Origin of the sequence: Terribacillus sp. FSL K6-0262 (assembly GCF_037977385.1) — a bacterium.
In the GTDB taxonomy this organism is placed as follows: domain Bacteria; phylum Bacillota; class Bacilli; order Bacillales; family Amphibacillaceae; genus Terribacillus.
Window position 1 is genome coordinate 2189909 of record NZ_CP150277.1, and the last position, 57671, is coordinate 2247579.

Genomic DNA, 57671 nt, shown 5'->3' on the forward strand with positions numbered 1-57671 from the left:
ATTGTACAAGGTGCAGCGGGGAGCGGCAAAACATCGGCGGCGCTGCAGCGGGTGGCATACTTGCTGTATCACTATCGCGATCGCATCTCGGCTGAGAATATCGTGCTGCTGTCCCCGAACCCGCTGTTCAACAGCTATGTATCCAATGTCTTGCCGGAGCTTGGGGAAGATAATATGAAGCAGGCTACTTTCTATGCCCATATGGATGCCCAGCTGGAGGGCAGGGAGACGATCGAGACGCCATTTGAACAAATGGAATATATGCTGCTTGCTTCCGGGGAGGAAAAGGAGCGGAGGCTTGCTGGTATCCAGTATAAAGCAAGCTTGGATTTCAAGCATTACATCGATGACAAGCTGGACGAATTCAAGCGTGCCGGCCTCATTTTCAAGGATGTCAGCTTCCGTAAGCAGCGCATCGTGAGCAAGCAGGAAATCCAGTCTTATTTTTACAGCCTGTCCAATACTTTGCCGATTTCCAACCGGGCCGAGCTGACTGCGGCTTGGATCGTCGAAAAACTCCAGCTGTGGGGTGAATGGGAAACACGGAAGGATTGGGTTCGGGAAGAAGTCGAGCTGATGGAAAAAGAGGACTATGTCGAAGCATTTGCCGAGCTCCAGAAGAAAGAACGCTCAGAAACGGACGATTTTGAGGAGAACAAACAGGAAGAAGAAATTCTCCGGAAATGGGTTGTCGAACGGAAGCTTCGTCCCTTGATCAAGAAAGTCCGTAAGCATGCCTTCATCAATGTCAAAAAGTCATACTTGCGTATGCTGGCAGCCGAAAGACGGCCGGAAATGCCAGCTTCGTGGCCAGAGCTATATGAAACGACGAAGCAGAATCTCATGCGGAAATATATGAGCTGGGAAGATGTGACGCCATTCGTATATTTCCGTGATAAGGTGCTGGGGGATCGCTCGGATAAGTCCATCCGTTATGTGCTCATCGATGAAGCGCAGGATTATTCGGCGTTCCAGTTCGCCTATTTGCAGCAGGCTTTCCCGAATGCGAGGATGACATTGCTTGGTGATATCAATCAGGCGATTCAGGCGCATGCTTTGACAGGGGAGAATGTGCTCTCTGGCAATACAGCCGACAGTCATCGAATCGAGCTGTGGCGCAGCTATCGTTCGACAAGGCAGATAGTCGACTTCACGAAGGAGCTCTTGGATAACGCCAAGGATATACAGCCTTTCAACCGCGATGGTGATTTGCCGACAGTGATAAAAGCAGCTGACGAGCAGGAAAGGCGCCGGCTGATTCTGGAGAAGATCCGATCTTTGCAGGAAGCTGGTTACGAAACGATTGCAGTGATTGGCAAGACCAGCAAGGAGAGCAAAGAAGCGCATGATTGGATCAAGGAAGAAATGGAAGCAGATCTGATTACCGAAACGACTTCCCAATACAAAAAAGGTTTATCGGTGATCCCGGCATATCTGGCCAAGGGTATCGAATTCGATGCTGTCCTATTGTATGATGTCTCGGATGAGTCGTACGGCCATGAATCGGAGCGTACCTTGCTTTACACAGCATGTACAAGAGCGATGCATGAATTGCATATGTATACTGTCAGGAACTTGAGTCCATTTATCAAAGCGGCAGCTGCCGAAACGTATGCAGTCAAATAAAAAACAGGAATCCGTGAAGGATTCCTGTTTTTTTTACCATAGACCGATCAGTTTCCACCACAGTCCGCCAATTCCGATCCAGACGATAAGGTGGATGATGGAGATGAGGAAACCAAGCCCCCACCATTTTTGCTGGGAAACGAAGCCTGCGCCGAAGAATACCGGGGCAGGGCCGCTGCCATAGTGTGTCAGACAGCCGAACAAGTTGCTGAAGAAAGCCAGCAATAACGCTGATAATAATGGCGGCGCGCCAGCTGCCACAACGACGGAAAGGAAGGCGGCATACATCGCGCTGACGTGGGCTGTGTTACTCGCAAAGAAGTAATGGGAGTAGAAATACACGACAGCCAAAATCAGCAATGCAACCGGCCAGGATAGTGTGCTTACGACATCACTCATGATATCGCTGAACCAAGGTACAAGACCAAGTTCATTCAGGTAATTCGCCATCATGACAAGCACGGCGAACCAAACGAGTGTATCCCATGCACCTTGTTCCTGCTTGATATCGGACCAAGTCAATACTTCCGTAAGCAATAGCACGACAAGACCGATGAAAGCGGCAGTCGTAGAACCGATACCGAAGTTTTCGCCGAAAATCCATAATACAAGCAGCAATAGGAAAACAGCGATCATATACCATTCGGAACGCTTCAGCTTGCCCATGCTCTGCAGTTTCACGGTTGCCATTTCAGTCGCCTTCGGTGTCTCCTTGATTTCAGGAGGATACAGCTTGAAGATGACGAATGGAATGACGATCAAACTGATGATACCAGGGACGATGGAAGCAAGGATCCAGCTTCCCCATGAGATCGATTGACCAGTGACGCTTTCCGCAGCGCTGGCTGCCAATGGGTTTGCTGCCATTGCTGTCAGGAACATGGCGGAAGTGATGCCGTTTCCTTGATAGGACGTGAAAGTCAGGAAGGAACCGATTTTCCGCTCCGTGCCATCTCCGCTCCTGGATCCATAGGAATTGGACAATGACTGGATGATCGGGAAGATGATACCGCCGGCACGTGCTGTATTGGACGGCATAGCCGGTGACAGGATCAAATCACTTCCGATCAAGGAATAAGACAAGCCCAATGTCTTTTTACCAAACAGGCGGACGAATAAATAAGCAATCCTTGATCCGAGTCCTGTTTTGATAAAGCCTCTGGAAATGAAGAAGGCAATGACGATGAGCCAGATCGTGCTGTTCTGGAATCCGCTCAGTGCTTCCTCCAGACCAAGTGTTTTTGTCAGCACAATCGCTGTCAAAGATAGGATGGCGACGCTTCCCATCGGCATTGGTTTAATGATCAAACCGATGATCGTCGCGACGAAGATGGCGAACAGATGCCATGCTTCGGCTTTTACACCATCTGGTGAAGGGATGAACCAAAGGATTACGCCGATCAATATGGTGATCAGAAGTGGAATCCATTTGACTTCCCGTTTTGATTTGCTTGATGAATCAGCCATGATGAAGACCCCTTTAGAAAGTTATTAAATTAAGAAAACAATAATTATATTAGCACAAAAATATTGATATGAAAGTATTCAGTATAAGCAAAATTACATTTTATCTGATTTAAAAAATTTAATAAATCATTCAGATTAAAATGATTATAATGTAATGGAAATAAGCGAAAAAATGGTTCACACAGATTAAGTAACCTCCCGCTTCGTATCCTGCACCTTGTTAATATGCCAATGTTAATTAAAAAAAATAAATGAGAATAAAAAAAGAATCCGAAAAAATTCGGATTCCGTGTCATTTTTGGGTCAATCCCTTGCCAAAAGTGCATAAACGGCGGCGACATCTTGCTTGCCATAGCCGTTCTTTTTCGCCAATGCGTACAGTTCCTTGACGCTGTTGGTCATCGGGAGGGGAGCACCTGCTTCATAGGCTGTTTCTGAAATCTGCTGTAAGTCCTTGTATGCATGTTCCAAAGGGAATTGGGGGTCGAAATCTTGATTGAGAATCGTATCCCGCTTACCGGCTTGGATATCACTCGTCACTGGCAAGGCAAGCAGGACATCCATCAAATGCTCCCGATCCAGACCGACTGCTTCACCGAAGCTGACAGCTTCAGATAAACCGGTCAAGGATTGGACGAGCAGCATATTGACTGCCAATTTGGTAGCTGAACCATTGCCATTTCCACCCATGTATTGGATGCTTTGTCCCATTTTCTCAAGCAGTGGGGTGATTTCTTTTACATCCTTTTCATCACCGCCGACAAGGAAGTGCAGCTTTCCTTGCTGAGCCGGTGCCTTGGATCCGGAAACGGGTGCATCGACAAAGCGGATATCATGAGCTCGAGCTGCTTTTGCCATCTCCTTCGTGAAAGCGGGCTTGACAGTGCTCGCATCGACCCATAAGCCATTCTTTTTCATGCCGCTGAAAAGTCCGTCTTCACCAAAGATGACAGCTTGGACTGCTCCTGGATCTGTCAGCATCGTAAATACGATATCAGCTTGCTCCCCGACTTCACGAGGCGAGTCAGCCCAGACAGCACCTTTGTCCATCAACGCGTGTGCTTTCTCTTTTGTACGGTTGAAAACGACTAATCGCTCTCCCTTTTCCAGCAGATTGGCAGCCATGTTTTCTCCCATTATTCCTAGTCCGATAAATCCGATCATATAAGCACCATCCTTTATATTGGAGTCTTTTCTAGCATACAGAAAAACGGATTGTTTTTAAAAGTCTTTCGCACAGGATATGATACAAAGAAGGAGTGAAGAAAATGAAGCTTAGTATATTGGATCAATCCCGGATCAAAGAAGATGGCAGTGCGGCAGAAGCACTGGAGGAAACGGTGCGGCTGGCTGAGCTGGCGGATCAGCTTGGCTATACACGATTCTGGGTTTCCGAGCATCACAGCGGCAGCCTGGCGCATAGCAGTCCAGAGCTTATGATGGGTCATCTGGCTGCACGGACGAGCCGCATCCGTATCGGTTCAGGCGGTGTCATGCTGCCTCATTATAGTGCGTATAAAGTGGCAGAAAATGCAAGATTGCTTGAAGCGCTCCATCCAGGAAGAATCGATCTTGGCATCGGAAGGGCGCCTGGTGGTATGCCGGCTGCGAAAAGAGCATTGCAGGAGCATAAATCTGTGCCGGAGGATTGGTATGATCAGCAGATACGGGACCTGCTTCATTACCTGGATATAAGAAAAGAAGACAAGCATCGGTTCGGCGACTTGCGGGCGATGCCTGAAATCGGCACCGCCCCATCTGTATGGCTGCTCGGCGGCAGTGCCGGAAGTGCAGGGCTTGCTGCGTATCATGGAATCGGATTCGCCTATGCGCAATTCATCCGTGGGGAAAAGGATGCAGCGGTGCTGGATGTATATCGAAAATCCTTCCGGAAGAATGAACAGGAGCCGCAAATGATGGTCAGTCTCTTCCTTTTCTGTGCAGAAACGACGGAAGCTGCAGAAGCCTTGGCCAAAAGTCATGAGGTTGCCTCGCTTTTGCAGGAGCAGGGAAGACCAGTGAAAGGGATGCTCCGCCCGGATACAGCGTCAGCCTATAAGCTGTCTCCTTATGAAAAGGAGCGCCTGGAAGACAACCGCCCGACCATGGTGATCGGGACACCTGATGAAGTACTTCAGCAATTGGATGAGCTGGAGAACTATTACGGAGCGGAGGTCGAGTTCATGCTGACCAGCCCCGTTTATGAAGAGAAAGCAAGACAAAATGGGTTCCGCCTGTTGATGGAGGCCCATCGGCGCCGCAGTTATTCTGTTTGAATCGGACACCGCTATTCTGGTATAGTAAGAGTGATAATTCATAAGAAGTCTTATAACGAGTGGCGGAGGGAAAGGCCCGATGAAGCCCGGCAACCCACTGCAGGAGGGCAGTCCTGCAGGAAGGTGCTACGACCTGCAGCAAAAGCTGCGTGATAAGATGACGACGGCTGCAAACAATGGCTTCTTCTCATCGAAGAAGCTTTTTTAGTAGATTTGATGTGTCGTTCGGTAGGATTTCCTATGTGCAAAAGGAGTAATAACAATGAAATATGCATACTGGCAGCCAGTTTCAAACAGCTGGCTGCGTCATGTGGAGGATGGGGGGCCGCTGCGTTTGACGTGTGTCCAAGAAATAGCGCATATGGCGGAAACCTTGGGGTTCGATGCCGTATTCCTTCCAGATACTTACCTATACCAAGGGAAAAATGCCGATCAGAAGCTGGACTTTTGGGAAACGGCTGGAGCGATAGCAGAAGCAACCGATAAATTGCATATCATGGCAGCGGTCCGGCCCAGTATCGATCAGCCGGCAGAAGCTGCCAAGCAGGCGGTGAAGATCGACGGAATCAGCAATAGCCGCTTTTCCCTGGCAGTCGTTTCATTTCTGCGTGAAGAGGAAAGAAAGCGTCAAGCTGGCGATATAGAAGGAACGGAGGAATTCTATCTCCAGACAGAAGAATTCTTCGAAGTACTGCGGGGAGTCTGGACTGCCGGCAGCTACACATACGATGGGCTGTACTATCAAGTGGAGCATGTCGATCATTTGCCTGCCGGAAAGAAAAAAGAGATTTCCCCTTTATATGCAGGCGGGGAAAGCGACTACTTACGACAGACAATTGCCGAGACATGTGATGCGTATGTCATGAAGGGCGGCACAGTGCAGGAAGTGGCCAGTATGATTGCCGATATGCAGATTCGCCGGGAAGCATCTGGCAAGTCCGCGTTCACGGAGTTTGGCATGACAGCTTATGTCATATGCCGTGACTCAGAGGAAGAAGCCATCCAGGAATGGGAAAGGATTACCAGTTCCGACTATGAAGCATATGTAACGGAGGAGGAGCTGGCGCAGAAAAGCAGGATAAGTGACGATGCTGTTTCTGCCAGAGGACTGCGGCCAAACTTTGTCGGGACACCGATGCAGATTGCACAGCGGATACTGGCTTATGAGCACGCAGGTGTCAGCCTATTGCTGCTTCAGTTTTCCCCGCAAAAACGAGAGATGGAGCGTTTCGCCAAAGAAGTCATCCCATTGGTGGAGGAAATGCGGGAAGATTCCATTTAATTGGGAATGAGCGGTGGACAATCTTATTTTTATCGCGTACATTAGAAAAAAAGAGTGAGTATGGGGGAAACTATGGAGCTATTGACGATTTTCGATGGGCAGCACCGGGAAATAGGAGTGAAAGAAAGACAGGCAGTCCATCGCGATGGGGACTGGCATGAGACTTTCCACTGCTGGTTCGTGGAGCATGATGGTACAGAACCATACATTTATCTACAGCAGCGTTCTGCTAATAAAAGCGAATTTCCCGGGAAATACGACATTACTGCAGCTGGTCATCTGGGAAGCGGCGAAACGCCCGTAATAGGCGGCTTACGTGAGATACAGGAAGAATTGGGTGTCACGCTTCAGGAAAGTGATCTATTTTATAAAGGTATCATCCAAGAGGAATTATTCGCCAAGGATCTGATCGATCGGGAGTTCTGTCATCAATTTTTCTATTACTTGGAAGAATTGCCGGAGATCTTGCTGAATGAAGAAGTGATACAGATTGTCAGGATGAAGGTGAATGACTTGGAAAGACTCGTGGAAGGCAAAGCGAAAAGCGTGGAAGCGGAAATCGTTGCGGGAGCTCCCTGTCAGCGAATCGAGATTACACATGAAGAACTTTGCCCTCATCAGCTTGATTATTATCGGGAAGTCATCATGATCTGCCATACATAAAAAAGGAACAGCAATGCCGCTGTTCCTTTTTTATTTCATCAGAAAGCCCAATTCCCTTTTTCGAAGATGGGTTCGATTGTGCCATCCGGCGTTTCGCCTGTGATGGATAATTCCCCGGAACCGACCATGAAATCAACATGTGCCAGACTGTAGTTGAATCCGATCGACTCCAATTCCTCTTTCGATTTGCTGCGGGCATCCTTCACGCACATGCCGATTGCTTGTCCAAGTGCCAAATGGCAGGAAGCATTCTCATCGAATAATGTGTTGTTGAAGACGATGCCGGATTGGGAAATCGGTGATTGATGCGGCACGAGCGCAACCTCCCCAAGGAAGCGTGCGCCTTCATCGGTATCCAGCAGATTCTTGAGCGTGTCATAGCCTTTTTCTGCTGAGAAATCGACGACTTTGCCATTTTCGAAAGTTAGTGAAAAGTTCTCAAGCAAAGTGCCGGCATAATTCAAAGGTTTCGTACTGCTGACTGTCCCATTCACTCCATTTTTTACCGGAATGGTAAAAACTTCTTCTGTTGGAAGGTTTGGTATATATGTAGAGCCATCTTCTTTCATGAATTCTGCACAAGTCCAGAAGGATTCCGGATGCAGTTCAATCGTCAAATCGGTTCCAGGACCGGTATAATGCAGCTTGCGATAGTCGCGTGCATTCAAATGATCAGCGTTTTTCTTCATTGCCGCGACATGCTGTTCCCATAGCTCGACCGTATTTTCCTGATCGGAGCGGGTAGTGAAGAAGATTGCATCCCATAGCTTATCGACTGCTGCTTGTCCTTTCCGATCAGGGAAGACCGATTCAGCCCATTCGACAGTCGGAACGGAAGCGATGAGCCAGTTGACGCGTCCATTCGTCTTGTGAGCTTGATAGCCTTGTCTGGCTGCGCCCATTGCTTTCGTATAGCGGGCGACCCTTTCCGGATCGATACCATCAAAAAGAGATGGATTCGGCGTCTTCAGCTCCAGGAAGGCAGTATCGGCTGCTGCCAATTCTTCATAGACACGGCCGCGGAAAGGTGTGAAGTAATCCAAGTCCTCTTTCCGGGCATGCTTCACTTTTGCTTTCGTGATGTTATCATCCTGATAATCGACGATGACATCCCGCAAGCCAGCTTCATAGGCTTTCTCGGCAACGATCTTTGTAAATGGCGCAGCTGCCAAATCTGCAACTATCATCAGATCCTGCCCTTGCTTTACATTCAAGCCGATGTGCAGTAAAAGCTCGGCGTACTTTGCTAATTTTTGTTCGAATTGCATGAGAATCCCCCTTTAATCAACCTATCTTCATCATTTTACCAGAAAATTATGACTAGAGGCGGAACTCCAGGGAGAATTTTGCAATCGGATCAAAATGGGACGAGTGTTTGATATGACGCGGGAAGATCCAGCGCCGGGAAAGCTGTTTTGCCGCACTGGTCAAATCGGTGCCGGAACCGCTCCAAAAGGCCTGCCAGACGAACTTTGTGCAATAATTCCAATCTGTATCCTCCAGGGTGCGGCTGAATCTGTATCCTTTCATCAAGCTGATGGATTTCTCCGCCCATGCAGCTGCTCCTGTTGGATCCTTTTTTGGCCGGAGCAGGGTGATCGTTCCGCCATAGCGGTGGCGAGACAGGTAAGCGGCCAGAGATTCGGTGATCCCGCCGGATGGATGTGCATGAAAAATGCGACCATCAGGACCGGCAATGCCGGCATGGCTGAAGAAAAAGGTGGAGGGGCCAATCGAGCTGTAGAGTACATCTCCGGTCTGAAGCATCGTCTGTATGCTGTCAGCGGTTTGGTATAGATTTTCCATTTCTGCTTTGGATTTCCTCATCGGGGTCACTCCTTGTTCAAATGTCACAAAATCTCAATCGAAAGCATGTTCCTTTAACCCTGCATGTATTATGATAGAGAAAGATTCTAGATTTGTGGAGGTTTAAGCATGCATGCATTAAAGAAACAAGGATACAGCATATATGATTTACAAAAGGATCTCGCGTATGACGGGATGGAGAAGGATTTAGCCGAGATACAGGCTGTTTTTGATACATTGCCTGCCGACAGCTATGCACCGGAACTGAACCGTTACCGCCGTTACTCCCGGGCAATCATCTTCGATAAAGACAATCGATTGGAATGGCTGCCGGGGATCGAACGGGAGAATGGAAGCATGGCGCAGTATTTCCAGGGCCGCTTCAATCCGGAATATGTCGATTCATATCGGGAATTCCCATCACTTCCCGACCATATCCTGGAAAATGAACTGTTGCAGAAAATCATCATGCATGATTATCACGAAACATTCTGGCGTAAAGAGGATCTGATCCTGCCGGTTCATGCTGGTGTTCATTTTGTCAAGCTTGAGGTGACGGAGGATGGACAAGAGGGTGTATCCTCCCCGAACTTGATCCATCAGGACGGTGAGCCATTCACATTCGCCCATCTTATCAAACGCGACAATGTGGTTGGGGGCCTTAATATCATTGCGACTCCTGAATGTGCTGGCAAGCTGCCGGAAGATGCAGATTCCAGTCAATTCCACGAGAGCTTCGAGATTCATCGGCCGCTGGAGTCCTACGGGGTACATGACGAGGCAGTCAGTCACTACGTGAGCCCGATCAGAAAAGGGGACGCAAACCGCCCGGGTGTCCGTGCTGTCCTCTTGATCGATTTCCAGCCGACTGTACTGGCCTGAGCCCAGAAAGGGGATAGGGATGACAGCAACCATACGTGAAGCGAAGATGGCTGATTGTGGAAGGATCGGGGAAATCAGTACAAAAAGCTGGCGATTTGCTTATCAAAATATCTTGCCGGCTGACTATTTGGCTGCCATTCGTCCGGAAGATAGAGCAGCGCGCTTTGAAAAAGTACTTGCATCCGGCTCCCTTATGCTGGTTGCGGAAGTGGACGGAAGGATTGTCGGATTCCTCAGCGGGGGAAGATCCCGGGAAGATTTGCATCCGGATTATGCCGGTGAAGTATATGCCATATATCTTGATCCCGATCAAACGCAGCGCGGAATCGGCAAGATGCTTATACAATCTTTGGAGAAGCAGCTTGCTGCTGAAGGGATTCAGGGGATATTTGCTTGGATGCTTGCCGGTAATGATGCCCGGTACTTCTATGAAGCCCTTGGCGGAAAGAAGATCGCCGAGGGAAAGCTTGAGATAGAAGGTATCTCTTATCCCGAAATTGCATATGGATGGAAAATAGCGGACAGATGATGTCCGCTATTTTTTTAGGCGCAGGGACTCTGCCTGTATGTATCGCCGGCCATCAAAGGTGAGTTTCCAGATGGCTGGCATCGGCAGCTGCTTCCAGAAGGCATAATCAAATCCATCATCGTAATGGCCCATGGCAAGCACCATCAGATTTCCATGCGTCCCGATGGCAATCCGTTTACCGGGATGAGCAGCAAGTATATCCTCCAATGCATCCACAACCCTCCGCCTTGCCGTCATATTCGATTCACCGCCAGGAAATTGGTACTCCTCATCAGACCATAAACGGTCCATGGCTCCCTGGAAGTCTTTTACCGGAGCGGGCGCAATCTGTCTTTCACGGAGCCGCTCATCCAGAGCAGCAGCGGATGGATCAGTTACGATTGTTTCCCATGCCCTCCGGTAAGGGCTGGAGATATATGTATCCACCTGTTCTGCTGCCAATAGTTTCCGGACTATCTTTGCGTCTGCATAACCTTGCTCGGATAATGTCCGGTTCCGTTCATCCGGCGTATAGATCGTGTGTGCGTGGCGTACAAGATACATCATTGTCAGCATAGCAATCCTCCCTTATGTATCATTCTATCAAATATAAAGGAAGGTATTTGCAATTTCATATGATCTAAGTTACATTTTGTAAGTAACTGATAAATCGTTCGTTTAGGAGGCGGAGCAGATGATGGAGCTTCACGGTATTCACCATGTGTCAGCCATAACAGCAAATGCGGCAAATAACTATGATTTTTATACAAGAGTGATGGGGATGCGCTTGGTCAAAAAGACTGTCAATCAAGACGACCCGTCCATGTATCATCTATTCTATGCTGACAAGCTTGGCAGTCCAGGAACGGATCTGACTTTTTTTGAGATTCACCGGGCGGGCAGGACATACATAGGCAACAATAGTATCTCCCTGACTTCCCTGCGTGTGGCATCGGATGAAGCAATCCGATATTGGGCCGGCAGATTGCAGGAATATGATATCCAGACCGAAGAGGCGGATCTGCAGGGCCGCAAAGTTCTCTTCTTTGAGGATCCGGAAAAGCAAAGGCTTATGCTTGTGTCCGATGAACGGAATGAAGGCGAAGCACCGGGCGTTCCCTGGGATGGAGCGGATGTACCGGCTGCGTTTGCCATTATCGGTCTTGGACCGGTGAAGCTGACTGTTCCCGAGCTTGAGCCGACAGAGCGTGTCTTACTGGAATTGATGGGATTCCGTAAAAAAGCAGAAGAGCAGCTTGCCGACGGGACCAACCTGCATATTTACGAAGTGGGGGCAGGCGGCACTGGAGCCGAGGTAATGGTAGAGGTCGTCCCTGGATTGCAGCGGGAGCGTCCTGGACGCGGAAGCGTGCATCATGTAGCTTTCCGGGTGAAAGACAGGGAAGAGCTGGAGCGCGCAAAGAAAATACTCTATGCTGCGCATCTGCCGAATTCGGGACTGATAGATAGATATTACTTTCAATCGCTTTATTTCAAGGAACCAAATGGTATTTTGTTCGAGCTTGCGACAGATGGTCCTGGCTTTGCTGCCGATGAAGATCCGGATGCATTGGGAGAGACTTTGGCACTGCCGCCGTTTCTCGAACAACAGCGGGATACGATTGAAGCGAGATTGACCCCGCTTGATACAAAAAGGAAATGACTTCTGCGAAACCGCCTCCTGCTGGCGGTTTTTTTGCAGGCGGGGTTGACGCATAAAGCGGATATATGATTTTATAGATAGAAATATATATATACATATTGCTAAGGCTCTCCCGGGCAGCGTTCATGGCACGGGAATTTTTTGCACGTTTATGGGCATAACGTATAAGGATAATAGGAGTTGAAGACAGTGGGAAAAAGAACAAAATTATTTGAAGCGGCAAAGCGTTTGGGTGAGGTTGCATTGGGAAAGCGTCCCGCTGATTTAATTATCCGAGATGGTGTGCTGGTCAACGTATTTACAGGAGAACTGCTGGAGCATACAGATGTCGTCATTTCAGGCGATCGGATAGCATTGGTCGGAAAAGCTTTGCCGGAGCATGAAGGACCGGAGACCAAAGTCATTACCGCAAATGGTCGCTATCTTGTACCAGGTCTGATCGATGGCCATATGCATGTGGAGAGCACGATGCTTTCGGTAACGGAATTTTCCAAGGCGGCTCTTGCCAAAGGGACAACGACTGTTTTCATGGATCCGCATGAGATTGCGAATGTATTCGGTATCAAAGGTGTACGCTATATGCATGAGGAAGGGCAGCAGCTGCCGCTGAAAGTATATACGACATTCCCATCCTGTGTGCCGGCAACCGATGATTTGGAGGATGCCGGAGCCAGTCTGAGTGTAGCCGATATACAGGAAGGGCTGAGCTGGGAAAATGTCCAAGGACTGGGTGAAGTGATGAATTTCCCTGGTGTGGTTCATGGGGATGGCAAGATGCTTGGCGAGATTGGCGAAACAATCAAAGCGGATAAGGTCGTAACGGGGCATTTCCCGTCAGAGGATCCTTACGCGCTGCAAGCATATATCGCCGCAGGTGTTACATCCGACCATGAAACGATTGCCAAGGAAGATGCATTGGCGAAACTGCGTGCCGGCCTTCATGTACAGATTCGAGAGGGGTCGGCATGGCGCGATGTGAAGGAAGTAATCAAAGTCATCACGGAATATAAAGTGGATACACGCAATATCTCCTTGGTGACAGATGATGTTTATCCAGAGACATTGATCACGAAGGGACATATGAATCATGTTGTCCGTCGGGCGATCGAGGAAGGGCTTGATCCAGTAACGGCGATTCAGCTGGCAACGATCAATTCTGCCCGGTATTTCCATATGGAAAATGATATCGGCAGTATCAGTGCCGGCAAATTTGCGGACTTGCTGCTGATCGAGGATTTGCAGCAGATGGAGGCTTCCATCGTCATTGCGGACGGCAGTATACAGTTCGAAAATGGTGAACTGCAGCAAGCATTCCCGACGTATACGTATCCGGAAGCTGTACGCAGCTCAGTGCACCTGGCCGGCGAAATGAAAGCCGATGATTTTCTTTATCGGACGGATCGTCCGGACGGGGAAGTCAGGGTGAATGTAGTAGGTGCGATCGAGGGAAGTGCACGGACAGAGAAGAAAACGGCTGTCCTGCAAGTCAAGGATGGAGTGATCCAGATCGATAAGGATCAGGATATCATCCATTTGTCTTGTATCGAACGGCATAAAGGAACCGGACAAATATCCAATGTCTTTGTCAGCGGCTTCCAGTTCCAGCGCGGAGCAGTTGCTTCGACTGTGGCGCATGACAGTCATAATTTGCTCGTGATGGGCGTCGACAGGGAAGATATGGCTATTGCTGCTAATCGGCTGGCGGAAATCGGCGGAGGTCTCGTGGCTGTTTTGAACGGTGAGACTTTGGCTGAATTGCCGATGCCGATTGCCGGATTGATGTCCGATCAGCCTTTGGAAACAGTTGCCGGACAAGTCGGGGAGCTGGTTAAAGCATGGGAGAAGCTGGGATGCAGCATAACGGATCCAATCATGACATTTTCATTGATAGCTCTGCCGGTGATCCCGGAAATCCGTGTGACGAACCGCGGCCTTGCCGATGTCACGACATTCAAGCTCATTGATGTGATCATAGCCGAATAGGGAGAGGGGGAACCAGCAGGAATGCTGGTTTTTCTTATGTATGGAATTTTACGATAACTTCGATTTTCATTGACAAAAAGCTGGATCATCTGTTATTGTACTTTAATACTTTACCATAATAAAGTGATGGAGGAATTTGAAGTGAACGCAGTCGTTATAGCAGTTCTTGCAGTTTTGATCCTCAGCTTGCTGCGGATCAATGTCGTTTTTTCATTGATATTGGGCTCCCTCATCGGCGGTTTGGTCGGAGGGCTTGGAATAGATGGAACGCTCAGCGCGTTCACGGATGGAGTGGGAGGAGGAGCGAATGTTGCGCTTAGCTATGCGATGCTCGGCGGATTCGCTGTTGCGATTGCCAGCACAGGTCTGCCAGAAGCGATGGTGAGAGGGATCATTTCCCTCAGCGGGAAGAAGGACACAGCCTATGCTAAAAAGCGTACACGCGCACTCATCCTCATCTTGATTTTGATCATGGCTTGCTTTTCTCAGAATGTGATTCCAGTGCATATTGCTTTTATACCTTTATTGATTCCTCCGCTTTTGAAAATCATGTCTGAATTACAGATTGATCGACGTCTGACAGCGACGATCCTGACATTCGGTTTGGTTACACCGTATATGCTGCTGCCGGCAGGATACGGACAAATATTTCATGATATCATAGCAACGAATATGACGTCGAGCGGTTTGGAAGTCAATCCAGATCAAGTGACAAATGCGATGATGATACCGTCGCTTGGCATGGTCGTGGGTCTGATCATTGCTTTATTTTCTTATCGGAAGCCAAGAATATACAAGGACATTGATTTACCTGTCCCGGATGAAGTAAAAGAAGAAAATGGTACGTTGAAGCCTGCCGCCTTGATCTTTTCGATTGCTGCGATCGTTGCAGCATTGGCTGTACAGATCTGGACCGATTCGATGGTGTTCGGTGCGCTGGCTGGTATCATCGTGCTTTATATTACGAGAACAGTCAAATGGAAAGAAGCAGATACCATTCTTACCAACGGGATGCGTCTGATGGCCTTCATCGGATTCGTCATGATTGCAGCTTCCGGCTTCTCCAGTGTCATCAATGCCACCGGAGAGGTGGAGTCCCTTGTCCAGGATGCGGCGGCTGCCATTAATGGCAGTCAGGCACTGGGAGCTTTGCTGATGCTTATTGTCGGCTTGCTCGTGACGATGGGGATTGGGTCTTCATTCTCCACGGTACCAGTAATCGCGACGATTTTTGTTCCTTTGGCCATCGAACTGGGCTTCAGCCCGATGGCCATCGTCGCACTCGTCGGTACAGCAGGCGCCCTTGGCGATGCGGGATCGCCTGCCTCCGACTCCACACTCGGACCGACATCCGGCTTGAATGCGGACGGCCAGCATGACCATATGTGGGATACAGTCGTTCCGACATTCCTCCATTACACCTTGCCTGTCATCGTCTTTGGCTGGATTGCCGCGATGATCCTCTGATGGTTGAACGAGGGACACGCTAGCGTTATGATACGTACAGAGGATGAAAAGGGGCGATGACAGTGAAAGGCAAAACAGTACGCGAACTAGTGACGGATATCAAGAATAAGGAAATCTCACCTGTTGAGGTGGCCTCCTATTATCTGGAGCAAACAGAGAAGTCCAATGGTGATATCAATGCTTTCGTCACGATGAATGAAAACTTGATTGCTGACGCCAAGGAAGCGGAAGCAGCAGTGATGCGCGGTGAAAAAACAGGATTGCTGCATGGTATACCGATCGGCATCAAGGACTTGACACCGGTGAAAGGGATGCGGACGACTTTCGGTTCGCCTGCTTTCAAGGACAATATTGCAGATCGGGATGCGACCATCGTCACGCGGCTCCGCCAAGCGGGTGCTCTGATCATGGGCAAGACGAATACGCCTGAATTCGGTCATAAAGGTACTACTGACAATCTTGTTTTCGGGGCGACCGTAAACCCTTGGGACCATACGAAAACCGCAGGCGGATCAAGCGGCGGTGCAGCTGCTGCAGTGGCTGCCGGCATGGTGCCGCTGGCAGAAGGAAGCGATGGCGGAGGCTCCATCCGCATTCCGGCCAGCCTATGCGGCGTTTTCGGCTTCAAGCCGACATATGGGCGGATCCCGATGGATAATAATCTGGGGAATGTCTTCGGATCCAGCTCCCCGTTCGTCAACCATGGACCGTTGTCGAACAATCCGGATGACAGTGCGCTATTCCTGGAAGCTGTACAGGGACCTTCCACGACCGATCCATTCAGCCTCCCGCTTTTGGACAGCCAAATCGGCTCTTCCTATCTGGAGGAACAGGCGCAGGGTCTTCGGATTGCTTATACACCGGATTTCGGAATGTATGCCGTCGATCCGGAAGTACGCCAGGTTGTGGAGGCGACATTTGATAACTGGCGCGCACTCGGCATGTCTGTGGAAACAGTGGAACTGGATTTCGATATGGATCGGCGCGGGTTCAATGGATTCTTCACAAGCATGTGGTATGCTTCATCGGCGGCTGGCAGCGCCAAGCTGCTTGAAAGCAATCCGGAATGGGTGTCCGATTCCTATCGCGATATGATCGAAAAGGGCAAAGCCTTGATGGCCTCTGATTATCGTGCTTATGAACGGAATCGTACGACGGTCTGGAACAGGCTGCAGACGGTGCTGCAGGATTATGATTTGGTATTGTCACCGACATTGGCAGTTCCAGCCTTCGACCATCACTTATTGGGACCTTCAGTCATAGACGGGCAGCAAGTGAAGGAAGATGCAGACTGGATGATGACACATGCTTATAATGTGACAGGTCTTCCGGCAGCATCACTTCCGGCCGGCCTTTCACAGGGAAGGCTGCCGATCGGTATGCAGATTGCCGCCAATCGCTTCGAGGACGCCCGTGTCCTTCGTACAGCCAAAGCTTATATGGATGCCTATCCATTACGTTGAAAAGCAGCTTCGGCTGCTTTTTTTCTTTTGTCCAGGAAATCCCGGTTATTTTACATAAAATTAACCAGAATCATGCCTATCCTCCTATTTCGGGAAGGGGAGGTTCCCGCTAGTATGGTAGATGACGGAGTTCGCCGCTATTTGCCGAACTTACTATTATTTTGGGGGAATCATGTTAATGGGCAAAAGAGCAGTATCTGTTTTTGCAATAGTCGCACTTATCTGTTCCGGTATCATGCCGGGCTTCGCCTCTGTATCACAGGCGGCGGAGCGTATCGCGGCGCCGATTCTATCGGAGTATGCAGAAGGAAGCTCCTATGATAAGGCAATTGAGCTTTATAATCCGACAGATGAACCAATCGATCTCAGTCAATTCGAGCTGGCAGGATATTTCAATGGCAATACAAAAGCAACCGCTTCGTTTACCTTGTCGGGTACATTGGCGCCGGCTGATACATATGTCATTGTGAATCCGCGTGCAAGCGAAGCCCTGCTGGCCAAAGCGGATCAGACAAACGGGAGTGTCATCAATTTCAATGGGAATGATGCAGTAGCCCTGCAGAAGGATGGAGCGATCCTTGATGTCGTAGGTGAAATCGGAAACGATCAGGACACGGCCAAGGATATCGGCCTCATCCGGTCTGCTGACGTGACCGAGGGCAGCCCGGCCTTTGTTTCGGAGCAGTGGGAAGAGACAGCGAAGGATGCCTTTGAAACGATCGGATCCCATGGACAGGAGCCTCCTGCGGATGAGCCGGGGGAAGAGCCTGAACCAGGCGAAGTCCAGTCGATTGCCGATATAAAGAGCAAGACAGGAGAAACGGTGACTGTGGAAGGGATAGCAACCGCAGATAATGGAAGTATCGGCGGAGGCAAGCTATCTGTCTACATCCAAGATGACACAGCTGGAATCAATATCTATCATGCTGATGAAGCCGCCTTTCCGGAGGTGAAAGAAGGGGATCTTATCCGTGTGACAGGAGAAATCACTAATTATCGAGGTTTGACAGAGATTGCACCTGAAGCGGATGGTATGACTGTCATTTCCCAAGATAATGAGCTTCCCCTTCCAAAAGAGCTGACAATCGGTCAGCTCCAGGCTGAGGAAACAGCTGAACCGGCAGAAGGGAAGCTGATCCGGGTGTCCGGCTACATCAAAGATATCCCGGAAAGCCCAGCTGGCGGCGGTTACAATATCCAGTTCATCAACGAAAACTATGAATCTGTCACATTGCGGATCATGGAATCTGCCATGGACATGTCAGCTGTCGAAGAAGGAAAGTGGTATACCGTTACCGGCATCCTGAGTCAATACGACAGCTATCAAATCCTCCCTCGCAAACAAGAGGATATGCAGGCGGCACAGGAACAGCCGGAGCCTCCAAAGGCAGAGGGAGAGTACACGGCGATTGTGGAATCTGTAACGGATGGTGATACGATTCGCTTGCAGGAACCTGTTTTAGGCTCGGATCGGGTCCGCTTTGTAAATGCGGATACGCCAGAGACATTCCACAGTGTCAAAAATGAATTGGACCAAAACCAGATGGATCACGGCAAAGCAGCCTCTGACTATTTGAAATCCAAGCTGTCCGAAGGTGACGAAATCACAGTGAAAGTAGGAGAAGAGCCGACGGATGATTACGGTCGACTGCTGGCGCAGGTAATTACTGCCGATGGCGAAAATTTGAATCTTGAACTGGTGAGGGAAGGTTTGGCCGTTACTTACTTCATCGCACCGATTGGGAATGAGGGAGAGTACGAGACCTATCAGCGAGCAGTGGCAGAAGCAAAAAGTCAGCAAAAAGGAATCTGGAGGCCAGACTCTCCATTGGAGGAGCTGCCATTTGAATTCCGTGCTCGTTATGATGGCGGCGGACTGGATAAATATGTCGGGAATTCGGATACAAAGCAATATGTCGTTCCTGATCAGTGGGAGTCCATTCCGGTAGACAAGCGTATTTTCTTCTGGACAGAACAGGATGCAATCGAGGCGGGCTATGAAACCGCTGGTGAAATGCAGCCACCTGCCCAGGAAGATACCCTCTCTGTGCAGCTTCTGGGCATGAACGATCTTCACGGCAAGATCGATCAGCAATATGAATTGGATACAGACGGAGATGGCACGACAGATGGCACTTTCGGACGTATGGATTACACAGCGGCAGCCATTAAACAGCGGGAAGCTGAAAATCCGAATAGCTTGCTTGTGCATGCAGGGGACATGATTGGCGGCAGCTCTCCTGTTTCGGCATTGCTGCAGGATGAGCCTACAATCGAAATCATGGAAGCGATGGGCTTCGACGTGGGTACGATCGGCAATCATGAACTGGATGAAGGTACAGAGGAGCTGCTGCGTATCGTACATGGAGGGGAGCATCCGAACGGTACTCCGGGCTATGATGGAATGGACTTTCCGACATTATGTGCCAACTGCGTGTATAAAGACAGCGGCGAAACGATTTTGCCTCCTTACAGCATCGAGGAAGTCGATGGAGAGAAAATTGGTTTTATCGGTGTGAATACAACCGCATCGCTTGGGATGGTCATGCCGGAAGGAATTCAGGATATCACCATCACCGATGAGGTGGAAGCAGTCAATAAAGCAGCGGCTGAATTGAAGGAAAAAGGCATCAAGGCAATTGTCGTCCTGTCCCATATGCCAGCTGAGCAAAGCGGGGATGGCGCGACGGGTGATGCAGCGGAGATGGCCAATGCTGTGGATGATGAAGTGGATATCATCTTCGCTGCCCATAACCATGCTGTTGTGAATGCAATGGTGGATGATAAACTGATCGTTCAGGCATCGGAATACGGAAAAGCTTTTTCGGATGTGGATGTCGAAATCGATCGCGAGACAGGCGACATTGTTTCCAAGCAAGCAGAAATAGTCTGGGCAGATCAGGCAGTCCTTACGCCTGATCCGACAGTCGGGGCAATCTTGGCTGGATATGCCGAAGAAGTGGCACCAATCATGGATGAAGTCGTTGGTATCGCAGCCAATACCATGACTGGCGGTTATGCTGTAAAAGGAGAAGCAGGGGACAATGCCCTTGGGAATTTGATCGCTGATGGCATGAGGGAGGCAATGGATAGTGATTTTGCCATGATGAACGGCGGAGGGATCAGGGATGATTTGCTGGAAGGCGATATTACTTGGGGTGAACTCTTCAATATCCAGCCATTCAATAATACGCTCATGACATTCGAGATTGACGGGGCGGATCTGGAGGAAATCCTGAATGCGCAGATCACTTCCTATGGTCCTGATTACAGCATCAGCGGTTTTACGTATACATGGAATGGGGAAACCAATCAGGTTATGGATATCAAGCTTCCCGATGGTTCTTCGATTGCGGAGGATAAAGTATATACGCTGACTGTGAATAACTTCATGGGTACCTCGCAAGGAGATAAGTATCGCCCGATCAGTGAGCTGGGCCGCAACCCTGTCATGGGGCCGGAGGATTTGGAAGCAACCGTTGCATTTGTAAGGGGCTTCGAAATGGAGCCGATCGCTTATGAAGCAGAGGGACGCATTTCAGAAGTAAGCGGGGATGCACCAGTGGATCCTCCGTCCGGTCCCGAGGAGCCGCCGGCAGATCCGGAGGAACCACCAGCAGATCCGGATCATCCGATTGCAGATTTCGTAAAAGGTATCATCGGTACGGTATGGAATTGGGTGAAGCAGCTGTTCTGGCGCTGGTAATGAAAAGAACCTTCAAGCAATCATTTGCTTGAAGGTTCTTTTTTAGCTTTCGACTGGGCTTTTATCTTTGTTATACCAGATGAACTTTCCAGTGTACCCGTAGATGATGGCAAGTCCGAGAGCTACAAAGCTCAGCCACATGAATGGCAGATAGGAGAAGGTCGAAACACCAAGAATGCCAGCCATGTAAATACCATTGTCCGACCAAGGCACCATACCGGAAGTCAAAGTGCCCCCGACTTCTGTGTTACGGGAAAGGACGCGTCGGTCAAGCTGCTGCTTGTCATACGTTTTTTCCATCATTTTAGGTGTCAGAATCAAGGCAACATACATGGCACAGCCGAGGACATTGCCCAGGAAAGCCACGATGAGTGTGGCGACTGTCGTATTGCCCGCGGAGACAAGCTTCTTCTCGAAAGTGGAAACGATGACCTGCAGGACACCAAGTTTCTCCAGCAATCCGCCGAAACCAAGGCCGAAAATGATGACCATCAACGTATCGAGCATGCCCATCACGCCGCCTCGGTTGAGAATGCCATCGATGAAATTCACACCTGTATCAATCGAAAATCCATTATAAGCAGTACCGAGTGCTTCTGCGAAATTCATTCCCTGGAATGCGGATGCCCAGATGGCACCAAGCAGCGCACCTATCACGATCACCGGCATGGAAGGTTTCTTCATGGCCAGCAAAACAAGGACGACCAGCGCAGGAACCAGCATGAGGATGCCGATATCAAAATTATCCATCAATGCTGTTTTGAGTGAATCAACCCTTGCTTGGTCGATATCATCTCCAGCGTAGAGGAAGCCAGCCCCAGTAAAAAGAATAGCCGTGATAACGAACGCCGGGATGGATAGGAACAGCATTGCCCGGACATGCTCCAAGACATCCACTTTGGAGAGGGAGGACGCGAGTACGGTACTATCAGACAGCGGAGAAAGCTTGTCCCCAAAATAGGCCCCTGATAGGACAGCCCCGGCCACTAACGGCAGCGGCATGCCCAATCCCTCGCCGATTGCCATCATGGCGATGCCAGCCGTACCTGCGGTTCCCCACGATGTACCAGTAGCAACGGACATGATGGCGCAGATGATCAAGGTTGCAAGCAGGAATATGCTCGGATGGATGAACTCCAGACCATAGTAAATCAATGTCGGTACGACCCCGCCTGCAATCCATGTTCCGATCAGTGCACCTACGGCGACGAGGATCAAGATTGCCTCGAGCCCGTTCGAGATGCCATTCATGATGGATTTCTGTAAATCCTGATAGGCGTATCCGAGGCGTATGCCAAGTATGATGACGACAAACCATGATATGAAGAGCGCCAGCTGAATCGGCAAGTCAAGGTAGACTGTGAAGGATAATACAAGCGCTAGAAAGACCCCTAATATGATGATGATCTCTGTGATTGTTGGTAATCTTGCTTCTTTCAAATCCAGTCCTCCTAAAAAATAGTGAACCCGCTTACAAATGGAAACGGTTAAAGATGTGCAAAGGATTCCGCTTTTTAAAAAACGGAACACATGCACATCTTCCTATTATCTATCAAAAAGCTCCTCGCCGGCAATACCCGGTTTCGTCATTTCGTAAGGATTCAAGATGATATCCAATTCTTCTTCGGTCAAGACATCGTACTGGAGGCATAGCTCACGGATTGATTTCCCGGTAAGGATCGCTTCACGGGCGATTCGCGCAGCTACTTCATATCCCAAATGCGGATTGACTGCTGTCAGCAACCCGACACTCTTGTCAACATATTCCTTGAGCAAGGCTTCGTTTGCTTCGATACCAATCAGACAGTTATCGGTGAAGGAGCGGAAGCCATTGTTCATGATGCTGATGGACTGCAGCAGGTTGAACACCAGTACAGGCTCCATGACGTTCAGTTCAAGCTGTCCGGCTTCGGAGGCCAGGCAGATTGTATTATCATTGCCGATCACTTGGAAGGCGATCTGGTTGATCATCTCTGCCATGACCGGATTCACCTTACCCGGCATGATGGAGGACCCTGGCTGACGTGCAGGCAAGTTGATCTCATTCAGCCCTGCTCTCGGACCGGAAGCCATCAGGCGAAGGTCGTTGGCAATCTTGGACATGTTCATCATACAAACCTTCAGGCTTGCGGAAACCTCGGTATATGCATCCGTGTTTTGTGTGGCATCCACTAGGTTCTCTGCTGTTACAAGCGGTAGCCCGCTGTTGTCAGCCAAATGTTTGACAACACACTCGATATATTTCGGATTTGCATTCAACCCGGTACCGACTGCTGTCGCCCCCATATTGACTTCATACAAATGCTGACGGGATTGCTTGATCCGCTTGATATCCCTTTCCAGCACGCGGCTGTAGGCTTCAAATTCCTGACCAAGACGAATCGGCACCGCATCCTGCAGATGTGTGCGTCCCATTTTGATGACAGAATCGAATTGTTTTGCTTTTTTCTTGAATTCACCTTGCATATATTCCATCGTTTCGAGCAGTCTTTCGAGCATGTTCAATGTGGAAATATGGATTGCTGTCGGGAATACATCATTCGTCGATTGCGACATATTCACGTGCGTATTAGGGCTTAACTGCTGATAATCGCCTTTTTCATGACCGAGGATTTCCAATGCCCGATTAGCGATGACTTCATTGGCGTTCATATTGATGGAGGTGCCGGCACCGCCTTGGATCGGATCCACAATGAACTGTTCATGCCATTTTCCATCTATTATTTCCTCGGATGCTTGAACGATTGCATTACCGAGTCCCTCATACAGGCGTTTTACATCCATATTCGCGAGTGCGGCCGATTTTTTCACGATACCCAGTGCCTTGATCATCTCTTCATGGATGCGATATCCAGTAATCGGGAAATTCTCTGATGCTCGCAGTGTCTGAATACCGTAATAAGCATCTTTGTTGATTTGCTTCTCTCCCAGAAAGTCTTTTTCAATCCGATAATTCTCCTGTAAGTCTGCCATGACTTGAACCTTCCTTTTTCACTTTTTTAAGATGGCCATATAGTAATATCTTCAGCGATCGGTGTTTCCATCATGCGTTTTACTTCCTTTGGATCAGTGGATCGGCCAAGTGCCCACATGAGCTTCGGTACAATCGCTTCTGTGTTCATATTGCTTGAACGAGTCACCAGCTCCTGATCGATGCGCCGGCCGACTTCATAAATGCTCATGTCTTCGCCTTCTTCCAGACATTGGGTGGTGATGACGACCACGATGCCTTTTTCCACCAACTCATTGATCTTTTGCAGAAGATCACGCCCTTCGAATGGAATGCCGCCGCTGCCATAGCTTTCGATTACAACACCTTTATACATGCTTGCTATAGTATCAAGCATTTCAGGCTTGAGTCCCGGATACAGCCTTAATAAGAGTACATCAGTACAAAGGGAAGTATCAACGGTAAATGGCAGATTTTCTCCTTGTATCTGCTTGTTATACTCGATGGTATCATCATGGATGAAGGCGATATATGGATAATTGATGCTTTCAAATGCATCATAGCTTTTTGTCCGCAGCTTTATTGCCCTTGTTCCTTGAATGACCCGGCCATCAAATACCACGTAGACACCGCCTACCTCTTCACAAGCAAAGCGGATAGCATCCTTGATATTCTTTTTCGCATCTGTTTTCTGGAAAGTGATCGGTATCTGGGAGCCGGTGATGACAATTGGCTTACTGGCATTTTGAAGCATATACGATAATGCTGCTGCAGTATAAGCCATCGTATCGGTTCCATGGGTGATGACAAAGCCATCATAGTCCTGATAATGATCCCGCACGGCTTCAGCCATCGTCACCCAGTCTTCCGGCTGCATATTCGTGCTATCGAGATTCATAAGCGATATCGTCTCCATGGTGTATTCGTTGTCCATGTCGGAAACATAACTTAACAGTTCATTCGCATCCACAGCCGGAGCCAGACCATTTTCCCCTTCGACTGATGCGATGGTGCCGCCGGTGGTAAGTAATAATAGCTTCTTCATTCCTGCACCTCTTCTATCTATCGTTACATATCATGACATATCATGATATATTCGCTAATTGCGTACTTTTAAATTAATTATAGAGAAGTGATCCGTTATTAGCAAGAATCTATTATTCGAATCGCGTACGAAACGATGAAAAATATGCTATAATAAATGGAAGGAAAAAGAGCGGGGGAAGTAAGATGAATCTGGATCGCTTATCAGAATTGAGGAAAAAGAAGAATTGGTCGCTGCAAGACACCGCAGACCGTCTGGGAATTGCCAAAAGTACATATGCAGGATATGAATCGGGATATCGCCGTCCCTCGTTCGAGGCATTGATCATGCTGGCAGACTTGTTCGACACAAGCTGTGACGATTTGCTTGGACGGCATTTCGAGAAGCCTATTGAATTGACCGATAGGAAAAAGGCAGAGCTTTCGATAGATCAAAGAAAGCTGACGGAGAAGGAGATCATCGGGATGATCGCTTTCATCAGGGCCACAAGGGAAATGGAAGGACAGGAATGAAAAAACGCTTTGCAGGGATCTGCAAAGCGTTTTATTATGCCAGTGTTTTCTCCATGACACGTTCCGGCTCCATAGGAGATGCACTCCCGAGTATATTATATGGTAAACAAAGCGGCACTCCTGAGCGGGGATCGATGATGACATCTGCTTCGATATGGAAGACTTCCCGCAGGTTCTCTGCAGTCACCGTCTCTTGAGGCGAACCTTCGCAAACCACCTGACCTTGCTTGATTGCGATCATATGATCAGCATAACGGGTAGCGTGATTGAGATCGTGCACGACCATGACAATCGTCCGCTTTTCCTCGCGGTTCAGTTTATGCAGCAGCATAAGCACTTCCAGCTGATGTGCCATATCCAGGAATGTGGTCGGCTCATCGAGGAAAAGGGTTTCCGTTTCCTGCGCCAATGCCATCGCAATCCAAGCGCGCTGACGCTGTCCGCCGGAAAGCTGGTCGACTGCGCGTTGGGCGAAATCCGTCATGCCGGTTACATCGATTGCCCATTCAATCACTTCTTTATCATAAGGCGTGAGTGTGCCAAATCCTTTTTGATGCGGATAGCGGCCATATGCCACAAGCTCCGATACGGTCAGGCCCTCTGGGGCAACAGGGTTTTGGGGCAGGATGGCGAGCTGCTTCGCGACTGCTTTCGTTGATTGTTTATGGATGCTTTTACCGTCCAATAGCACGGTGCCGTTTTTGGGCTTCATGACACGTGCCATCGTCTTAAGTATAGTGGACTTGCCTGAGCCATTTGCTCCGACAAGTGCTGTAATCTTCCCTTTGGGAATTTCTATAGTCAAATCTTTTACAATTGATTTATCTCCATAGGCTACTTCAAGTAATTTCGTCTGTAAACGTCCCATTACTGGTACCCCTTTCGGCTTCTCCGTATTGTGAGAATGAGATTCGTTATCATTTATATTGTCACAAAATAAGAGGCTATTCAAGCTTTATCCGGCAAATTTCATAAAAAAGTAAGATTTCTGCCAGCTGACCTCAGATTGACATTGTATGGAATATTCAGATATGATGATGATAATGATTTTCAATTGAACGATAGTCTGGGGAAGAGGAAGGGGAGCGCGTCCATGATGCAATTGGAGCAGCTGATCAAGGAAAGAAGATCGATTTCGAATTACGATACAAGTAAGCCAGTCTCTTATGAAGAGATTCAAGAATTGCTTGACATAGCGGTATGGGTACCGAACCACAAAATGACGCAGCCCTGGAGATTCATCCTGATTGATGGAAAGACGAAGGAGCAGCTGGGCAATATCAATGCCAAGCAAGGAGCAAAGGGTGCTGCAACTGCTGAAGAAAAAGAGAAAAAAGCAGAGGCACTGAAAAAGAAGATTATCGACGTACCGCTATGGATAGCGGTTGTACTGGAGGAAAACGCGAATTTGAAACTCCGGGAAGAGGATTACGCATCTGCCAGTATGCTGATCCAGAATTTCAGCTTGCTTGCCTGGGAAAAAGGTATCGGAACAATCTGGAAGACGAATGCACTGCTGGAGAACCCGGAGGCCAGGGAATTGCTGCAAATCAAACCAGGGGAGCGTAATATCGGGCTGCTTCAAGTCGGGCATATCGGAAAGGAACCAAAAGCAAAGCCAAGGGTGCCGGCAAGTCACCGGACAACCGTATTAAACTGAAAACGGCGATTCTGCTTAAGCAGAATCGCCGTTTTACTTTTATACAATCTTTTTCCGTAAATAACCCGAAATCAAGTCGATCAGCGATACGAGTATAATGACACCCAGCAGAATGATGCCAACCCGCGGCCAGTTACGTGATTGCAAGGCAAAGATAAGCGGAGCCCCGATACCGCCAGCCCCAATGATACCAAGGATGGATGCTCCCCGGACATTCAGTTCGAAACGATACAGTGTGTAGGAAATGAAGCCAGGCAGCACCTGTGGCAATACGGAGTAAACCAGTACCTGGATCCGGTTCGCCCCGGTAGCGATAAGTGCTTCGCGAGGACCATGATCGATTGCATCGATTTCTTCAGCAAATAATTTGCCCAGCATACCGATGGAGTGGAGGCCTAATGCCAGCACCCCGGCATAGGAACCTGGACCAACTGCCTTGATGAAGATGATGGCCAATACAACCTCCGGAAATACCCGGATATAACTAAGGATGAATCGTCCTACTCCTGTGACGAAGAATCCTCCTTTACTCCGGCGCCTTGCAGCCCAAAAGCCAAATGGCACGGTAAGGATCGCTGAAATGAATGTACCGAGGATCGAAATCGCCAAGGTGTCGATCAACCCGTAAATTAAACCTTCCTCATCATTAATGAAGTCCCAATCCGGATGAATGATCCCTTCAAAGATAGCCTTGGAAATCTGGCCGGCTGTATCCTTGATTTGAAACTCCTCAACACCAGAGAATGCCCAAACATAGACTGCAGCCAGTATGACCAGAATCAGCACACGGTTGAATACCTTTTTACCGCGGCCTTTTGGTTTGTCGACGGTTTGTGTGGATAGTTGGCTCATAGTAATTTCTCCCGAAGTTTATTGCTGATAAAATCGATGATCACTACAACGATCAGAGTTGCGAAAACCAATGTATTGACATTCGGATAGTTGAAGAATCCAAGGTTGCTGTCGAATAATAGACCGATACCCCCGGCACCGACTAGTCCGAGAATAGCCGCGGCACGGATATTCACCTCAAATGTATAAAGCACATAAGATACGAAATATGCAGCAGCCTGCGGAATGATGGAGAAGGTGATCCATTGCGCTTTATTCGCACCAACTGCAGTCATCGCTTCCATTGGTCCTTTATCGATGCCTTCGATTGACTCATAAGTCAATTTGGCGATGATTCCGACAGAAAAAATCGTCAAAGCAAAGATACCAGGAATCATACCGAGTCCGAAAATAGCAACAAAAACAGCCGCAAGCAGGAGCTCTGGTACAGTACGGATCAAGTTGAGCACAAAACGCGCTGGATAAGAGATCCAAGGAATAGGGTTAACATTATTCGCACATAGCAGGATAATGGGAACAGCTATGATCGCACCGAATGTCGTGCCGATTACAGCCATACGGATCGTTTCCAGCATGGGATCGATTATTTCAAGGAAATAGCCCCAGTCTGGCGGGAACATTTCAATCAAAATGGATGCCATTTGTTCACGATTGGTAAACAGATCTACGATGCTGGCTTCAGAACGCCAGTAGCTCCAGACAAGCAATGCAAGAACAATGATGCCTGTGAGATAATGCTTGAGTTTTGACGGGGCTTTCGGAACTATCTTTTTTGACGGCTGACTCATTCGACCCCAGCTCCAATCGGCCCCCGCTGCTGTTCTTTTTCCAGCTGCTGTCCGTAGATTTCCTGAAACTTCTCATCGGTCGCTTCTTCCACTGGACCATCGAATACGACTTCCCCGGCATTCAGACCAATGATGCGCGTGGCATATTGGCGGGCGATATCGATGAAGTGAAGGTTGACGACTGTCGTAATGCCAAGCTCCTGATTGATGTTTTTCAAATCATCCATCACTTGTTTCGTTGTGAGTGGATCCAAGGAAGCAACCGGTTCATCAGCGAGGATGATTTTCGCTTCCTGAGCCAATGCCCTTGCGATCGAGACACGCTGCTGCTGACCGCCGGAAAGCTGATCGGAACGTGTGTATGCCTTATCTATGATATTCACCCGATCCAATGCGTTAAGAGCCAAGTTGACATCCTCTTTCGGGAATAACCCGAATATGGTCCGCAGCGTAGAGTGATAAGCAACACGACCGGAAAGGACATTGCGCAGTACAGAAGAACGTTTGACAAGATTGAAGTTTTGGAAAATCATGCCGATATCACGGCGGATCATACGCAAATTCTTTCCTTTTGCAGCAGTGATCGACTGATTATCAATCAGGATTTCCCCTTCAGAGATTTCATGCAATCTATTAATCGAGCGCAGCAATGTGGACTTACCAGCTCCGGAAAGACCGACAATGACAATGAACTCGCCTTTTTCGATAGTCAAGTTGATGTTTTTCAAACCTTTGACGCCATTGGGATATGTTTTCGAAACATTGCGAAATTCTATCACTTTCTATACCAACCTTTTTATGTAATTTAATAGTAAAGATGAAACGTACCATCCTGAAAAGATATACATACAGACAAAAGCCCAGCCAGTCCAAGGATATCTCAGGCTGGCTGGATGTATAGGGAAATTATAAAAGGAGCTTGATTATTCTAAACCGTATTTCTCAGCGTACTCACGTACGACCTCGAAGTTGCTGTCATCGGATTTCACATAACCTTCATGTGTGTAAACGTCGCGGATGATCTCCAAACCTTCTGGATCTTTACCGATGTTGATGAAAGCATCTGTGATTTTTTCTTTCCATTCGTCATTGATATCAGGAGTGATTGCAATTGTATCGTTCGGGATTTTTTCTGTCGTTGCGATTACTTTCGTATCTTCAAATACAGTCGGGTAGTCGCCTTTTACAGTATTACGTGCATCCTGGAACGTAACAGCGGCATCCGTATCGCCGTTCAATACGCTGATGATACCTGCATCATGACCTTTGACGATTGTCGGAGTCAAATCCTGCTGGATGTCCAAACCGACTTCGTCAAGCGCACCTGCCGGCCATACATAACCTGCAGAAGATGTCACGTCCTGCACGGCGATGCTTTTGCCTTTAAGGTCTTCAAGGGAATTGATATCGGAATCAGCTTTTACGACGAATTGCGCCAGATAGTAGTCCACTAGTTCATCCGTCGGTGAACCATCTTCTGGATTGACACCGTAGCGCTGGGACTGAAGGATAACATCGGCTGCACCCTTTTCATGTGCCAAAACATATGCTGTAGGAGGCAGGAATCCAACGTCTACCTGGCCGGAAGCCATCGCCTCGACGATAGTGTTGTAGTTGGTGGATACGCTTACTTCGACAGGAATATCCAATTCTTCCTCAAGAAGTCCTTCAAGCGGTTTTGCTTTTGCTTCAAGTGTCTCGGCATTCTGGGAAGGAACGAACTGCACACGAAGTTCTTCCAGATCTCCTTTGCCGCCGCTGCCGCTGCCGCCTTCTGCGTTTGAATCGTCAGATCCGCATGCGCTGAGCAAGCCTGCTGCCAGAAATAGAGTCGCGCCGACACCTGCAATTTTCTTAAACATGATATACCCCCAAAAATTGTTTAATTTGCACTGCATGAACAACTATATCACGACTTGTTCCAGTTTATGTTAACTTACTGTAATAAGAATGTAAAGATGGTTTTGTCATGTTATGATAGATAATAGCAAAAACTGTTTCAATTCAGAAAATGAGGTCGGAGGAATCAATAGAATGCCAGATAAAACGACAAATATCACACTGCTTGTCACTAGTGATGTGCATGGAAATATCTTTCCTACTACATACCGGGATCACGAACCAGCTCCTCAAGGTCTGGCGCGGACTGCTGCTTTGATCAAGAGGATCAGAGAAGAAAATGAGCATGTCTTGCTCCTTGATAATGGAGATATGATACAGGGGACGCCCATGACATATCATCATGCGAAATATAGATCTGATAAAGATAACCCAATGATCAGCTGCATGAATGAGCTCGGGTATGATGCAGCGGTGATAGGCAATCATGAGTTCAACTATGGCAGGCCGTACTTGCAATCAGCGATTCAGCTTGCGGATTTTCCTTATCTTTGCGCCAATATCCTGGATGAGGCAAAAAAGGAACCTGTTTTCGGTAAACCATATCTAATAAAGCAGATTGAGGATGTCAAACTGGCCATCATCGGTGTCACGACTCATTTCATACCGAACTGGGAGGACCCTCATCATATCGAGGGTCTTGCCTTTGAGCATGTATTGGAATCTACGAGGAGATGGGTGAAGGAAGTCAGGGAGAAGGAGCGGCCGGATGTCCTGATTGTTGCTTATCATGGCGGCTTCGAACGGGATTTGGAAACCGGGGATCCGACGGAATCACTCACTGGAGAAAATGTAGGTTATGAAATTTGCCATTCAATAGAAGGAATCGATATTTTAGTGACGGGGCATCAGCATAGGGCCCTTGCCGAAAAGGTGAATGATGTCACGGTTGTGCAGCCAGGATCGAATGGTGCATTTTTAGGTGAAGTATCGATTGCTGTCGAACATTCATATAATAGTAGGAAAAGTGTTGTATCAGAGTCGAAATTGCATGACATAACGAATGAAATAGATCCGGATGAAACGATTTTAAACCTAGTTTCTTCCTATGAAGAGGAAACACAGAAATGGCTGGACCAGCCGATCGGAAAAATAGAGGGAGATATGATCATCCACGACGCCTTTGAGACGAGGGTGAAGGAAACCCCGTTTATCGAGTTCATCAATAAAGTCCAGATGGATGCAGCCGGTGTGGCTATATCCAGCACGGCATTGTTCCATAATGCTTCACCTGGTTTCCCGCAAAATATAACGATGCGGGATATTGTCTCAAATTATATCTATCCCAACACCTTGAAAGTAATCGAAATTTCCGGAGCGGATATGAAGCAGGCGCTGGAACTATCCGCTACCTATTTCACTTTGGATGAGGAGGGACAGCTGGAGGTAAGCCGATCCTTCTTGGAACCGAAGCCGCAGCATTACAATTATGACATGTGGGAAGGAATCGAATATACATTGGATATCAGCCGTGAGGTGGGAGACCGGGTGCAAGGATTGTCCATCGAAGGCAGTCCTGTCGTGGCAGATCAAATGTATCATGTTGTCATGAATAATTACCGAGCTGCAGGTGGAGGTGATTATATCATGTTCAAAGGGAAGCGAGTGGTTCGGGAGTTTACCACAGACATGACGGAACTGATTGCTGACTACATCAGCAAGCGCAAAGTAATAGAAGCAACTTGCAATCATAATTGGCGTGTGAGCAAGTAAGGAACAGGGGCATAAACCCCCTGTTTCTTCTTTATTTGGAAAATAAAAGGGAATTGTAGGGTTGTTTTTGTAACATTTATCCTAAGAAAAGCGAAAAAACGACAATTTTTCGAGGGAAAAACGTGATTGCAAACAAAGTCAACAAGAATTTCAAACTTATATCGTTCCAATATATGGAATAAATCAAGGTCTTTTATTACAGAAAACCCCTCTAAAGCTAGGTTATCCTCGGTTTTATTACAGGAGTGTTACAGTGTGACAATAATGTTTCTGTAAGCGGAGCTTGTAATATAACCTTAAACTTCCTGTAACCCACTCCCCTTCGCCCATGTGTTAGCATAAGTCTTGTTAGAAATTTAAGGAGGTAAACGACGAATGAAAAAAACAGTCGTATCTTTAGCTACAGGACTAGTAATTGCGGGGGCATTCGGTACATCAGCATCAGCTGCTGAATATAATGTTCAAAAAGGGGACTCCCTTTGGAAAATCGCAGATAAATACGAAGTTAGTGTTAATCAGCTTAAAGAACTTAACCAACTTGATTCTGACCTAATCTTTCCTAATCAGAAATTGACTATAGATAAAGAAACAAATCAAGCAGACACATACACAGTACAAAAAGGCGATTCTCTTTCTAAGATCGCAGGGAAGTTCAACATTTCGGTAGGCGAGCTAAAAGCTTGGAACAGCCTGAATTCCGATTTGATTGTAATAGGTCAGCAACTGGCGGTGACTGGTGGCGCGGTAGCAGAAACAGCACCAGTGAAGCAAGAAGCTCCTAAGCAAGAAGCAGCTCAGCAGGAGGCTCCTGAACAGGAAGCTCCTAAGCAGGAAACAACCCAGCAAGAAGCTCCTAAGCAAGAAGAAAAGCAGGAAGCACCTGCACAAACAGAACAAAAAGCAGAACCTGCTGAACAAGAAGCAGCTCCTGCCAAAGAAGAACAAGCGGCTGCAAGCACTAGCCAGGAAGCAGCAAAAGAAATCACAGTATCCGCAACTGCATATACTGGTCAATGTGAAGGTTGCTCTGGTGTGACAGCTACTGGCATCGATTTGAATGCAAATCCGAATGCAAAAGTTATTGCTGTAGACCCTAGCGTCATTCCTTTAGGATCTAAAGTATGGGTGGAAGGCTATGGTGAAGCAATCGCCGGCGATACTGGCGGTGCAATCAAAGGTAATAAAATCGATGTACACGTACCAGATCAAGGAACTGCATTGGACTGGGGACGTAAAACTGTAACAGTAAAAGTGCTAGACTGATAAGAATACCTTGAACAGGTGGAGCAAATGGCGGTTTGCTCTGCCTGTTTTTATTTATATTACAGTTTACCCGTTAGTGTGCAGGGTAAACGCTTCATCATTTGAATTTGCAGATGATTTACCTGTTTCATTTATTTGGTGGACTTCTCCTTCCCCGCGGAAAAGGCCGATGAGACTGAAACTGATGATCAGCAGCACAAAAATGCCGATCAGCCATTTTTGCATATAATTTCCCCCTTTTTATGTGTATACTAGTATCTTACAAACTTTTTAAGCGTACATCTATGGAAATTTCACATAATAATCATGGAAAAAGTATGAAAGAGGGAACGATATGAAGCTTTTCGAGGATTTGAATATAAAGCATGAACGGCTTGACGTATTACATAAATTGGGTTTGACTGAACCGACTCCAGTACAGCAGCAGGCTATTCCCGAGATCCTGGCGGGGAAAGATGTGATTGCCAAAGCACAGACGGGTACAGGGAAGACGCTCGCATTCCTGCTTCCGATATTGGAGATGCTCGAGGCTGACAGTGCAGGTATTCAGGCACTCATCCTCAGCCCGACGAGGGAGCTGGCGATCCAGATTTATGATGAACTGGCAAAGCTGATTCATCCCGAGGAGGAAATCGGCACATTGGCTGTCTATGGCGGTCAAGATATCATCAAACAGCTCAAGAGACTGGAAGGCAGGGTGGATATCGTCGTCGCGACGCCAGGGAGGCTGCTCGACCATATGCGCCGCGGAACAGTGGACCTTTCCCATGTCCGGACATTTGTCCTGGACGAGGCTGATCAGATGCTCCATATGGGGTTCTGGCACGATGTGAAGGATGTTGCAGCTGCGCTTCCCGAAGCTAAACAGACTCTGTTGTTCTCTGCGACCATGCCGAAGGAAATCCGTCAGCTGGCGGCTTCCCAAATGCAGAAGCCAAAGGAAATCACGATCGAATCAAACAATGTGACGTTGAAGGAAATCAAGCAGATTGTCCTGGAGATGCCAGATCGGGAAAAGCGGAATACATTAAAGGTTTTATTGCAGATGTATCGTCCGTTTGCTGCGATTATTTTCTGCAGGACAAGGAGGCGAGCTTCCGAGCTGCACGGCTATTTGCGCGGGCTGGGGCTTGAATCCGATGAGCTGCATGGCGACCTGTCGCAGGCAAAACGGGAACGTGCCATGAAGAATTTCCGGGAGTATAAGACACAATTCCTTGTTGCGACGGATGTGGCGGCTCGGGGATTGGATGTGGAAGGTGTGACCCATGTCTTCAACTATGATCTGCCGGAAGATACGGAAAGCTATATCCACCGGATCGGCCGTACGGGCAGGGCTGGCAGTACAGGTCTGACTGTAGCCTTTGTTACACCGCGTGATCGACAGCAAATAAAACAAATTGAAAAAGAGACAAAACAGCGTCTGCCGCGGAAACAACTGATTTTCGGGGAAAATGGCAAGCCGGAATTACTGGATGCAGAATAATTGTCCCTTGACAAACAAAAACGAGGGTACTACAATGAATCCAACATAACTGATACGTGAGCGACGACGAAGAGTAGTAGCTTATGTGGTCACTTCAGAGAGCCGGTGTTAGGTGGGAACCGGTGTGGCGCATATGTGAATGGACTTCCGAGCACCATGGCTGAAAATGACAGTAGGCTGTGGCGGCAACTCCCCCGATAAGAGGAGCAAAGTGAGCTAGTTCGCTAGCTAACAAAGGTGGTACCACGGGTAATCTCGTCCTTTATAGGAGGGATTGCCCTTTTTTTATACGCATAATCGTGGATGAAGAGGAGTACATGCTGTTGGATTTGCACAGAGAGCCGGTTGTGGTGGGATTCCGGTCAAGTCGGCAGCATGGAATGGACTTCAGAGAGATTCCTTGAACATTAGTAGGGGAATCCGGTTTCCCCCGTTATCGGGATAGGATATCAAGGCTCATTGCCTTCGTATCCGAATGAGCGGAAAGCAAGAGCTTTCAATAGAGGTGGCACCGCGGTGAAGAACCGTCCCCTATGTACATGAATCGATTCATGTACATAGGGGACGGTTTTTTTATTACAAAAAAGAGGGAGCGAAAAAGATGAAGGTTGCAGAAAGCATACGATTTGAGAAGAAGGAATTGAACGGAGATACATTGACACCTGTCGTGATTTATAAACGGCTGGCAGGCGAGAAGAAATTTTTGCTGGAAAGTTCGGTTCATCACGCAGGAAAGGGACGTTATTCCATCATCGGTGCCAATCCATACAAAGAATTGATCGGCAGAGGACGGGAAACGCTGCTCAAGGTATCCGGTCAGGAGGAGAGGGTATCGGGGAAGCCGTTGGAGATTTTGAAAAGTCAGATAGGCGGGATGGAGCTGCCGCTTGATTTTCCTTTTTATGGCGGGGCGGTCGGTTATATGGCATATGATTCTATCCGGCAGTATGAAGCAATAGGTGATGTTCCGGAGGATCCAATCGGTATGCCGGAAATACATTTCATGTTTTATGAGGACATCATCGTGTATGACCATAAGCACCAGCAAATCACTTTGCTGGCGATTGATGGCACAGGCAGCCGGTCCAAGGATTTGCTCCGGGCAAGGCTGGAGGAAATGGAGGAGGAAATAACAGCCTACAAAGACATACCTGATGCAGTACTGCCCCCAGTCCGATTCCGGCCGGAAACGGATCAAGCGACATTCATGAAGATGGTGGAAGATGCCAAGGCATATATCAAAGCTGGCGATGTATTCCAAATAGTGCTTTCCCAGCGGCTGACAGCGGAATTTGATGGAGATGCTTTCAGCTTCTACCGGAAGCTGCGAGCCAGCAACCCTTCACCATATATGTTTTTCCTTGATTTTGAAGACTATATCGTATTGGGTGCTTCGCCTGAAAGCTTGATCAAGGCAAGCGGCAATGAAGTGACGGCTAACCCGATTGCGGGATCGAGGCCGCGCGGAAAGACGCTGGCGCAGGATGAGCAGCTGACGGATGAGCTTTTGGCGGATGAAAAGGAGCTGGCAGAGCATCGGATGCTTGTCGACTTAAGCCGCAATGACCTGGGGCGTGTGTGTAAGGTGGGAACCGTAGAGCTGACCAAATATATGGCAGTGGAAAAGTATCAGCACATCATGCATATCGTTTCCGAGGTACGGGGAGAGCTGGCTGATGGCATGTCTGGATTGGATGCACTGATAGCTGCCCTTCCAGCCGGGACGGTATCCGGTGCCCCGAAAATACGGGCAATGGAACTGATCAATCAATTCGAAAGGAAAAAACGGGGCCTTTACGCTGGGGCAGTCGGTTATATCAATATGAATGGCGATCTTGATCTGGCGCTGGCAATCCGGACGATGATCGTAAAGGATGCTAAAGCATATGTACAGGCGGGAGCCGGTCTTGTATATGACTCCGATCCGGAGACGGAGTATCACGAAACGCTGCATAAAGCGAAATCTTTAACGGAGGTTGGTTCACATGATCCTGCTGATCGATAATTATGATTCTTTTACGTATAACCTTTTCCAATACATGGCGGAACTTGGCGAAGAGGTCAAAGTTGTCCGGAATGATGCGGCCACGATCCGGGAAATCGAAGTGCTGGATCCAGAGGCAATCATCATTTCACCTGGACCAGGCAGACCGGAGGATGCCGGTATTTGTATCGAAGCCATCCGGTACTTTGCCGGCAGGATTCCAATCCTTGGCATCTGTCTCGGGCACCAGGCGATAGGCGCAGCCTTCGGGGCAGATATCGTCCGGGCTGGCCAAATCAAGCATGGCAAGACATCGACACTTCGTTATGTAGGGGAACCAGCCATCGAGCACATCATCAAAGATCTGCCCATCATGCGCTATCATTCCCTCGTCATTGATAGACGCACTGTTCCGAATGAATTGGCAGTCATTGCTTATGCAGAAGATGACGAGGAAATCATGGCTGTCCAGCATAGCCGTTATCCTGTTCATGGATTGCAGTTCCATCCAGAGTCCATCGGGACCGAAGCGGGCAAGGAGATCGTGAAGTATTATATTCAACTCATGAAAGAAGGGGAAAGTAATGGAACCATTATTGGCTAAGCTTGCAAATACAAAGGCTTTGACGTATGCAGAAGCATTGCAGGCATCACGTGAATTGCTGGATGGCAGCATGCCGGATGCTGTAGCAGGAGCCTTCCTTTCCATGCTGCAAACCCGCGGGGAAACAGCCGATGAAGTGGCAGGCATGGTGGCGGCGATCCGGGAGAAAGCGCAGATCATCCCGCTTCAAGCAGCCGATGTGATGGATAATTGCGGTACAGGAGGCGATGGGTCGCAGAGCTTCAATATCAGTACGACAGCAGCCTTTGTCATTGCAGGTGCCGGCATCACGATAGCCAAGCATGGCAACCGCAGTGTATCCAGCAGAACCGGCAGTGCGGATGTACTGGAGAAGCTGGGTATCCCATTGTATTTGCCTGCTGAGGAGATGACGCATCTGCTTGAAGAGAATGGCATCGCTTTTCTGTTCGCGCCGCATGTACATCCAGGTTTGAAGCAGGTGATGCAGCTTCGCAAAGTGCTGCGTATTCCGACGATTTTCAATTTGATCGGGCCATTGACGAATCCGGTTCGGCTTGATTCACAGCTGCTCGGCATTTATCGTCGCGACATGCTGGGGATGATGGCAGAAGCTCTTGATAAGCTGGGGCGCAAGCGGGCAATCGTCATCAATGGTGCGGGGTACATGGATGAAGCATCATTGGCAGGAGAGAATCATCTTGTTTTGCTTGAGGATGGCAAGCAGGCAGCCTTCACTCTCCATCCGGAAGAAGTCGGCCTGCCGGTATATCCGCTTGAAGCGATCAAGGGCGGCGATGCAGCTGAGAATGCAGATATCCTGCTGCGTGTATTGAACGGAGAAGCTGGCGTCCACAGGGATACGGTCCTATTGAATGCAGGTCTGGGCATCTTTGCCAATGGCAAGGCAGCCTCCATCCAGGAAGGGATCCAGCTTGCCAAGGAAAGCATTGATAGCGGGGCGGCAAGACAGAAGCTGCAGTATTTGATCGATTATAAAAAGGAAGTGACACCATGACATTTTTGGCAAAAATACTAGAAGAAAAACGAACAGAAATCAGCTTCCTGAAGCAAACCTATCGTCCGACGGCAGCGCAGCGTCAGCCGATTTCCCTATATGAACGATTCCAGGAGCAGGAACAGCTTCAAATCATTGCCGAAATCAAGCGTGCTTCGCCTTCCAAGGGTATGATCAATCCCGATGTGGTGCCAGCGGATCAGGCTGCAATGTACGAAGCGGCAGGAGCGGGAGCCATTTCCGTCTTGACTGATACACCGTTCTTCAAAGGTACGATGGACGATTTGGCAGCTGTCCGGGAAGCGGTCGAAATCCCGATATTGAATAAAGATTTCATCCTTGATGAAATCCAGATAGACAGGGCTGCGGATTATGGTGCCGATGTGATACTGCTCATCGTTGCAGCTTTGGAACAGGAGCGGCTGCATGCTCTTTATCGGTATGCGGCATCGAAAGGGCTGGATGTGCTGACAGAGGTGCACAATGAAGGGGAATTGGCACAAGCGCAGGAACTCGGGGCAAGGATTATTGGTATCAACAACCGGAACTTGAAAACCTTCGAAGTTGACTTAGGCGTGACAGAGCGACTGCTCAAAAAAATCGATACCTCGGCTACACTTGTCATCAGTGAAAGCGGCATGGCGGTACCGGAAGATGCAGCTCGCGCAGCAAAGGCAGGTGCAAGGGGCATCCTTGTCGGGGAAACACTCATGCGTGCATTTGATGTATCCTCCGTCTTGAAGTCACTTCAAGTTCCTGTGGGAGCTGCATCATCATGATCGTGAAAATATGCGGAATCCAATCAGTCGAAGCTGGGAAGGCTGCAGTGGAAGCTGGGGCTGACATGATTGGCTTCGTCTTTGCCGACAGCAGAAGGAGAGTGTCGCCTGAGCAGGCAGCCAGCATCACCCGACAGCTGCCGCCAAAAGTAAAAACAGTAGGTGTGTTCGTCAACGAACCGATCGAAAGTTTGCAGGATATTGCCGAGACTGCGGAACTGGACTATATTCAGCTGCATGGGGATGAAACGCCATCCTACGTCAGATCCATCAATAAGCCCGTCATAAAGGCTTTTTCAGTAGCATCGGAGGATGACTTGCAGCTGCTGGCGGCATATCCATGTGATTATTATCTGCTGGACAGTCCGGCGGAAGCATACCGCGGAGGTAATGGTACCACGTTCGATTGGTCGCTGGCAAGCTCCGACGCAATTCCGAGGGAAAAGCTTTTCCTGGCAGGAGGATTGCATGCCGGGAATGTACAGCAGGCCATCCGGGAAGTGCATCCTGCAGGAGTCGATGTCAGCAGCGGCGTGGAGACGGAAAGACAAAAGGATCCAGTTAAAATACAGCAATTTATTACAGCGGCAAAGAGAGGGAAGTGAAAAAATGGCTATTTATCCGACAGAAACAGGACTTTACGGCAGTTTTGGCGGCCGATTTGTACCGGAAACATTGATGCCGGCCATCTTGGAGCTCGAGCAGGCATTCCAAAAAGCAAAGACGGACCCAGCCTTCCAGGAAGAGATGCGTTATTATCTAAAGCAATACATCGGCCGGGAGACACCGCTTTATTATGCAGAGCGTCTTTCGGCGTCCCTGGGCGGTCCGAAAATCTATTTGAAACGGGAAGACCTCAATCATACAGGTGCCCATAAAATCAATAATACAATCGGCCAGGCGCTGCTGACACAGCGGATGGGCAAGAAAAAGGTCGTCGCGGAAACAGGGGCCGGCCAGCATGGTGTGGCCACTGCGACAGTCAGTGCCCTGCTTGGATTGGAATGCATCATCTTCATGGGAAAGGAAGACGTCAGAAGGCAGGCTTTGAACGTTTATCGTATGGAGCTGCTTGGTGCGCAGGTCGTATCCGTCGATCAAGGGAACGGTACACTGAAGGATGCTGTAAATGAAGCGATGCGTTACTGGACGGCAAATGTCGAAGATACGCATTATATCTTCGGCACGGCTGCTGGTCCGCACCCGTTCCCGCAAATCGTCCGGGACTTTCAGCGTGTGATCGGTGATGAAACGCGCAAGCAGATCCTGGAAGCGGAAGGAAAGCTTCCGGAAGCGATTGTTGCCTGTGTCGGCGGCGGAAGTAATGCAATCGGCATGTTCTATCCATTCGTGGAGGATAATGAAGTGAAAATGTTTGGTGTGGAAGCTGGCGGTAAAGGGCTGCCGACAGGACAGCATGCAGCTTCCCTTTCCGAAGGGAAAGCTGGCATCCTGCATGGATCATTATCCTATCTTCTGCAAAATGAGGACGGTCAAGTGCAAGAGGCTCATTCCATTTCTGCCGGATTGGATTACCCGGGTGTCGGACCAGAGCACAGTTATCTGAAGGATACAGGGCGCGTGACGTATGATGCAGTCACCGACGAGGAAGCGCTGGGGGCAGTACGGCTTCTGTCCAGGACAGAAGGAATCATACCGGCATTGGAAAGCGCTCATGCAGTGGCATATTGCAAAAAGCTCGCACCGGCGATGAAGAAAGAGGATGTGCTGGTTGTCTGCTTGTCGGGACGCGGTGACAAAGATGTAAATACAATCAGGGAAGCACATGAGACAGGAGGGGATCGGCATGAGTAAAGCAAAGCTGGATACGGCATTCCAAACAGCGGCGGATGCTGGGGAAAAAGCATTCGTACCTTATATCATGGCTGGTGATGGCGGCTTGGACAGCCTGAATGAACGCATTCGTTTCCTAGCTGAATGCGGCGCTACAGCAATCGAGCTGGGACTGCCGTTCTCAGATCCGGTTGCTGACGGCCCGACGATCCAGGCAGCAGGCATACGTGCATTGGAAGCTGGTACGACGGTTCAAGCGGTTTTGAATGAGGTGGCAAAGGAGAAAGCGGGCCGTACCGTGCCTCTTGTCATCATGACTTATTTGAACCCAGTCTTTGCTTATGGAGTGGAAGCTTTTGCGTCCGCTTGTGCGGAAGCAGGGATATCCGGTCTCATCCTGCCTGATTTGCCGCTCGAGGAAGAAGGGCTGGTAACCGAAGCACTGAAGAAGCATGACATTGCATTGATTCGTCTGGTCGCATTGACAAGCACTCCGGAAAGGATCCGGGCACTTGCAGAGCGTGCGGAGGGATTCCTTTATGCAGTGACGGTGGCAGGAACGACAGGAGAGAGAGCGAGCTTCGTCGATAAACTTGGTACGCATCTGATGGCATTGAAAGAGGTCAGCAAGGCGCCTGTGCTGGCAGGCTTCGGTGTCTCCACGCCGGATCATGTCAAGGAACTGAGCCAGTACTGCGACGGTGTGGTAGTAGGAAGCAAGATCGTCGATGCCTTGCATCGAGGGGAAAGGCAGCAAGTGAGAGATTTGATTGCATCCAGGAAGCAGGCCTGAGCATTGCTTCCTCCGGGCAGGGTCCAGGGAAAACAATTATTTCCCTGGACTCTTTTTCCATGTCATCAAATTGGGTTAATCTTGTTATCAAGTGAAACATTGCCAGCATTCATCCGTATATATAGGAAAACAGGGAAGAAAGGATGGTGCTGGTGCTTGAATTGAAAGATGTGACCAAAAGGTTCGGCAAACATACTGCTGTAGATCAGCTGACATTATCAATACCGGAAGGAGAGATTTTTGGATTCCTGGGAGCTAACGGTGCCGGGAAAACGACTACATTCCGTATGATTCTCAATCTATTGGAGAATACAGAAGGAGAAATATTCTGGCGAGGCAGCAAGATTACATACGACCAGAGCAATGAAATAGGCTATCTCCCGGAGGAACGCGGGCTTTATCCCAAGCTTACCGTGAAGGATCAGCTCGTATACCTTGCCAAGCTTAGGGGAATGGCAAAGGCAGACAGTGTCAAGGCCTTGAAGAGCTGGCTCGAGCGGTTCAATATAACAGAATATGAAAACAAAAAAGTGGAAGAGCTCTCCAAAGGGAATCAGCAGAAAATACAATTCATATCCGCTGTATTACACAATCCTCGGCTGCTGATATTGGATGAACCATTCTCGGGCTTGGATCCTGTCAATGTGGAAATGCTGAAACAAGCAGTCATCGAGTTGAAACAGGCCGGGACCTCGATCATATTTTCCTCTCACCGTATGGAGCATGTAGAAGAGCTATGCCGTTACCTGTGCATCATGAAGCGGGGAAGGCCGGTCGTGGAAGGTGATTTGGTGGAAATAAAACGTTCTTTCCGTAAAAAGAACATCACCATTGCAGCAGACTATGATGTAACTTTCTTGAAAGACACAGCTGGTGTGGTGAAATATCAGGAGACACAGCAGGGATGCAAACTGCAGATTGCATCGTCGGAAGATGCCAAAACCGTTTGGAAGCTGCTGACCGAGAAAGGCTTCGTCACTAAATTCGAAGTGGGGGAACCTACTCTGAACGATATCTTCATCGAAAAGGCAGGTGAGTCCTATGCGTAAGTTTTGGATTGTATTTTCGCATACCTATCTATCCCGGGTGAAAACAAAAGGCTATATCATTTCAAGCGCAATTTTCTTACTTGCCATTTGCGGATTTTTTTATGTGCCGGATATCATCGATCGTTTTTCTGGGGACAGCGAAGATCCGGTGGTGGCGGTGATTGATGAGACTGAAAATCAGCAGCTCTACGAAGCATTGAGTACCAGTGCCGATGGATATCAGCCTATGCTGTTTGACGGCAATGAAGAAGAAGCAAAGCAGGCGGTAGAAAATGAAGAATATGAGGGTCTGCTCGTCTTGAGTCAGTCGGAGCAAAACCTGCCGCAGGCTGTTTTTTATGGGATGCAGCTGACGAATGGCACCAGCGATGATATCGAGGCACAGCTGCAGCAAATCAAAGTAGCGCAAGCTGCTTCGCAGGCTGGGGTGGATGAAGCAACCATCCAGGATATTTATACGCCTGTTTCTTTCCAGCGGGAAGCACTTGATGAGGAAGCAAAAACGGAAGAAGAACTGGCAGGATCATATGGACTTGTCTATATTTTAGTCTTTGCGCTTTATATGAGTGTCATTATTTACGGCATGATGATCGCAACGGATATTACCAATGAAAAATCCTCCAGAGTAATGGAGATATTGATATCCAGTTCCTCTCCGGTCGGTCAAATGTTCGCAAAGATTCTTGCGATTGGAATGATGGGGCTTACACAAGTCGCATTGATCACAGCTGCTGTGTATGCCATGATCCAAATCCGAGGCCAGGAACTGGGCGGAGGCTTCTTCGATTTTATCGGGATAGCCAATGCTTCACCGGTTACATTGACCTTTGCGCTGATCTTCTTTATTTTAGGCTATTTCCTATATGCCACCATATGTGCCGGACTTGGCTCGGTGGTAAGCAGGATGGAGGATGTCCAGCAGCTTGTCAGTCCGGTCATCTTTTTGGTGATGGGTGCTTTCTTCCTTTCCATATACGGACTTGGCTCACCTGATTCGCCGATCATTGTCGCTGCATCTTACATTCCATTCTTTACACCGATGATCATGTTCCTTCGCATCGGAATGCTGGGAGTACCCGCTTGGGAAATAGCTCTATCCATCGCCATTCTTGTAGCAGCAATCCTGCTCATTGCCTGGTTATCCGCCAAAGTTTATCGCGGCGGGGTCCTGATGTACGGAAAAGGCGGTTCGTTCAATCAGCTGAAGGAAGCGTTGAAGTTATCGGGTAATATAAAAAAATAAAAATTGATCAAGATAACAAAAGGCTGCCGAGACTTTCTTGGCAGCCTTTCGACTCATTATCAATGATTTTCAGCGACAGTGGATACTTGCCATGTAACGCCGAATTTATCTTTTACCTGGCCGTATAATGGGCTCCAAAATGTTTGCTGCAGTTCCATGATTACCTGGCCGCCGACGGAAAGCTTATCAAACACATCCCTTGCTTTTTCCGGTGTGCTGATGGAAACGGCGATCCCCACTTGATCACCCAGCTCAAACGGCTGTCCTGGAAATGTATCGGAAAGCATCAGGTCATTGCTTCCTATTTTTAAATGCGCATGCAAAACACGGTCCTTGGCTTCGGCAGGTATGGGATGATTCGGGTCTTCCGGCATATCACCGAAGGTTTGGATGCTCAATACTTGCGCATCCAATGCATCCTCATATAATTCGACTGCTTCTTGTCCATTGCCATTTGTGACGATATAAGAATTGATGCCCTGTACCATTTTCAACATCCTATCTGTAGTTATTTCAATCCTGTAAGATATTCGCTGTCAATGGCGGGATTCCTGTCCGCAAGCAGCAAAAAACCATCCATCAAGTCGTTGAAATTGATGGATGGTTTCGAATTATCTTCCGAAGTTCGTAAACACACCGCCGACGTAATCGGTCACATTTTCCGGTTTGACGTTTTCTATTTCGTCCCGGTAATCGTCTGGATCATCTTCGGGTTGATAACCGATTTTGGCTGCATCGCGATTGTCAAAATAATCATTATGCAGGGAAGAGACACCATAATGGACAGCTGTACCAATCCGATCTGCCTCCAGGCATCGGACGATCAGCTGATTCATATCCCTGACGCTTATCCATGTGTTCAGGTTGCGATGTTCAGCAGGCTTTTCCAAATAGCTGCCGATACGCAGGCTGGCAGTCTCGATGCCATGTTTTTGGTGATACATATTGGCCAGGTTCTCACCGAAGGCTTTGCTTGCGCCATAGTATGTATCAGGCAAATGAGGGGCATCCGGACCGATGGATTGATTGATAGGATGGAAGCCGACTGCATGATTGCTGCTGGCGAAAACGATCCTTTTCACTCCATGCTTTTTGGCTGCTTCATATATATGGTAGGTACCATTGAAATTATTTCGGTTGATTTGCTCATATGTGCTTTCGGTTGCAATACCGCCGAGGTGGACGATTGCATCCGCGCCTTCAGCAAGTTTCTCCACTTCTTCCAATACCGCTAGATCCGCCTGCCGGAAGTCCCCGAATTCCTTCAGTTCTTCGTCCTGCTTGATATCCGTCAAAACCAATTCATAATCCTGATGGATAGCTTTCACCAGATTCTTGCCGATATGGCCGGCAGCTCCCGTTACAAGTACTTTCATTTCTCATCCGCTCCTTCGCTGTTCAAATTCCAACAGCCATTCTTTTCGCCAAGGTTCCCAGCGATATCCTGAGACAATACCGTTCTTACCGATGACTCGGTGACAAGGCACGACGATGGCATACGTATTGCGTCCGACAGCACTGGCAGCTGCCCGCACTGCCCGTCCATTTCCAGCTTGTTCTGCGATTGCACTGTAATAGCTTGATTCCCCATACGGAATCCGGTTGATTTGCTCCCACACTCGTTTCTGGAAAAGGCTTCCGTTCATGGCAAGCGGCAGCTGGAACTGTGTGAGCTCCCCGGAAAAATAGGCTTGCAGCTGGGACTTGGCCAGCTGCGTCAGGGAGTTTTCGTTAGCCGAAAGTTCCTCGGCAAAGAGGATACTGGTAATGAACTGCTCCGTTGCAGTGATCTGTACATTACCTAAAGGCGTCTCGACATTACTTATATAAGACATGGCGGCCTCCTAAAGAACAAGCTCCAAAGCAGGGGCCTTGGAGCTTGTTGGTTTAATTGTACATTGCTGCGATTTCTTTTTGCAGCTTCGTATCGGAAACATATTCATCATACGTCATTTCTTTATCCACAATACCGTTCGGAGTGATCTCGATCAGACGATTCGCGATACTGTTCACAAACTGTTGGTCATGGGAAGTGAATAGGATGACACCTTTGAACTTGATCAACCCTTCATTCAGCGATTGGATGGATTCAAGATCCAAGTGGTTCGTCGGTTCATCCAGCACCAAGACATTGGCTTTGCTCAGCATCATCTTGGAAAGCATGCAGCGTACTTTTTCTCCTCCGGAAAGCACACTTGCCTCTTTCAGCGCATCTTCTCCGCTGAACAGCATGCGGCCAAGGAAACCGCGCAAGAATGTTTCTGTCTGATCCTCAGGGGAATATTGGCGAAGCCAGTCAACCAAAGTGAGGTTCACACCATCAAAATACTCGGAGTTATCTTTCGGGAAGTACGATTGGGAAGTCGTGATGCCCCATTTATACTCGCCAGCATCAGCTTCCATTTCACCCATGATGATTTTCAGCAGTGTCGTTTTTGCGATTTCATCACGTCCGACCAGGGCCACCTTGTCTTCGCGGCCGATTGTAAAGCTGACATTATCCAGTACTTTGACACCGTCGATCGTTTTCGTGATGCCTTTTACCGTCAGTACATCATTGCCGATTTCGCGCTCTTGCTGGAATCCTACATACGGATAGCGGCGGGAAGAGGGTTTGATATCTTCCAATGTGATGTTTTCAAGCATCTTCTTACGTGATGTCGCTTGCTTCGATTTGGAAGCATTGGCACTGAAACGCGCGATGAAGGATTGCAGTTCTTTGATTTTCTCTTCTTTTTTCTTGTTTTCATCCTGCGCCATTTGCGTTGCCAGCTTGCTGGATTCGTACCAGAAATCATAGTTTCCGACATAAAGCTGGATCTTGCCGAAGTCGACATCCGCAATATGGGTGCAAATCTTATTCAGGAAGTGACGGTCGTGGGATACGACGATGACTGTATTCTCGAAATTGATCAAGAATTCCTCCAGCCATTGGATGGCCTGCAAATCAAGTCCGTTCGTCGGCTCATCCAGCAGAAGGACATCCGGGTTGCCGAACAAAGCTTGTGCCAAGAGCACTTTCACTTTCTCCGCACCAGTCAGTTCCGCCATCTTTTTGTCATGCAAGCTTTCCGGGATACCTAGTCCTTTCAAAAGGACAGCCGCATCGGATTCTGCTTCCCAGCCGTTCAGCTCTGCGAATTCACCTTCAAGCTCGGCAGCACGCATGCCATCTTCCTCGGAGAAGTCAGCCTTTGCATAAAGGGCATCTTTTTCCTCGATGATCTTGAACAGGCGCTCATGCCCCATCATGACGGTCTGCAGGACTTCATGCTCTTCATAACCAAAGTGGTTCTGTTTCAGGAAGGCAAGACGCTCTCCGTCGCCGATTGCCACATTGCCTGTTTGCGGCTCGACTTCACCGGAAAGTACCTTCAAGAAAGTGGATTTTCCGGCACCATTCGCACCAATGACCCCATAGCAGTTCCCTGGGGTGAATTTTATATTAACTTCTTCAAATAGCTTCTTATCGCCATATTGCAATCCTACATTATTTACCGTTATCATGTATTCTTTTTCCTCCATGATCAAAAATGTCACGCATGCCTTAAGCTTACGGGATTTATAGGTGTAAGTCAATGTTCTGAATTTTGCATGACGCAGGCAGGAGGCAAGAGCCGGCTTATCAAAATGAATCCTGTCAGGGTACTGTCCCATGCCCGGCGCTCCCGAAAAAAGCTGCCATGTGCTACACTATAGGAAGTGATTCGAGAAAGGATGTTTTCATGGGTAAAACGGTTGTACTGGCAGAGAAGCCATCTGTCGGCCGCGATATAGCTCGTGTTCTTGGATGTACGAAGAAAACGAATAGCTATATGGAAGGAAAAGACTATATTGTAACGTGGGCGCTTGGTCACTTGGTGACGCTGGCTGACCCGGAGACATATGACGATAAATATAAAACATGGAAGATAGAGGATCTGCCGATGCTGCCGGACAAGCTGAAGCTTGTCGTGATCAAGCAGACTGGCAGACAGTTCAGCACGGTCAAAACACAGCTGAACAGAAGCGATGTCAGCGAGATTGTCATTGCGACGGATGCCGGACGCGAGGGGGAGCTTGTGGCACGCTGGATCCTGGAAAAAGCACGTGTCAACAAGCCGGTGAAGCGGTTATGGATCTCCTCGGTGACGGATAAAGCGATCAAGGATGGATTCAAAAACCTGAAAAGCGGCAAGCAATTCGAGAATCTTTATAAATCGGCGGTAGCACGTGCAGAAGCAGACTGGTATGTCGGACTTAATGCGACACGGGCTCTGACAACGAAGTTCAATGCGCAGTTATCCAGCGGGCGCGTGCAGACGCCGACGCTGGCAATGATCCATCAGCGGGAAGAAGAGATCAAGAACTTCAAGCCGGAGACATTTTATGGTATCGAAGCCAAGACTCAAAAAGGCTTGCGCCTCATCTGGAAGGATCAGAAGCATAACAGTACACGCACGTTTTCCAAAGACAAGGCAGAACAGGTGCTGCGGAAGCTGGATCAGGTGAAGGGCACCGTGCAGGAAGTGGAGAAGAAGCTGAAGAAAAGCTATGCTCCGCAATTGTATGATTTAACGGAACTTCAGCGTGATGCCAACCGGCTGTTCGGTTTTGGCGGTAAGGAAACGCTCAATATCATGCAGCAGCTGTATGAGCGTCATAAACTTTTGACATATCCGCGGACTGATTCCCGTTATCTGTCCTCGGATATCGTCCCGACACTGAAAGATCGTGTAAAAGCCGCTGGCGTGGGAAGCTATGGCCGTTTGGCTACAAAAATCGCCAATGCACCGATCAAGGCGACGAAAGCATTTGTAGATGATAAAAAGGTATCCGATCACCATGCAATCATTCCGACGGATCAGAATGCATATGGTGCCGATCTTTCGGATAAGGAACGGAAGATCTATGACTTGGTCATCAAGCGTTTCTTTGCGGTGCTGTTCCCGCCATTTGAATATGAACAGACGACGTTGACTGTCGAAGCTGCGGGGGAAGTGTTTACCGCCAAAGGGAAAATCGTGAAGAAACAAGGCTGGAAGGAAGTCTATGCGAATCGTTTCGATGACGAGGAAGCTGATGATGACCAGACGCTGCCGAATGTCGAAAAAGGGGAGCAGTGGACGCTCGCATATCGGATGACAACGGGGGAAACAAAACCTCCGGAAAGATTCACGGAAGGTACCTTGCTGCATGCGATGGAAAATCCGGTCCGATTCATGGCCGGAGAGAACAAGGATCTTATCAAAACGATCGGCCGAACTGGCGGACTGGGCACAGTAGCGACACGCGCCGATATCATCGATAAGCTATTCAATACGTTATATATCGAGAAGCAGGGCAAATACTTGAAGATCACATCCAAAGGGCGGCAGCTGCTGGAGCTCGTACCGGAAGAGCTGAAATCCCCTGCGCTGACAGCGGAATGGGAAATGAAGCTGGGTGCCATTGCCGAAGGGAAGCTGAACCAGAAGCAATATATCTCGGAAATGAAGCAGTATGCCAAAGAAGTCGTCACGCAAATCAAAAACAGTGAGCATAAGTACAAACACGATAATATAACTGGCACGCAATGCCCGGATTGCGGCAAGCTGATGCTGGAGGTCAATGGTAAACGCGGTCGTATGCTCGTCTGTCAGGATCGGGAATGCGGACATAAGAAGAATATCGCCAAAACGACGAATGCCCGCTGCCCTAACTGCCATAAACGTTTGGAGCTCCGCGGTGAAGGGGAAGGACAGATGTTCTTCTGTAAGTGCGGCCATCGTGAAAAGCTAAGTACATTCAACGAGCGCCGGAAAAAGGAAAAATCCAATAAAGCGAGCAAACGAGATGTACAGAAGTATCTGAAGAAGAACCAGCAGGATGATGGCTTCACCAATACTGCCTTGGCTGATGCATTGGCAAAATTCAAGAAACAATAAACGAAAGTAAAGACCTGCCGATTGGATATCGGCAGGTCTTTTTCAATGCATGCGGACTGGAGTCCCTTCTTGGAAGGCGAGTTTGCGAACGACCTCATCCCACACAATTTTCCCCCCATATAGGAGGAAGACAAAACCGAATACTGCATCCAAATATGCTTGGAATCCGAGGACGATCTTACGGATACGTTTCATGCCGATAAGGAGCAGTGCCCCGACGTACCAAGTGCTGTTGCCGAGCAAGAAACAAATGATCAGCAATAATGGATTGTGCAGCTGATCGGTACTGGCGAATTGCGGAAAAATACTGAGGAAGAACAGGCTGACCTTCGGATTCAGGAAATTGCTTAAAAATCCCATGCGAAAAGCATGTGTTTTCGTGATTGTAAATGTCGTGTTTTCCTGCTGTCGTTTCTGTCTGCGAACGAGATGGATAATCCTCTTGATTCCGAGATAAATCAGGTAACAGGCACCGAGAAGCCGGATGCCGGTGAACAGGAGGATGGATTGCTGCAGGATCATCGATAGACCAAGCAAGGCAAAACTGATATGTATAAGCAGACTGCAGCGGTTGCCGAGCAGTGTGATGAATCCGGATCTTTTGCCTTGTGCCAATGTGTTCCGTGTCATAAGCAGGAAATCAGGTCCTGGCGTTGCAGCCAAAGCAAATCCAAGCAGGATGATATCAAGCATAGGGAAAACCTCCTTTTCAAAGATTCTAACATTGTGGGGTGCGGAATGGCATGCACATAAAAAATCTCTATAACAGCAGGAAAGGGTCATTTTCTTATGGGAGGAATAAAGGAAGGAGGAGAGTGATATGCCGCCTAAACATATCGTTTCTGCAGCGGCGATTGTGAGGACATATTTTTTTGATCAAAGGTCCGAGGAGGGGCTGGGAAATGCCTGGCGGGCAGGTGGAGGAGGGTGAATCCCTCGCCCAGGCAGCAGTCCGCGAAGTGAAGGAAGAAAGCGGCATTGAAATCGAAGTGACGAAGTTTTGCGGGATTTATCAAAATACCGGGAAAAGCATCTGCAATACATTATTCCTTGGCAGGCCGATCGGCGGTATTTGTACACCGTCTGAGAGGATCGAGAGCTATCTGGATGAAGCCCAGCATCCCTTTTATGTAGCATTCTGATACATAGGAAGCACCTTGCTCAGGAAAAATAGGCAAGGTGCTTTTTCGTTTTCAGACGAAGATTGCAGGGAAAAGCCAAGTGAAACAGGGAAGGGTGACGTTATATGGCAATGCCGAAGGAAGAAGGTCTGGACCATACCCTGGCTTTCTTGAAGGAAGGGTATGAATTCATCCTGCATCGGAGGAAGAGCTTTCAGTCCGATGTATTCGAGACTACTTTGCTTGGAAAAAAGGCGATTTGTCTCGGCGGAAAAGAAGGAGCGGAGCTTTTCTATGATACAGATAAATTCATCCGAGCTGGTGCTGCTCCGAATCGCCTCGTCAAAACACTGTTCGGGGAAGGCGGCGTTCAGACACTGGATGGAGAGCAGCATAGAAATCGAAAAGAGATGTTCATGTCCATCATGACAAGAAACCAGCTTCAGAAATTGGATCAGCTTATCGAGAGGGAATGGGACCGGGCGAGTGAAAAATGGGATGAAGCAGACCAAATCAAATTATACGAAGCATCACACCATATACTGATGAAGGCAGCGTGTGGATGGGCAGGTGTACCGCTGGATGACGAAAAGAAAAGGACAGAACAAATGCGCCATTTATTCGAAGCGCCGGCTGCCCTTGGAGCTTCCCATTGGCAAGGGCGAGTCTCGCGTTCCGGTGCGGAAAAGTGGATCTCGGAGTTGGTGCAGCAAGTACGCAGCGGTGACTTGCACCCGATCCGGGAAGGCGCGCTCTATGTCTTTTCATGGCATCGGGATGCAGATGGCGAGCTTTTGCCTGCGGAGGTTGCGGCTGTTGAAGTGCTGAATATACTCCGGCCGATTGTCGCCATCAGTATTTACATTGTATTTGCCGCCCTTGCCCTGCATCAATTTCCGGAGGAAAAGAAACGCCTGGAACGAGGGGATGGCAGTATCCATCGTTTCGTACAAGAAGTCCGCCGTTTTTATCCCTTCTTCCCAGCGACGCTGGCCAAGGTGAAAAAGGATTTTGAATGGAATGGCTATCAGTTCAAAGAAGGCACGATGACATTACTGGATTTATACGGCAACAATCACGATCCGCATCTATGGGAACAGCCTGATTTATTCCGGCCGGAGCGATTTCTCGATTGGGATAAGAGCCCATTTGACTTCATCCCGCAAGGAGGCGGGGATTTCGGCATGGGACACCGCTGTGCCGGGGAGTGGGTGACGATCCAGGTAATGGAAGTGAGTGTGGATTTTCTTGTGAATAAGCTGAGGTATATGGTGCCGGAACAGGATTTGAGCTATAGCCATTCGTCCATGCCGAGCATGCCGAAGAGTCAGATGATACTGACAGATATTCGGAAAGTCAGCAGCTGATCCATGCATATTATGCGATAATGAAGAGGAGGAGATATGTATGGAAATCCTGCTTTTCCTTATCGCATTCACCGTACATAATATAGAGGAAGCTTTTTTCTTGCCTGAGTGGTCCGAGACAAGCAGATGTCGACGCACTGTGGAGCCTAAGGTCTTCCATTTTGCTGTGTTTCATGCCTGATCTTTTTACTTTTCGCCGCCGGGGAAAGAATCTTCAAGTTGTAGCTTCCAAGCATCGGCAATGATGCATTCATAAGGAGAGATATAGGGGGAATGCAGTATCCATGAGAGTATACTGCCTATACCAGAAAACTAGCATGAGAGAAGGAAGGGGATTTCCGCATGGAAACAGATTGGTATAAACTGGATAGCGCCGGCAAGCTATATGCTTCCACTGTTACATCCAGGGTTTCCACCGTCTTTCGTCTTTCGGCAAGTATGTATAAGTCGATAAACGCTGCATACCTTCAAGAAGCTCTGGAGGAAACACTGGAAGAGATTCCTTCTTTTAAAGTTGTCGTGAAAAGAGGCGTCTTTTGGTATTATTTCGAAAAAACAACGGCTATTCCCGTTGTTTCCGAAGAGCACTATTACCCTTGTTCCAATCTATTTTTCAGAGGACGCAACACATTTCCCTACAGGGTTCTTTACTATAATAAGAAAATCTCCTTAGAGCTTTCCCATATGCTGACTGACGGAACCGGCGGAATGGAGTTCTTAAAGCTTCTCGTGAGGAACTATCTGAAAAGGGAAGGAATCAGTGTCCCGTCCCCGGGAAAAAAGCTAGGGGACTTTAATTTTGATAATGCATTCATCCAGCATTATGAAAAATCGGTTCCAAACTGGCAGGAGGCGCTGGATAAAGCCTATAAGATTCCTATCAGATTGGACAAGAGGGGAGTGTATCATGTTACAACCGGTAAGCTGAAAGTAGAGGTCTTGAAAGAGGTATCCAGAAAACATCAAACCAGCGTCACAACCTATTTGCTGGCATTATATACTGAGATTTTGATCGGCATTCAAGAACAAAATTCAAAAAAGAGGAAACAGCCCATCACAATGAACGTCCCTGTCAATCTGCGTAACTTCTTTGAAAGCAGCACACTGAAAAATTTCTTTGTAAGTGTTCCGATCACAATCGATCCCCGTCTCGGTACCTATAGCTTCGAGGATATTGTGGAAGCGATCAGTATCGAGCTGAAACGATATTTAAATGGTAAACAATTAAAGACGCTGATTGCCCGAAGTGTCAGGGGAGAACGGCATTTCCTGCTTCGGACGCTCCCTTTGTTTGTAAAGGACTGGATTTCCCCGCTGGTCCACGCCAGGTTTGGCGAAAACCTGTATACAAGTTCCATTTCCAATCTCGGGGTGATATCCCTTGAAAAAGAATTGGAAGAATATGTGCAGCGGTTTGATTTCTACCCCCCGCCAAGCATCGGCAACAAAATAAAAGCCGGCGTAATCAGCTACAAGGATGATATGTATATTACATTCGGAAATTTGTCGAACGATAGGATAGTGGAAAGGATGTTCTTCAGGAAATTAGTCGAAGAGGGCATCCAAATAAAAATTGAAACAAACAGGAGTGCATATTGATGGCTTACTGTCCTAAATGCGGGGTGAGTGTCGAGAAGGATCAGGTTCCTTGTCCGCTATGCTTTACCTATATACCAAAGGTCTTGAGCGATGAGGAATTGTTGGATACGAATGGCTTTCCGAAATATTACAGTTTGTATGAGAACCTGGTCAGTTTCTTTATCCGTATCATTTTCCGGGTTCTTTGTGTGTTGATGATATTGGGATTCCTGGTGCCTTCGTTGATAGACTTCCTATTGAATAAAGCCTTTACCTGGTCTTTATACAGCAATTTATCCATTTTGATGGGCTGGTGCTTCTTCTACGTTCTATTTGGCTATGTCAAAAGAACAAGAGATAAAATCATCGTTTTACTGATGACCATATGTGCTGGATTATTCGGATTTGACTTCATCCATGGATATACGGGCTGGTCTGTCGAGATAGCATTCCCGATATTGATCATAGCTTTGTTGCTGCTGTTGCTGAATATAGCAATTTATAAAAGAAATAGAAGCTGGTTCCGTCAAAGCGGATATATTATTTTTTCGCTTCTCATTCTGATCGTTGGAATCGATTTTGTCTTGAAAAGGTATTTGCATGCTGAAGATATCATCCTGCAATCTTCGAAAGACCTCCTTCCTTCTACTTTGCTGGGATCTGTTCTGCTGCTGATTTCCTATAGGATGCCGAAAAAATGGATGGAGAAATTAAAGCGTAAATTCCATATCTGATGTTTATCGTCCCAATGCAATAACAATGGAGAAGCTGAAGGAGGCTGGGACATAACTAATTTCCCAGTGCTTAAAACCGAATCTTATTCTTGAGCGCTGCTTTCCACGGGCACGGCCTCAGCCTCCTCGTGGAAAGGTCCCCACTGCGGGGTCTTCAGCTCGCGCTGTTCCCGCAGGAGTCTCCGCGTTCTCCCTACACTGGGATAGATAACCAATCAAAAAACCGAACTTATGCAAATTTTCGTATGAAGATTTGCAGTATAGTTCGGTTTTTTATTTGGCTAAAACACTTTTGTCCCAGCCTCTTTTTGTTTGTCTTCATTGAATTGATATTCCCAAGAAAAGCCCTGCGTGGGATAAAGCGCCCACTCCGTGCTTTCTCACTTACCGCTCTGTTTCTAATCAGTCCCCTTCGCTTTTCGTAAGACCAAAGTCTTACTTAAGTTATGGCTGGGGGTCGTTATGGTGGAGGGGGAATGAAGGTAGACTAGGAGTATGAAAGGAGTGAGGCGTGATGAAGAAGGTTTTATTGATCATTGGTGCTGTCATTGCTGGGGCGGTGCTGCTGGCGAACCTTGGGTCGCTGCTTGTGCTGGCTGTCAGTGTGGCAATTGGTTATTACGGTTTGAGGAGATTCATCATGACCGATAGTGTCGGTGCCAAGATTGGCTGGGGCATTGTCATTGGGATTGGTGTTTGCATCTCCCTTTCCAATCTGCCGGCGTTGATCGGTTTGATTGCCCTGGCGGCGCTGTACTATATGTACAAAGCTTGGAAAAAAGAAAAGGAAGCAGAGAAGTTCGATTATACTCTTTAATTTAAAGGAGGAGCATAGTGGACGATTACTTGGAGCAGCGAGTACGTGTGCTGGAGCTGGAAGTGGAGGAGCTGAAGGAGAAGGCAAAGCCGGGTCGGGATAATACGTGGATATGGGCGTTTATTCCGATTCTGGCACTGTTGATTCCAGTACTGGCACTTGTCGGAGATATATTCTAATCAAAAAGGAGAGATACACATGGAAAACATTTTTACTCGAATCAAACAGGCGGTTGCAGCAGATTTTCACGAAATCTTGGATAAGAAGGAAGAAAAGAATCCAACGGTGCAGCTAAGCCAGTATATCCGTCAATGTGAGCAGCAGGCGAAGAAAATTCGCGAGTTGATCGAGAAGCAGTATCAGCTGAAGCATGATTTTACAAAAGAATATCATGCAGCACAGGCAATGGCGGATAAACGGGAGCGGCAGGCAAAGCTTGCGGCAGAGCAAGGGGAGGCTGAACTGGCCGAACAGGCACAAGAGGAGCGCGGACAATACCAAGAGCGTGCAGATAAGATCAAGGCAATGATGGAAAAAGCTGCTTCTGATCTGCAGGAGCTGGAGAAAAAATACGTCCAGATGAAGCATAAACTGAAGGATCTTTACGTGAAGAAAATGGAATTCGCGGAGCGGGAAAATGTCGCGAAAGCACACCGCGGGATGAATGAGATCCTCAAGCACAAGCCCGAGTTTGAATTCGCCTCCAACAAATTAAATGATCTGGAAGGATATATCGACCGGCTGGAGCGAAAGGTGGATGCGGATTATCGTAAGATGACACTGGATGCCAAACTGGCAGAGCTGGAAAGGAAATCTAGTTAAAATAAGCATGACGTGGTAATCTAGGAAGGACACAGACGGCTGTGTGCTTCCTTGTTTACACTTGCCGCATGAAAGGGGTGCCTCGGAGTGAAGCCGAACGATATGATACGCTGGCTGCTCATCACGGCAGCAGTGGTTTTCCTGGCTGAATTATTGCTATCGGGGACAGGTGTGCTGATTGGCATCGGTATGGGTATACTGTTCATCTATCTCGGAAAACGGCAGTTATCCGGTCGTAAGGGGACGATTTTATTTTGGCTGGGCATAGTCATAGTGGCCATGAGTTTATTGCAATCATTCGCTTTTTATTTAGTTTTGACAGCTGGAATCATCTATTACTTTTCCAAAATCCACGATACGACGGATAAACCGCAAACCTATCAGCCATCTTTTGACCACGCATCATCGGAGGAGTCGGTCTTCGAAAAAAAATCATTGTTTCAAAATAGCTGGTTCGGTGCGCAGTCGGCAGGCGGCAATGTGTACGAATGGCAGGATACCAATATTCAGTCATTCATCGGCGATACGATCATCGATCTGAATTATACGGTACTGCCGAAAGAAGAAGCTGTGCTGATGGTGCGTAAAGTATTGGGGAATGTACGGATCATCGTTCCATATGATATAGAAGTGGATGTGCATCATTCCGTTGTTTATGGATCGATCGCCATCTTTGAGCATAGGGAACAGAACAGCTGGAATAAAGTGATTCATATGCGTACAAAAGGCTATCAGCAATCCTCCCAGCGCATCAAAATCGTCACAAGTGTTGTAGCTGGCAAGCTGGAGGTGGTGCGCGTATGAGCAATATCGTCAAACGCCATGTCGGTTTTGGCATGCTGTACAGTCTGCTTTTGCTTGCGGGATTGGCGGCATTGTATCTGCTGGATTTTCCAATCGATGATTGGAAATCGATTTGGACCATGCATGAAAGTAATATGCCGTTTTTGATTGCAGCACCGCTTTTCGTCTTATTTTCAGGTGCGATTCTTGGATTGTTTTCCGGCCTGTATTGGCGGAGGCGCTGGCATCAGGCAGCCCGGGAACTGGAGAGCATCCGGGAGGGGCAGCAGCCTTTGAAGAAGCGCAGCTTCAGTTTATCCGAGCTGCAGCACACCTGGGC

General features: G+C 48.2%; 53 protein-coding genes, 1 pseudogene, 1 riboswitch and 2 other annotated features (2 of these 57 running past the window's edge). Of the genes and pseudogenes, 35 read left to right on the top strand and 19 right to left on the bottom strand.

Annotation, left to right across the window (positions count from 1 at the left end; genetic code table 11):
- A protein-coding gene (gene helD / locus MHI54_RS11290; RefSeq protein ID WP_095214293.1) for an RNA polymerase recycling motor HelD crosses the window boundary here: on the top strand, positions 1-1626 show its 3' portion. 687 nt of this gene lie to the left of the window's left edge; the window shows 1626 of its 2313 coding nt (coding positions 688-2313); its start codon lies off the left edge, out of view; it ends in the stop codon at positions 1624-1626.
- Between the two features lie 33 nt (positions 1627-1659).
- Here helD and MHI54_RS11295 read toward each other — a convergent pair whose 3' ends face one another.
- Positions 1660-3093, bottom strand: coding sequence for an anion permease (locus tag MHI54_RS11295; protein ID WP_095214292.1), 1434 nt, complete (start codon positions 3091-3093; stop codon positions 1660-1662).
- Positions 3094-3396: 303 nt separating this feature from the next.
- Entirely contained in the window at positions 3397-4257 is an 861-nt protein-coding gene (locus tag MHI54_RS11300; RefSeq protein ID WP_095214291.1) for an NAD(P)-dependent oxidoreductase, read from the bottom strand.
- Positions 4258-4361: 104 nt separating this feature from the next.
- On the opposite strand from MHI54_RS11300, the gene MHI54_RS11305 reads away from it, so the two are divergent.
- The 3 genes from MHI54_RS11305 (at position 4362) to MHI54_RS11315 (ending at position 7314) form a co-directional block, all read left to right on the top strand.
- Positions 4362-5369 (top strand): LLM class flavin-dependent oxidoreductase, encoded by a 1008-nt coding sequence (locus MHI54_RS11305; protein ID WP_095214290.1) that lies wholly within the window; start codon positions 4362-4364, stop codon positions 5367-5369.
- 47 nt (positions 5370-5416) lie between these two features.
- Positions 5417-5528, top strand: a riboswitch (SAM riboswitch).
- Positions 5529-5631: 103 nt separating this feature from the next.
- On the top strand, positions 5632-6651 hold the full coding sequence (locus MHI54_RS11310) for an LLM class flavin-dependent oxidoreductase (protein WP_095214289.1): 1020 nt from the start codon (positions 5632-5634) through the stop codon (positions 6649-6651).
- A 72-nt stretch (positions 6652-6723) separates the two neighbouring features.
- Positions 6724-7314 (top strand): NUDIX domain-containing protein, encoded by a 591-nt coding sequence (locus MHI54_RS11315; protein ID WP_158221446.1) that lies wholly within the window; start codon positions 6724-6726, stop codon positions 7312-7314.
- Positions 7315-7352: 38 nt separating this feature from the next.
- Here the strand turns inward: MHI54_RS11315 and MHI54_RS11320 are convergent, their stop codons facing one another.
- Both MHI54_RS11320 and MHI54_RS11325 read right to left on the bottom strand, forming a co-directional pair.
- Complete coding sequence (locus MHI54_RS11320; protein ID WP_198946010.1) at positions 7353-8582, bottom strand: aminopeptidase; 1230 nt, start codon at positions 8580-8582, stop codon at positions 7353-7355.
- Positions 8583-8634: 52 nt separating this feature from the next.
- Positions 8635-9141 (bottom strand): hypothetical protein, encoded by a 507-nt coding sequence (locus MHI54_RS11325; RefSeq protein ID WP_340081491.1) that lies wholly within the window; start codon positions 9139-9141, stop codon positions 8635-8637.
- A 108-nt stretch (positions 9142-9249) separates the two neighbouring features.
- Between MHI54_RS11325 and MHI54_RS11330 the strand changes: the two genes are divergently transcribed.
- Together MHI54_RS11330 and MHI54_RS11335 are read left to right on the top strand one after the other, a co-directional pair.
- On the top strand, positions 9250-10002 hold the full coding sequence (locus MHI54_RS11330; RefSeq protein WP_095214285.1) for a 2OG-Fe dioxygenase family protein: 753 nt from the start codon (positions 9250-9252) through the stop codon (positions 10000-10002).
- Positions 10003-10021: 19 nt separating this feature from the next.
- Positions 10022-10531, top strand: a complete 510-nt coding sequence (locus MHI54_RS11335) for a GNAT family N-acetyltransferase (RefSeq protein WP_340081492.1) — start codon at positions 10022-10024, stop codon at positions 10529-10531.
- Between the two features lie 6 nt (positions 10532-10537).
- Here MHI54_RS11335 and MHI54_RS11340 read toward each other — a convergent pair whose 3' ends face one another.
- Positions 10538-11086 carry a histidine phosphatase family protein gene (locus MHI54_RS11340; RefSeq protein ID WP_340081493.1) on the bottom strand — a complete coding sequence of 183 codons (549 nt, stop codon included), beginning with the start codon at positions 11084-11086 and terminating at the stop codon, positions 10538-10540.
- 121 nt (positions 11087-11207) lie between these two features.
- On the opposite strand from MHI54_RS11340, the gene MHI54_RS11345 reads away from it, so the two are divergent.
- From MHI54_RS11345 to MHI54_RS11365, 5 genes are all read left to right on the top strand, one after another.
- Positions 11208-12173: a ring-cleaving dioxygenase gene (locus MHI54_RS11345; protein ID WP_095214325.1), complete on the top strand. Its 966-nt coding sequence runs from the start codon at positions 11208-11210 to the stop codon at positions 12171-12173.
- A 189-nt stretch (positions 12174-12362) separates the two neighbouring features.
- Positions 12363-14156: an adenine deaminase gene (ade, locus tag MHI54_RS11350; protein WP_340081494.1), complete on the top strand. Its 1794-nt coding sequence runs from the start codon at positions 12363-12365 to the stop codon at positions 14154-14156.
- A gap of 141 nt (positions 14157-14297) precedes the next feature.
- Positions 14298-15623, top strand: a complete 1326-nt coding sequence (locus MHI54_RS11355; protein WP_095214281.1) for a Na+/H+ antiporter family protein — start codon at positions 14298-14300, stop codon at positions 15621-15623.
- Positions 15624-15679: 56 nt separating this feature from the next.
- Entirely contained in the window at positions 15680-17086 is a 1407-nt protein-coding gene (locus tag MHI54_RS11360) for an amidase (protein ID WP_340081495.1), read from the top strand.
- A gap of 178 nt (positions 17087-17264) precedes the next feature.
- On the top strand, positions 17265-20792 hold the full coding sequence (locus MHI54_RS11365; RefSeq protein WP_340081496.1) for a 5'-nucleotidase C-terminal domain-containing protein: 3528 nt from the start codon (positions 17265-17267) through the stop codon (positions 20790-20792).
- A gap of 42 nt (positions 20793-20834) precedes the next feature.
- Here MHI54_RS11365 and nhaC read toward each other — a convergent pair whose 3' ends face one another.
- The 3 genes from nhaC to MHI54_RS11380 all read right to left on the bottom strand — a co-directional run bounded on the left by nhaC (position 20835) and on the right by MHI54_RS11380 (position 24787).
- The gene (gene nhaC / locus MHI54_RS11370; protein ID WP_095214279.1) at positions 20835-22232 is read right to left on the bottom strand and encodes a Na+/H+ antiporter NhaC; all 1398 of its coding nucleotides are present in this window, start codon (positions 22230-22232) and stop codon (positions 20835-20837) included.
- A gap of 105 nt (positions 22233-22337) precedes the next feature.
- Positions 22338-23765, bottom strand: a complete 1428-nt coding sequence (gene aspA / locus MHI54_RS11375) for an aspartate ammonia-lyase (protein WP_095214278.1) — start codon at positions 23763-23765, stop codon at positions 22338-22340.
- Between the two features lie 26 nt (positions 23766-23791).
- Entirely contained in the window at positions 23792-24787 is a 996-nt protein-coding gene (locus MHI54_RS11380; RefSeq protein ID WP_095214277.1) for an asparaginase, read from the bottom strand.
- A gap of 185 nt (positions 24788-24972) precedes the next feature.
- On the opposite strand from MHI54_RS11380, the gene MHI54_RS11385 reads away from it, so the two are divergent.
- Entirely contained in the window at positions 24973-25299 is a 327-nt protein-coding gene (locus MHI54_RS11385; RefSeq protein ID WP_095214276.1) for a helix-turn-helix transcriptional regulator, read from the top strand.
- A 34-nt stretch (positions 25300-25333) separates the two neighbouring features.
- On the opposite strand, the gene MHI54_RS11390 is transcribed toward MHI54_RS11385, so the two are convergent.
- Positions 25334-26167 carry an ABC transporter ATP-binding protein gene (locus MHI54_RS11390; RefSeq protein WP_095214275.1) on the bottom strand — a complete coding sequence of 278 codons (834 nt, stop codon included), beginning with the start codon at positions 26165-26167 and terminating at the stop codon, positions 25334-25336.
- A 225-nt stretch (positions 26168-26392) separates the two neighbouring features.
- Between MHI54_RS11390 and MHI54_RS11395 the strand changes: the two genes are divergently transcribed.
- Positions 26393-26959, top strand: coding sequence for a nitroreductase (locus MHI54_RS11395; RefSeq protein WP_095214274.1), 567 nt, complete (start codon positions 26393-26395; stop codon positions 26957-26959).
- A 39-nt stretch (positions 26960-26998) separates the two neighbouring features.
- On the opposite strand, the gene phnE (MHI54_RS11400) is transcribed toward MHI54_RS11395, so the two are convergent.
- The 4 genes from phnE (MHI54_RS11400) to MHI54_RS11415 all read right to left on the bottom strand — a co-directional run bounded on the left by phnE (MHI54_RS11400) (position 26999) and on the right by MHI54_RS11415 (position 30461).
- On the bottom strand, positions 26999-27811 hold the full coding sequence (gene phnE / locus MHI54_RS11400) for a phosphonate ABC transporter, permease protein PhnE (RefSeq protein WP_095214273.1): 813 nt from the start codon (positions 27809-27811) through the stop codon (positions 26999-27001).
- Entirely contained in the window at positions 27808-28599 is a 792-nt protein-coding gene (phnE, locus tag MHI54_RS11405) for a phosphonate ABC transporter, permease protein PhnE (RefSeq protein WP_095214272.1), read from the bottom strand. The genes phnE (MHI54_RS11400) and phnE (MHI54_RS11405) overlap by 4 nt, the downstream gene beginning before the upstream one ends.
- On the bottom strand, positions 28596-29378 hold the full coding sequence (gene phnC, locus MHI54_RS11410; RefSeq protein WP_095214271.1) for a phosphonate ABC transporter ATP-binding protein: 783 nt from the start codon (positions 29376-29378) through the stop codon (positions 28596-28598). The genes phnE (MHI54_RS11405) and phnC overlap by 4 nt, the downstream gene beginning before the upstream one ends.
- A 144-nt stretch (positions 29379-29522) precedes the next feature.
- The gene (locus tag MHI54_RS11415) at positions 29523-30461 is read right to left on the bottom strand and encodes a phosphate/phosphite/phosphonate ABC transporter substrate-binding protein (RefSeq protein WP_340081497.1); all 939 of its coding nucleotides are present in this window, start codon (positions 30459-30461) and stop codon (positions 29523-29525) included.
- Between the two features lie 172 nt (positions 30462-30633).
- Here MHI54_RS11415 and MHI54_RS11420 point away from each other — a divergent pair, with 172 nt between their 5' ends.
- Together MHI54_RS11420 and MHI54_RS11425 are read left to right on the top strand one after the other, a co-directional pair.
- Positions 30634-32211, top strand: coding sequence for a bifunctional UDP-sugar hydrolase/5'-nucleotidase (locus MHI54_RS11420; protein WP_340081498.1), 1578 nt, complete (start codon positions 30634-30636; stop codon positions 32209-32211).
- Positions 32212-32586: 375 nt separating this feature from the next.
- Positions 32587-33474 carry a 3D domain-containing protein gene (locus tag MHI54_RS11425; protein WP_095214268.1) on the top strand — a complete coding sequence of 296 codons (888 nt, stop codon included), beginning with the start codon at positions 32587-32589 and terminating at the stop codon, positions 33472-33474.
- Between the two features lie 66 nt (positions 33475-33540).
- Here the strand turns inward: MHI54_RS11425 and MHI54_RS11430 are convergent, their stop codons facing one another.
- Positions 33541-33699 (bottom strand): hypothetical protein, encoded by a 159-nt coding sequence (locus MHI54_RS11430; protein WP_158221445.1) that lies wholly within the window; start codon positions 33697-33699, stop codon positions 33541-33543.
- 109 nt (positions 33700-33808) lie between these two features.
- Here MHI54_RS11430 and MHI54_RS11435 point away from each other — a divergent pair, with 109 nt between their 5' ends.
- The 10 genes from MHI54_RS11435 (at position 33809) to MHI54_RS11480 (ending at position 44203) form a co-directional block, all read left to right on the top strand.
- Complete coding sequence (locus MHI54_RS11435; RefSeq protein WP_095214267.1) at positions 33809-34960, top strand: DEAD/DEAH box helicase; 1152 nt, start codon at positions 33809-33811, stop codon at positions 34958-34960.
- Positions 34961-35014: 54 nt separating this feature from the next.
- Positions 35015-35226, top strand: a binding site (T-box leader).
- A 25-nt stretch (positions 35227-35251) separates the two neighbouring features.
- Positions 35252-35495, top strand: a binding site (T-box leader).
- 66 nt (positions 35496-35561) lie between these two features.
- Positions 35562-36965, top strand: a complete 1404-nt coding sequence (trpE, locus tag MHI54_RS11440; RefSeq protein WP_340081499.1) for an anthranilate synthase component I — start codon at positions 35562-35564, stop codon at positions 36963-36965.
- A complete protein-coding gene (locus tag MHI54_RS11445; RefSeq protein WP_095214266.1) occupies positions 36946-37548 on the top strand; it encodes an aminodeoxychorismate/anthranilate synthase component II in 603 nt (200 codons plus the stop codon). Before trpE ends, MHI54_RS11445 begins: the two co-directional genes overlap by 20 nt.
- On the top strand, positions 37529-38545 hold the full coding sequence (trpD, locus tag MHI54_RS11450) for an anthranilate phosphoribosyltransferase (protein WP_095214265.1): 1017 nt from the start codon (positions 37529-37531) through the stop codon (positions 38543-38545). The genes MHI54_RS11445 and trpD overlap by 20 nt, the downstream gene beginning before the upstream one ends.
- The gene (trpC, locus tag MHI54_RS11455; protein ID WP_340081502.1) at positions 38542-39324 is read left to right on the top strand and encodes an indole-3-glycerol phosphate synthase TrpC; all 783 of its coding nucleotides are present in this window, start codon (positions 38542-38544) and stop codon (positions 39322-39324) included. The genes trpD and trpC overlap by 4 nt, the downstream gene beginning before the upstream one ends.
- Complete coding sequence (locus MHI54_RS11460) at positions 39321-39929, top strand: phosphoribosylanthranilate isomerase (RefSeq protein WP_198946007.1); 609 nt, start codon at positions 39321-39323, stop codon at positions 39927-39929. Before trpC ends, MHI54_RS11460 begins: the two co-directional genes overlap by 4 nt.
- Positions 39930-39933: 4 nt before the next feature.
- Positions 39934-41139 (top strand): tryptophan synthase subunit beta, encoded by a 1206-nt coding sequence (gene trpB / locus MHI54_RS11465; RefSeq protein WP_340081503.1) that lies wholly within the window; start codon positions 39934-39936, stop codon positions 41137-41139.
- Positions 41132-41911 (top strand): tryptophan synthase subunit alpha, encoded by a 780-nt coding sequence (gene trpA / locus MHI54_RS11470; protein WP_340081504.1) that lies wholly within the window; start codon positions 41132-41134, stop codon positions 41909-41911. The genes trpB and trpA overlap by 8 nt, the downstream gene beginning before the upstream one ends.
- A 149-nt stretch (positions 41912-42060) precedes the next feature.
- Entirely contained in the window at positions 42061-42960 is a 900-nt protein-coding gene (locus MHI54_RS11475) for an ABC transporter ATP-binding protein (protein ID WP_095214322.1), read from the top strand.
- Positions 42953-44203 (top strand): ABC transporter permease, encoded by a 1251-nt coding sequence (locus tag MHI54_RS11480; protein ID WP_340081505.1) that lies wholly within the window; start codon positions 42953-42955, stop codon positions 44201-44203. Before MHI54_RS11475 ends, MHI54_RS11480 begins: the two co-directional genes overlap by 8 nt.
- Before the next feature lie 59 nt (positions 44204-44262).
- Here the strand turns inward: MHI54_RS11480 and MHI54_RS11485 are convergent, their stop codons facing one another.
- The 4 genes from MHI54_RS11485 to MHI54_RS11500 form a co-directional block, all read right to left on the bottom strand.
- Complete coding sequence (locus MHI54_RS11485) at positions 44263-44691, bottom strand: VOC family protein (protein ID WP_095214261.1); 429 nt, start codon at positions 44689-44691, stop codon at positions 44263-44265.
- A gap of 123 nt (positions 44692-44814) precedes the next feature.
- Positions 44815-45579, bottom strand: a complete 765-nt coding sequence (locus MHI54_RS11490; protein ID WP_095214260.1) for an NAD(P)-dependent oxidoreductase — start codon at positions 45577-45579, stop codon at positions 44815-44817.
- A 3-nt stretch (positions 45580-45582) separates the two neighbouring features.
- The gene (locus MHI54_RS11495) at positions 45583-46038 is read right to left on the bottom strand and encodes a methylated-DNA--[protein]-cysteine S-methyltransferase (protein WP_340081506.1); all 456 of its coding nucleotides are present in this window, start codon (positions 46036-46038) and stop codon (positions 45583-45585) included.
- Between the two features lie 52 nt (positions 46039-46090).
- Complete coding sequence (locus MHI54_RS11500; RefSeq protein ID WP_340082946.1) at positions 46091-47710, bottom strand: ATP-binding cassette domain-containing protein; 1620 nt, start codon at positions 47708-47710, stop codon at positions 46091-46093.
- Between the two features lie 218 nt (positions 47711-47928).
- Between MHI54_RS11500 and topB the strand changes: the two genes are divergently transcribed.
- Entirely contained in the window at positions 47929-50109 is a 2181-nt protein-coding gene (gene topB, locus MHI54_RS11505; RefSeq protein ID WP_340081507.1) for a DNA topoisomerase III, read from the top strand.
- Between the two features lie 42 nt (positions 50110-50151).
- On the opposite strand, the gene MHI54_RS11510 is transcribed toward topB, so the two are convergent.
- Positions 50152-50802, bottom strand: coding sequence for a LysE family translocator (locus MHI54_RS11510; protein WP_158221444.1), 651 nt, complete (start codon positions 50800-50802; stop codon positions 50152-50154).
- A gap of 127 nt (positions 50803-50929) precedes the next feature.
- On the opposite strand from MHI54_RS11510, the pseudogene MHI54_RS11515 reads away from it, so the two are divergent.
- The 9 genes and pseudogenes from MHI54_RS11515 to MHI54_RS11555 all read left to right on the top strand — a co-directional run.
- Positions 50930-51251 (top strand): annotated as a pseudogene (locus MHI54_RS11515) (NUDIX domain-containing protein).
- 104 nt (positions 51252-51355) lie between these two features.
- Complete coding sequence (locus tag MHI54_RS11520; RefSeq protein ID WP_340081508.1) at positions 51356-52597, top strand: cytochrome P450; 1242 nt, start codon at positions 51356-51358, stop codon at positions 52595-52597.
- A gap of 342 nt (positions 52598-52939) precedes the next feature.
- Complete coding sequence (locus tag MHI54_RS11525; RefSeq protein WP_340081509.1) at positions 52940-54196, top strand: alcohol acetyltransferase; 1257 nt, start codon at positions 52940-52942, stop codon at positions 54194-54196.
- Complete coding sequence (locus MHI54_RS11530; RefSeq protein ID WP_340081510.1) at positions 54196-54909, top strand: DUF6320 domain-containing protein; 714 nt, start codon at positions 54196-54198, stop codon at positions 54907-54909. Before MHI54_RS11525 ends, MHI54_RS11530 begins: the two co-directional genes overlap by 1 nt.
- 514 nt (positions 54910-55423) lie before the next feature.
- Complete coding sequence (locus MHI54_RS11535) at positions 55424-55726, top strand: flagellar basal body rod protein (RefSeq protein ID WP_095214252.1); 303 nt, start codon at positions 55424-55426, stop codon at positions 55724-55726.
- A 17-nt stretch (positions 55727-55743) separates the two neighbouring features.
- Positions 55744-55905: a hypothetical protein gene (locus MHI54_RS11540; protein ID WP_158221442.1), complete on the top strand. Its 162-nt coding sequence runs from the start codon at positions 55744-55746 to the stop codon at positions 55903-55905.
- 19 nt (positions 55906-55924) lie between these two features.
- Complete coding sequence (locus MHI54_RS11545; protein ID WP_340081511.1) at positions 55925-56548, top strand: PspA/IM30 family protein; 624 nt, start codon at positions 55925-55927, stop codon at positions 56546-56548.
- A gap of 87 nt (positions 56549-56635) precedes the next feature.
- Positions 56636-57352 (top strand): cell wall-active antibiotics response protein LiaF, encoded by a 717-nt coding sequence (gene liaF / locus MHI54_RS11550; protein WP_340081512.1) that lies wholly within the window; start codon positions 56636-56638, stop codon positions 57350-57352.
- On the top strand, positions 57349-57671 hold the beginning of the coding sequence (locus MHI54_RS11555) for a sensor histidine kinase (protein ID WP_095214249.1). The gene runs 721 nt beyond the window's last position; only the first 323 of its 1044 coding nucleotides appear in the window; the start codon lies at positions 57349-57351; its stop codon lies off the right edge, out of view. The genes liaF and MHI54_RS11555 overlap by 4 nt, the downstream gene beginning before the upstream one ends.

What these genes read in the sequence shown, in the direction of transcription:
- MHI54_RS11295 (WP_095214292.1), bottom strand. Translation starts at nt 3,093, where the DNA reads ATGGCTGATTCATCAAGCAAATCAAAACGGGAAGTCAAATGGATTCCA.
- MHI54_RS11300 (WP_095214291.1), bottom strand. Translation starts at nt 4,257, where the DNA reads ATGATCGGATTTATCGGACTAGGAATAATGGGAGAAAACATGGCTGCC.
- MHI54_RS11305 (WP_095214290.1), top strand. Translation starts at nt 4,362, where the DNA reads ATGAAGCTTAGTATATTGGATCAATCCCGGATCAAAGAAGATGGCAGT.
- MHI54_RS11310 (WP_095214289.1), top strand. Translation starts at nt 5,632, where the DNA reads ATGAAATATGCATACTGGCAGCCAGTTTCAAACAGCTGGCTGCGTCAT.
- MHI54_RS11315 (WP_158221446.1), top strand. Translation starts at nt 6,724, where the DNA reads ATGGAGCTATTGACGATTTTCGATGGGCAGCACCGGGAAATAGGAGTG.
- MHI54_RS11320 (WP_198946010.1), bottom strand. Translation starts at nt 8,582, where the DNA reads ATGCAATTCGAACAAAAATTAGCAAAGTACGCCGAGCTTTTACTGCAC.
- MHI54_RS11325 (WP_340081491.1), bottom strand. Translation starts at nt 9,141, where the DNA reads ATGAGGAAATCCAAAGCAGAAATGGAAAATCTATACCAAACCGCTGAC.
- MHI54_RS11330 (WP_095214285.1), top strand. Translation starts at nt 9,250, where the DNA reads ATGCATGCATTAAAGAAACAAGGATACAGCATATATGATTTACAAAAG.
- MHI54_RS11335 (WP_340081492.1), top strand. Translation starts at nt 10,022, where the DNA reads ATGACAGCAACCATACGTGAAGCGAAGATGGCTGATTGTGGAAGGATC.
- MHI54_RS11340 (WP_340081493.1), bottom strand. Translation starts at nt 11,086, where the DNA reads ATGCTGACAATGATGTATCTTGTACGCCACGCACACACGATCTATACG.
- MHI54_RS11345 (WP_095214325.1), top strand. Translation starts at nt 11,208, where the DNA reads ATGGAGCTTCACGGTATTCACCATGTGTCAGCCATAACAGCAAATGCG.
- MHI54_RS11360 (WP_340081495.1), top strand. Translation starts at nt 15,680, where the DNA reads ATGACAGTGAAAGGCAAAACAGTACGCGAACTAGTGACGGATATCAAG.
- MHI54_RS11365 (WP_340081496.1), top strand. Translation starts at nt 17,265, where the DNA reads ATGGGCAAAAGAGCAGTATCTGTTTTTGCAATAGTCGCACTTATCTGT.
- aspA (WP_095214278.1), bottom strand. Translation starts at nt 23,765, where the DNA reads ATGGCAGACTTACAGGAGAATTATCGGATTGAAAAAGACTTTCTGGGA.
- MHI54_RS11380 (WP_095214277.1), bottom strand. Translation starts at nt 24,787, where the DNA reads ATGAAGAAGCTATTATTACTTACCACCGGCGGCACCATCGCATCAGTC.
- MHI54_RS11385 (WP_095214276.1), top strand. Translation starts at nt 24,973, where the DNA reads ATGAATCTGGATCGCTTATCAGAATTGAGGAAAAAGAAGAATTGGTCG.
- MHI54_RS11390 (WP_095214275.1), bottom strand. Translation starts at nt 26,167, where the DNA reads ATGGGACGTTTACAGACGAAATTACTTGAAGTAGCCTATGGAGATAAA.
- MHI54_RS11395 (WP_095214274.1), top strand. Translation starts at nt 26,393, where the DNA reads ATGATGCAATTGGAGCAGCTGATCAAGGAAAGAAGATCGATTTCGAAT.
- phnE (WP_095214273.1), bottom strand. Translation starts at nt 27,811, where the DNA reads ATGAGCCAACTATCCACACAAACCGTCGACAAACCAAAAGGCCGCGGT.
- phnE (WP_095214272.1), bottom strand. Translation starts at nt 28,599, where the DNA reads ATGAGTCAGCCGTCAAAAAAGATAGTTCCGAAAGCCCCGTCAAAACTC.
- MHI54_RS11415 (WP_340081497.1), bottom strand. Translation starts at nt 30,461, where the DNA reads ATGTTTAAGAAAATTGCAGGTGTCGGCGCGACTCTATTTCTGGCAGCA.
- MHI54_RS11420 (WP_340081498.1), top strand. Translation starts at nt 30,634, where the DNA reads ATGCCAGATAAAACGACAAATATCACACTGCTTGTCACTAGTGATGTG.
- MHI54_RS11425 (WP_095214268.1), top strand. Translation starts at nt 32,587, where the DNA reads ATGAAAAAAACAGTCGTATCTTTAGCTACAGGACTAGTAATTGCGGGG.
- MHI54_RS11430 (WP_158221445.1), bottom strand. Translation starts at nt 33,699, where the DNA reads ATGCAAAAATGGCTGATCGGCATTTTTGTGCTGCTGATCATCAGTTTC.
- MHI54_RS11435 (WP_095214267.1), top strand. Translation starts at nt 33,809, where the DNA reads ATGAAGCTTTTCGAGGATTTGAATATAAAGCATGAACGGCTTGACGTA.
- trpE (WP_340081499.1), top strand. Translation starts at nt 35,562, where the DNA reads ATGAAGGTTGCAGAAAGCATACGATTTGAGAAGAAGGAATTGAACGGA.
- MHI54_RS11445 (WP_095214266.1), top strand. Translation starts at nt 36,946, where the DNA reads ATGATCCTGCTGATCGATAATTATGATTCTTTTACGTATAACCTTTTC.
- trpD (WP_095214265.1), top strand. Translation starts at nt 37,529, where the DNA reads ATGGAACCATTATTGGCTAAGCTTGCAAATACAAAGGCTTTGACGTAT.
- trpC (WP_340081502.1), top strand. Translation starts at nt 38,542, where the DNA reads ATGACATTTTTGGCAAAAATACTAGAAGAAAAACGAACAGAAATCAGC.
- MHI54_RS11460 (WP_198946007.1), top strand. Translation starts at nt 39,321, where the DNA reads ATGATCGTGAAAATATGCGGAATCCAATCAGTCGAAGCTGGGAAGGCT.
- trpB (WP_340081503.1), top strand. Translation starts at nt 39,934, where the DNA reads ATGGCTATTTATCCGACAGAAACAGGACTTTACGGCAGTTTTGGCGGC.
- trpA (WP_340081504.1), top strand. Translation starts at nt 41,132, where the DNA reads ATGAGTAAAGCAAAGCTGGATACGGCATTCCAAACAGCGGCGGATGCT.
- MHI54_RS11480 (WP_340081505.1), top strand. Translation starts at nt 42,953, where the DNA reads ATGCGTAAGTTTTGGATTGTATTTTCGCATACCTATCTATCCCGGGTG.
- MHI54_RS11485 (WP_095214261.1), bottom strand. Translation starts at nt 44,691, where the DNA reads ATGGTACAGGGCATCAATTCTTATATCGTCACAAATGGCAATGGACAA.
- MHI54_RS11490 (WP_095214260.1), bottom strand. Translation starts at nt 45,579, where the DNA reads ATGAAAGTACTTGTAACGGGAGCTGCCGGCCATATCGGCAAGAATCTG.
- MHI54_RS11495 (WP_340081506.1), bottom strand. Translation starts at nt 46,038, where the DNA reads ATGTCTTATATAAGTAATGTCGAGACGCCTTTAGGTAATGTACAGATC.
- MHI54_RS11500 (WP_340082946.1), bottom strand. Translation starts at nt 47,710, where the DNA reads ATGATAACGGTAAATAATGTAGGATTGCAATATGGCGATAAGAAGCTA.
- topB (WP_340081507.1), top strand. Translation starts at nt 47,929, where the DNA reads ATGGGTAAAACGGTTGTACTGGCAGAGAAGCCATCTGTCGGCCGCGAT.
- MHI54_RS11510 (WP_158221444.1), bottom strand. Translation starts at nt 50,802, where the DNA reads ATGCTTGATATCATCCTGCTTGGATTTGCTTTGGCTGCAACGCCAGGA.
- MHI54_RS11520 (WP_340081508.1), top strand. Translation starts at nt 51,356, where the DNA reads ATGGCAATGCCGAAGGAAGAAGGTCTGGACCATACCCTGGCTTTCTTG.
- MHI54_RS11525 (WP_340081509.1), top strand. Translation starts at nt 52,940, where the DNA reads ATGGAAACAGATTGGTATAAACTGGATAGCGCCGGCAAGCTATATGCT.
- MHI54_RS11530 (WP_340081510.1), top strand. Translation starts at nt 54,196, where the DNA reads ATGGCTTACTGTCCTAAATGCGGGGTGAGTGTCGAGAAGGATCAGGTT.
- MHI54_RS11535 (WP_095214252.1), top strand. Translation starts at nt 55,424, where the DNA reads ATGAAGAAGGTTTTATTGATCATTGGTGCTGTCATTGCTGGGGCGGTG.
- MHI54_RS11545 (WP_340081511.1), top strand. Translation starts at nt 55,925, where the DNA reads ATGGAAAACATTTTTACTCGAATCAAACAGGCGGTTGCAGCAGATTTT.